The sequence below is a fragment of the Streptomyces sp. NPDC056527 genome, assembly GCF_042794475.1.
Taxonomy (GTDB): Bacteria; Actinomycetota; Actinomycetes; order Streptomycetales; family Streptomycetaceae; genus Streptomyces.
The window spans coordinates 1-42533 of the sequence record NZ_JBHTTQ010000065.1; the positions used below are offsets into that span (position 1 = coordinate 1).

Consider the following 42533-nt stretch of genomic DNA (forward strand, 5'->3'; position numbering starts at 1 on the left):
CGCCCGACCGGCGTCGGGCGGGGGCCACTGCCGCGACCGAAGGCCCCTACGCGAACCGCTGTCCCGCCGACCCGTCGCAGGTCTGCAGCCGGATCGGCTGGCGCGCCGCCGACTGCGTCAGGCACAGGCCCGTCGCCGCCGCAGGCCTGATCGTCGCCCCGTCCCGCACGAACTTCTGGTTCGCCGTGCCCGAGCAGTTCCAGACGATCATCCCCGTCCCCGCCTGGTACTTGGCCGCCGGCACGTCCAGGCACCGGTCCTGGGTCAGCTCCGTGTGGACGGTCCGGCGTGCGGGGTCGTACCACCAGCCCTGGTTGCGGCCGCCGTGGCAGTCCCAGCCGAGCACGGCGGTGCCGTTCCTCGACGTGGCCGCGTCGACGTCCACGCAGTTCCCCGTCGCCTGGTTCTTCAGCGGCTTGTAGGCGTCGTCCCAGGCGTACGGGACGAGGGTCGGGGTCCCCGACGAGTTCACGTCCGCGCAACTTGCCTCACGCAGACCCGAGTTGTAGATCTGGGTCAGACAGGACGCGAAGGCCGCGTGGCCGCGCGCGTTGGGGTGGAAGGACTGCCGGACGGAGTTCTCGTCCGGGGGGCCGGGCTTGGAGAGGTCGATGTACAGGCCCCTCGCCCAGGGGTCCTCCATACAGACCTCGTGGCCGTGGAAGAGCCGCGAGTTGTCGAGGTAGGTCGCCCCGGTGCCGGCCGCCGCCCTGCGCATCCCGCGCTCGAAGGCCGGCACCGCGGTGTTGCGGCCCCAGACGGTGTCGGAGTCGTAGCCGAGCCCGCCGCAGGAGAGCTTGCCGGGGAAGTTCGGGTTGTCGTGGAAGTCCGGGCCGATGGGACTCGGGTAGCCCATGACGACGAGCTTGTAGTCGCCGTCGGCGTACCCGGCGTCGCGCATCACGGTCTTCAGGTCGCGTACGGTCTGCTCGACCTTGGGCACGAGTCCGTCGACGCGGGCCTGCCAGCCGGGGGCGTACTTGGGCTCGCAGGCGCCCTGCAGGGTCAGGTACCGCGTGACGCAGTCGGTCATCACCGGGCCGAACTGCAGGTCGTCGTTGGCTCCCGCCACCAGCAGCACCATCTTGATCCGGGTGTTGCGCGCCTTGATGGCGAGGTTGTCGCTCTGGACGAGTTCGTCGGCGTACTGCTTCGATCCGCCGATCCTGATGTTGCCGCTGTAGGCGCCGGAGCAGGACACGTTGAACGTGAGGTCCGCGGGGATTCCGGTGCGGTGGACGGCGGCGTCGGGTGAGCGGTGGCACCAGTTGGTCGGCCCGTTGGTCGGCGGCTCGTAGGTGCCGACGCCCTCGCCGGAGATCTCGCTGTCGCCGAGCGAGATCAGGCCGGTCTTGCGCTGGGCGAGCGGTCGCTCCTCGGGGCTGCCGTAGATCTTGGTGGCCTCGGCCGCGCGGATGGCCTCCAGCTCGGGCGAGAGGGGTACGGACGCCGCCGTACGGGTGCCCGTTCCGGTGTCGGCCGCGCCGGCGGGGGCTGCGGCTGCCATGGTGCCGAGGGCCGCGGCGGCCGCGGCCGTGGCCGCGATCGTCCAGCGGAGTCTGTACCTGGTGCGCCTCATTGCGCCTCCTGGAAGTGGGGTTACCCACGGTTTTTACTGGCCGGTACGCGCAATGGGAATAGCCGGAACAAGACAAGTGCTCAACTTTGTATGGAGGTTGACGACATGACCGACACCAGCGGCGGCACGGCCGATACCGGCGGCGACAAGACCGGTGACCACCGGATCGAGCACGACTCGATGGGCGAGGTGCGCGTTCCCCGGCACGCCAAGTGGCGGGCGCAGACCCAGCGGGCGGTGGAGAACTTCCCCATCTCGGGGCAACGGCTCGAACGGGCCCATATCGAGGCGCTCGCCCGGATCAAGGCCGCGGCCGCCAAGGTCAACGCCGAACTCGGGGTCGTCGACCGGGACCTCGCCACGGCCATCCAGGAGGCGGCGGCCGAGGTCGCCGAGGGCCGTTGGGACGAGCACTTCCCGGTCGACGTCTTCCAGACCGGCTCGGGCACCTCGTCCAACATGAACACCAACGAGGTCATCGCCACCCTCGCCACCGAGCGGCTGAGCGGGGCCCCGGGGGACCGCAGCGTCCACCCCAACGACCATGTGAACGCGTCCCAGTCGTCCAACGACGTCTTCCCCTCCTCGATCCACATCGCCGCCACGGCCGCCGTCACCCGCGATCTGATCCCGGCGCTCGATCATCTGGCCGAATCCCTGGAGCGGAAATCGGCCGAATTCGCGGACGTGGTGAAGTCCGGCCGTACGCATCTGATGGACGCCACGCCGGTGACACTCGGACAGGAGTTCGGCGGCTACGCGGCCCAGGTCCGGTACGGGATCGAGCGGCTGCGCTCCTCACTGCCCCGGCTCGCCGAACTCCCCCTCGGCGGAACGGCGGTGGGCACCGGCATCAACACACCGCCCGGGTTCTCCGCCGCGGTCATCGCCGAGATCGCCGACGCCACCGGCCTGCCGCTCACCGAGGCCCGCGACCACTTCGAGGCGCAGGGCGCCCGGGACGGCCTGGTGGAGACGTCCGGGCAGCTCAGGACCATCGCGGTCGGCCTCACGAAGATCTCCAACGATCTGCGCTGGATGGCGAGCGGCCCGCGCACGGGCCTCGCCGAGATCAACCTCCCCGACCTCCAGCCCGGCTCGTCGATCATGCCGGGCAAGGTGAACCCGGTCGTCCCCGAGGCGGTCCTCATGGTCGCCGCGCAGGTGACCGGCAACGACACCACGGTGGCGGTCGCCGGCGCGGCCGGGAACTTCGAGCTCAACGTCATGCTCCCGGTGATCGCCAAGAACCTGCTGGAGTCTGTACGCCTGCTCGCCAACGCCTCCCGCCTCCTCGCGGACCGGACGGTCGACGGCATCACCGCCAACGTCGAGCGGGCCCGGGAGTACGCCGAGTCCTCGCCGTCCGTCGTCACCCCGCTGAACAAGTACATCGGCTACGAGCAGGCCGCGAAGGTGGCCAAGAAGTCCCTGGCGGAGCGGAAGACGATCCGGCAGGTGGTGCTCGAGTCCGGCTTCGTGGAGCGGGGCGACCTCACGGTCGAACAACTCGACGAAGCGCTCGACGTGCTGCGTATGACTCATCCGTGACCTGTACCGCAGCGACGAAGAGGGCCCGCCCCTAAGATCTGCGCATGACAGGATCGGGCGGCCCTCAGCACTGGGCGCCGGGGGAGCACATCCTCTGGCGCTACCGCGGCAACGGCTCCGGCGCGGTGCACATCTGCCGGCCGGTGACCGTCGTCCAGGACACCCCCGAGCTGCTCGCCGTCTGGATGGCCCCGGGCACCGAGTGCGTCAAGCCGGTGCTCGCCGACGGAACCCCCGTGCACGAGGAGCCGCTCGCCACCCGGTACACCGCCCCGCGCACCACCGCCCGCGCGCGCTGGTTCGGCACGGGGGTGCTGAAACTGGCCGGACCGACGGATCCCTGGTCGGTCTGGCTGTTCTGGGATCGCGGCTGGCGCTTCCGCAGCTGGTACGTGAACCTCGAGGAGCCGCGCACCCGGTGGTCCGGCGGCATCGACTCCGAGGACCACTTCCTCGACATCTCCGTCTACCCCGACCGCAGCTGGCTGTGGCGGGACGAGGACGAGTTCGCGCAGGCCCAGCGGGCCGGCCTGATGGACGCGGCGCAGGCCGCGCGGGTGCGGGCGGCGGGCCGCGCCGCAGTCGAGGTGATCGGGGCATGGGGCGCGCCGTTCTCCGACGGATGGGAGGACTGGCGGCCCGATCCCCGGTGGACCGTGCCCGAGCTGCCCTCGGACTGGGATCGCACTCCGGCGCACACGGCACCGTGAGACCCTTGATGCGCCCCCGGGGTGCAAACGTAGGATCGTCCTCCGCAAGGCGGTGATCAACCGAACGAGGCGTCAACCACAGAGCACAGCGCAGGACCTGACCGTAAGTCATTCTGAGGGGGAGAGCAGTGCCGGACGTGTGCCCGGGTGTGCCGACCCCTGTCGTAGCCGCTGCTCGCGGGGCATGCACATCCACCGCGTGCCAGGGGTTTATCCCCGGTGAAGGCGCGGCATCGGCGAGAAGAGCGAGTGCATCGCACCACCGGCCCGGACGGACGGAATCCCACGCGTGACGGAGCATCCCACCTCCCACGAAGGCCGGCAGCCGCTGGCTGCCCGGTCGCACGAGCGCACCCGCCCCCGCCAGGAAGCGGCCGAGGCCCCGGTGCCGGCGCAGCCCGGCGCGGCCGGCCACCGGTCGGGCGCCGCGGACGGTCGCTCCGGCGACGCCGCGGGCTCGGGCCGCGCCGGCACGGGAGCCCCCGTGCCCGGTCAGGTGACGCCGCCGACATCGGCCCCCGCCAAAGGCCCGTCGGCCGATCACGGCGGCACGACGCCGGGCCATGGGGCCGCGCCGGCCGGGCGTGGTGGCGCGCCCACCGGTTCGGCGGGCGAATCGGCCGGGCATGGTGGCGGTCCCGCCGCGCCAGGAGCCGCGCAGGCCGGTGCGCCTGCCGCGGCGATGGCCGTGAACGTCGCCCCGGGAGCGGCGGCACCGCAGGATGTGCTGGCGGCGCGGCGCGAGGGCGACCGGCTGCGGTTCGTGGGCGCGGCGACCCGGCGGATCGCGCGCGGGATAGACCTCGACGAGATCGTGCTGGGTCTGTGCCGGGCGACCGTGCCGACCTTCTCCGACGCGATCCTGGTCTATCTGCGCGACCCGCTTCCGGTGGGCGACGAACGGCCGGTGGCGCCCTTCGTGCTGCGGCTGCGCCGTACCGACCGGCTCCGTTTAGCGGAGGTGGAGGGCGAGGAGCTGGCGCTCGTCCCCGACCCCGACCCGACCCCGGCCGCCGAGCTGTGCGAGGTCCGCTCCGGCAGTGCGCTCGCCGAGGTGCTGCGCGGGGTGCGGCCGGTCTTCGGCGACTCCGCCGCCGCCCGCGCCGCGCTGCCCGAGCTGCTCGGGCCCGAGCACGTGCTGCCCGGCGGGCATCGGGCGATCCTCGCCCCGCTGCGGGGCCGCCGCCGGGTGATCGGCGCCGCGGTCTTCCTGCGCCGGCCCGAGCGGCCCGGCTTCGAGCCCAACGACCTCCTGGTCGCGGCGCAGTTGGCGACCCACACCGCGCTCGGCATCGACAAGGCAGTGCTGTACGGCCGCGAGGCGTACATCGCCGACGAGCTCCAGCGCACGATGCTTCCGGACTCGCTGCCGCAGCCGACCGGTGTCCGGCTCGCCTCCCGCTATCTGCCGGCGGCCGAGACGGCCCGTGTCGGTGGTGACTGGTACGACGCGATCCCGCTGCCCGGCAGCCGGGTGGCGCTGGTGGTCGGCGACGTCATGGGCCACTCCATGACCTCCGCGGCGATCATGGGCCAGCTGCGGACGACGGCGCAGACCCTGGCCGGGCTCGACCTGCCGCCGCAGGAGGTGCTGCACCACCTGGACGAGCAGGCCCAGCGGCTCGGTCAGGACCGGATGGCGACCTGCATGTACGCGGTGTACGACCCGGTCTCGCACCGGATCACCATCGCCAACGCCGGCCATCCGCCGCCGATACTGCTACACCTCGGCGGCCGCGCGGAGGTCCTGCGGGTACCGCCGGGGGCGCCGATCGGCGTGGGCGGGGTCGACTTCGAGGCGGTGGAGCTGGACGCCCCCGCGGGCGCCACCCTGCTGCTCTACACGGACGGCCTGGTGGAGTCCCGGCTGCGGGACGTGTGGACCGGGATAGAGCAGCTGCGGGAGCGCCTCGCGGCGACCGCCCAGCTGACCGGGCCGGATCACTCACCGCCCCTCGAAGCCCTCTGTGACGACGTCCTCGACATGCTGGGCCCGGGCGACCGGGACGACGACATCGCGCTGCTCGCGGCCCGGTTCGACGGGATCGCGCCCAGTGACGTGGCGTACTGGTTCCTGGAACCGGAGGACGCGGCCCCGGGGCGTGCCCGGCGGCTCGCGCGGCGGGCGCTGGCCCGCTGGGACCTGGAGGAGCTGTCGGACTCGGTCGAGCTGCTGATCAGCGAGGTCGTGACGAACGCCGTGCGGTACGCGGAGCGGCCGGTGACCCTGCGGCTGCTGAAGACCGACGTCCTGCGCTGCGAGGTCGGCGACGACTCCCCGCAGCTGCCGCGGCAGCGACGGGCACGGGACACCGACGAGGGCGGGCGCGGTCTGTTCCTGGTGAACCGGCTGGCCCGGCGATGGGGCGCGACGCGGCTCTCCGGCGGCAAGGTGGTCTGGTTCGAGCTGCCCACGCGGACGTAGATCCGAACGCTCCGCCCGTTCGCGGGCCCTACGGCGGACCCGTACGGCTCGAGCACGGCGAAGGCCGGACCCTCAAGGGGTCCGGCCTTCGTCATGTCACCGCTCGGGGCGCTCGTCCCCGCCGAAGTCCGGCGGTTCGACCGTCGGACCGGTCGGGTCCGTCGTCCCGGTCGGCTCGGGCGGCACCGTGACGGTATCCGTCGGCTGCGGCGGCGTCGTCGCCGTCGAGGTCGGCGGCGGCGTCGGGTCAGGGGAGCCGGTGGTGGGCGGCGGGCTCGACGTCGGGGCCTCGGTGGACTGCGTCGGCGTCGGGTTCGGCTCCAGGACCGCGGAGTCGTCGGTCTCCAGGTCGAAGCGGGCGTCCGAGCCGCCGCCGAGGGCGGTGGTGGTGTAGTCGCCCCAGATCTGGGCCGGGGTCCTGCCGCCGTTGGCGCGGCCCTTGTTGATCGTGTCGGTGAGGGTGACCTGGTTGCCCTTGGGGTCCTCGCCGAAGAGGCCGACGGCCGTGACCAGTTCGGGGGTGTAGCCGACGAACCAGGCGGAGCGGTTGTTCTCCGACGTACCCGTCTTGCCCGCCGCGGAGTAGTCGCCGGCCGCCCGGGTGCCGGAGCCGCTGGTGACGACGCCGGTCATGGCCTTGGTGACGGTGTCGGCGGTCTCGCGGCTGACGACCTGGTCGCCGATCGCCTTCACCGGATCGACCTTGCGGTCCTTGTGCTCGGCGGACTTCACGATGGTCGGGGTGACCTTCACGCCGTGGTTGTCGAGCGTGGCGTAGGCGCCGGCCATGTCCCAGGTGGAGGCGCCCATGGTGCCGAGCGACATCGCGGGGCTCTCGCCGAAGTCCGGGCCGTCCTTCAGGCCGAGGTCGAGGGCGGTCCTCTTCACGTGCCCCGGGCCGACGTCCACGATCATCTGGGCGTAGACCGAGTTGATCGAGCTGTTGGTGGCCTTCTGGACGGTGACGGGGCCGTGGTTCTTGTCGTCCTCGTTCTCCGGGGCGAAGGGGATGTCGCTGCCCACGACCGGGGTCTTGCTGTCGCCGTTGTAGATCGTGCCGAGGCCGATCTTCCGCTCGTCCTGGGTCGTGGCGTCGTTCTCGAGCGCGGAGGCGAGCACGATCGGCTTGAAGGTCGAGGCCGGCTGGTAGTCGCGGCGGGTGGCGTTCGACGTCCAGTGCTCGGTGGCGCCGATGCCGCCGTAGAGGGCGACGACCTTGCCGGTCTTCGGGTCGACGGAGGTGGCGCCGGCCTGGACGGTGGCGTCCTTCTTGTCGCCCTTGCGGTCGAGCTTCTCCTCCAGCTGTCGGTCGACCGCCGCGACGAGGGCCTTCTGCTTCTTCTCGTCGATGTTGAGCGTGATGGTCCAGCCGCCGGCCTTGATGTCCTCGGCGCGGATGCCCTGGCGGATCAGTTCCTGGTTCGCGGCCTCGACGAGGTAGCCGCGCTGGCCCTCCATGCCGGGGGCGGCCTTCTCCTTCTGCGGGGCGGGGAACTTCAGCGTGGCGCGCTCCGTCGCGTCGAGCCAGCCCTCCTCGACCATGTTGTCGAGGGTGTAGTTCCAGCGCTCCTCGACGAGCTTGCGGCCGGTCGGGGTGGCGGCGGTCCAGTCGTACTGGTTGGGGGCCTGGAGCAGCGAGGCGAGGTAGGCGCCCTGGGCGACGTTGAGCTTGGAGGCGTCGACGCCGTAGTACGACTGCGCCGCGGCCTGAATGCCGTAGGCGCTGCGGCCGTAGAAGCTCGTGTTCATGTACCCGGCGAGGATCTCGGGCTTCCCCATGCGCTGGTCGACCTTGAGCGCGATGACCATTTCCTTGAGCTTGCGCGTCGCGGTCTGGTCCTGGCTCAGGTAGAAGTTCTTGACGTACTGCTGGGTGATGGTCGAGCCGCCCTGCTTGCCCTTGCCGGTGATCGTGGACCAGGCGGCGCGGGTGGTGCCCTTGATGTCGACGCCGTTGTCCTTGTAGAAGGACTTGTTCTCCGCGGCGACGAAGGCGTTCTGGACCGGTACCGGGATCTTCTCCAGGCCCACGATCTCGCGGTTGATCTCGCCGGTCCGGGCGAGGATCTTGCCGTCGGCGTACTTGTAGACGTTGCTCTGCATGGTCGCCTGCGCGTTGGCGATGGGCACCGGGACCATCAGGTAGACCACGTAGAAGGCGCCCAACACGAGAAGGCAGCCGACGAAGAACGTGCCCAGGATCTTCTTCCAGGTGAAGAGTCGGCGTATCCGCCCGCCCTTCTTCCCCTGGCTTTTGTCCGCTCGGCCCATGTGCTTCGTCGCTCCGCTCGTCGTCGTCACGGGTCTGGTGCCCGCGCCGGATCAGCTCAGCAAGCTAACACCGCCGATGCTGACAAAGCGCACTCGATCCGGTCTTTTCCGGACGTGAGAATCAGCACCCGCCCCCGCAGGAACCGACGCTCCTGACGCCGGGATGGTTGTGCGACGCCGGTCACATCACCCGTTATCGCTGGTCACATCGCCCGATTTCACCGATCCGGCGGCTATACATCGAGGGTATACACCGGGTGTAGAGTGACAGCATGTCAATCGGACACACCCTTCTCGGGCTCCTGGAGTCCGGTCCGCGCCATGGATACGACCTCAAGCGCGCCTTCGACGAGAGATTCGGCCACGACCGGCCGCTGCACTACGGGCAGGTCTACTCGACGATGTCCCGGCTGCTGAAGAACGGCCTGGTCGAGGTCGACGGCATCGAGGCCGGCGGCGGCCCCGAGCGGAAGCGGTACGCCATCACCGAGGCCGGCGTCACCGATGTCGAGCAGTGGCTGCGGCGCCCCGAGAAGCCGGAGCCGTACCTCCAGTCCACGCTCTACACCAAGGTCGTCCTCGCACTGCTCACCGGACGCGGGGCCGCCGAGCTGCTCGACGTCCAGCGCGCCGAGCATCTGCGGCTGATGCGGGAGCTGACCCGGCGGAAGAAGGACGGCGACCTCGCCGACCAGCTGATCTGCGACCACGCCCTCTTCCACCTCGAAGCCGATCTGCGCTGGCTGGAACTGACCGCCGCCCGGCTCGACCGGCTCGCCGAGGAGATCCGCCGATGACCACCAGCCCGCTGCTCCGGGCGAGCGGCCTGGACAAGGCGTACGGACCGACCCCGGCGCTCTCGGGCGCCGAGTTCGCCATCCGGGCCGGCGAGGTCGTCGCCGTGATGGGCCCCTCGGGCTCCGGGAAGTCCACCCTGCTGCACTGCCTCGCCGGGATCGTCCGGCCCGACGCCGGCACCATCACCTACGACGGGCGCGAGCTGGGCGCGATGTCGGACGGCGAGCGCAGCGCCCTGCGCCGTTCCGACTTCGGCTTCGTCTTCCAGTTCGGGCAGCTGGTGCCGGAGCTGACCTGTGTCGAGAACGTCGCCCTTCCGCTGCGTCTGAACGGCGAGCGGCGCAAGAGCGCCGAACAGCGGGCTCGGGACTGGCTCTCGCGCCTGGAGGTCGACGACATCGCCGCCAAGCGGCCCGGTGAGATATCCGGCGGCCAGGGCCAGCGGGTCGCGGTCGCCCGCGCGCTCGTCAGCGCCCCGCGGGTGCTCTTCGCCGACGAACCGACCGGCGCCCTCGACTCCCTCAACGGCGAGCGGGTGATGGAGCTGCTCACGGACGCGGCCCGGGACACCGGTGCAGCCGTCGTCCTCGTCACCCACGAGGCCCGGGTCGCCGCCTACTCCGACCGCGAGGTCGTCGTCCGCGACGGCGCCGTCCGGGACACGGAGTGGGCGGTATGAGGCTCCGCACCTGGGCCCGCGACCTGACGCTCGGCGCGCGGTTCGCGGTCACCGGAGGCCGGCAGGGCTGGGTCCGTACGGTCCTGACCGCCGCCGGCATCGGCGTCGGCGTCGCCCTGCTGCTCGCCGCCGCCTCCCTGCCCGACATGCTCTTCCAGCGGGAGGTCCGCGAGGCGACCCGCACCGTCGACGGCAGTGAGCAGGAGACCGGCCCCCGTCCCGACACCTTTCTCCACCTCGGACAGACCACGCTCTACCGGGACGACGCCGTCACCGGGCTCCTTCTGCGTCCCGAGGGCAATAGGACCCCGCTCCCGCCCGGCGCGGCGAAACTGCCCGCGAACGGCGAGATGCTGGTCTCCCCCGCGCTCCGCGAGCTGCTCGACTCCCCCGACGGCGCCCTCCTCGAGGAGCGGCTCCCCTACAAGGTCGTCGGGACGATCGGCGACGCCGGACTCATCGGCCCGGCCGAGCTGCGCTACATCGCCCAGGTCGACTTCCTCACCACCGACAACTACGACGGGCGCGGATCGCGCTACGGCTGGTCGGTGCCCGCGGAACCGTTCAACGCGTTCCTGATCCTCCTCGTCCTCGTCGCCTCCGTCGTCCTGCTGCTCCCGGTGCTCGTCTTCGTCGCGACCGCCGTCCGCTTCGGCGGGGAACAGCGCGACCGGCGGCTCGCCGCGCTCCGCCTGGTCGGCGCGGACACCGCGACGACCCGGCGGATCGCGGCCGGCGAGTCCCTGGCGGGCGCGCTCCTCGGCCTCGCGGTCGGTGTCGGACTCTTCGCGGTGGCCCGGCAGTTCGTCGGTACGGTCACCGTCTGGGACGTCAACGCCTTCCCGTCCGACGTCGTGCCGATGCCCGCCCTCGCCGCGCTCGTCCTCCTCGTGGTGCCGGTCGCCTCGGTCGTCGTCACGCTCTTCGCGCTGCGCGGAGTGGCGATCGAGCCGCTCGGCGTCGTCCGGTCCGCCGCGCCGCGCCGCCGCCGGCTGTGGTGGCGGATGCTGCTCGTGGCGGCCGGCGTGGCCCTGCTCGTCCCGCTGTTCGGAACGGTGGAGGTGAACCAGACCGCCGTCGACACCATGGGCGTCGGAGCGGGCGTCACCCTCGCCCTGATCGGCCTCACCACCCTGCTGCCGTGGCTCGTCGAGTCCGGTGTGAAGCGGCTGCGCGGGGGGCCGGTGTCCTGGCAACTGGCCGTCCGCAGGCTCCAGCTGAGCAGTGGAACGGCCGCCCGCGCCGTCAGCGGCATCGTCGTCGCCGCGGCCGGTGCGATCGCGCTCCAGATGCTCTTCCAGGCCATGGAGAACGACTTCACGCAGGCCACGGGCGAGGACTCCACGCGGGCACAGCTCGTGGCCGAGACCGAGGCGACGACCGGCGACGAGGCCCGGGAGATGATCAACCGCTTCGCGAGGACCCGGGGCGTCAGCGGTGTCTCCGGCACGATCACCTCTTCCGTATGGCGGCCCGGCGGCCTGAAGGAGGGCGAGGAGTTCGCCCCGATCACCTCGATCAAGGTCGGCGACTGCGCCTCCCTCCGCGAGTTCGCGACTCTGCCCTCCTGCACCGACGGCGACGTCTTCACCGCTCTCTCTCACGGCGCCCAGGGATCGGCGCCCGACAGCTGGGTCATGGAGACCGCGAAGCCGGGCAGGACGGTCGTCCTGCGGGACCCGGAGGAGCACAAGGGCGATCTCCCGCAGTGGCGGATCCCCACCACCACCCGGATCGTGGACTCCCGCCCCGACCCGACGGGCATGTACGAGTTCGGGATCCTCGCCACCCCGTCGGCGATCGACGCGGCCCGGCTCGACGATCCCGCCGCGCTCGCCATGGTGCGGCTCGACCCGGCCGTGCCGGACGCCGCCGAGTACGTACGGAACACGGCGGTGGCCCTCGATCCGACCTCGTGGGTCCGGACGCTGAAGAACACCGAGCGGAACGCGCAGTTCAGCAGCGTCCGCACCGGCATCCTCGTCGGCTCCACCCTGACGATGCTCCTGGTGGCGGCCTCGCTCCTGGTGACCACGCTCGAACAGCTCAGGGACCGCAAGCGGCTGCTGTCCTCGCTGGTCGCCTTCGGCACCCGGCGCACCACGCTCAGCTGGTCGGTGCTATGGCAGACGGCGGTGCCGATCGTGCTCGGTCTCGTCCTCGCCGTGGCGGGCGGGCTCGGTCTCGGTGTCGTGCTGCTGAAGATGACGGGGCAACAGGTCCTGGACTGGTGGGTCTTCCTGCCCGTCACCGGGATCGGGTTGGCGCTGATCGCGGCCGTGACGCTGCTGAGCATGCCGGTGCTGTGGCGGCTGATGCGGGCGGACGGCCTGAGGACGGAGTAACCCGTCGAGTGTGCGTACGACGCGTGGGCGCGGGTTCCTGAAGCCGGGGGGTTTCAGGAGCCCGCGCCCACCACCCGTACGGGAAGGCGCTTCAGTGCGCCCCGCAGCGCCTCGGCCAGCTCCTCGAACTCGGCCTGCCGGGCTGCGCCCGCCCGCATGGCGAGGGCGACCTGCCGTGAGGGCGCGGGCTCGGCGAAGGAACCGGTGAAAAGGGCCGTGTTGCGGGCGGTCTCGACCTTGACGGCCGTGCGCGGCAGCAGCGTGACACCGAGGCCGCCCGCCACCAGTTGGACCAGCGTGGAGAGCCCCGCCGCGGTCGTGGTGACCGGCGCGCCCTCGGTCCGGCCGGCCTCGCGGCAGATGTCGAGGGCCTGGTCGCGCAGACAGTGCCCCTCGTCCAGGAGCAGCAGGTTGAGCTCCTTCAGCGCCTCGCGCGGTATGTCGTCGCGGCCCGCCAGCGGATGGCCCTCCGGGGCGACGAGCACGAAGTCCTCGTCGAAGAGCGGGAGTTCACTCACTCCGGGAACCCCGAGCGGCACGGCGAGCAGCAGCAGGTCGAGCCGCCCGGCCGCGAGCCCCTCCAGGAGCGAGGAGGTCTGCTCCTCGTGGACCTGGAGGTCGAGCTCCGGGTAGCGCCGGTGGACCAGGCTCAGGACGGTGGGCAGCAGATACGGGGCGACGGTCGGGATCACGCCGAGCCGCAGCACCCCGGTGAACGGGGCCTGGGCCGCCTCCGCCTCCTCCATCAGCTCCGCCACGGCGTCCAGGACGGCCTTCGCCCGCACCGCGAGCCGCTCGCCGGCGGGCGAGAGCAGAACCCTGCGCGTCGTACGCTCGAGGAGCTGGACACCGAGTGCCTCTTCGAGAGCCGAAACCGCGCCCGAGAGCGCCGGCTGGCTCATGCCGATCGCCGCGGCGGCATCACGGAAGTGCAGCTGCTCGGCGACCGCCACGAATGCTCTGAGCTGGGAAAGACTTGGCTGCTTGCCACGCATCGGGCCGGTGTACGGGCTGTACGGGGATCCCACTGATAACCACCTTCGATCAACACGAGGCAGTCTAGCTATTTCACTGATCAATGCACTCCGTGCCAGGATGAGCTCACGTCCAACCCCCCTCGGAAGACCCCAAAAGGGACTTCCTCCTGTGCAAGGAGAGCGCGTGCTCACTGTCGGTGACCAGTTCCCCACCTACGACCTGACCGCCTGCGTGTCGCTGGAGAGCGGCAAGGAGTTCGAGCAGATCGACCACAAGTCCTACGAGGGCAAGTGGCGTGTGGTGTTCTTCTGGCCCAAGGACTTCACTTTCGTCTGCCCGACCGAGATCGCCGCTTTCGGCAAGCTGAACGACGAGTTCGCGGACCGCGACGCCCAGATCCTCGGCGTCTCCGGCGACTCCGAGTTCGTGCACCACGCCTGGCGCAAGGACCACGCCGACCTGCGTGACCTGCCCTTCCCGATGCTCGCCGACTCCAAGCACGAGCTGATGAGCGACTGCGGTGTCGAGGGCGAGGACGGCTTCGCCCAGCGCGCCGTCTTCATCGTGGACCCGAACAACGAGATCCAGTTCACCATGGTGACCGCCGGCTCCGTGGGCCGTAACCCCAAGGAGGTCCTGCGGGTCCTGGACGCCCTGCAGACCGACGAGCTGTGCCCCTGCAACTGGAACAAGGGCGAGGGCACCCTCGACGCGGCCGCGCTCCTGTCGGGCGAGTGATCTGACATGGCTCTCGACGAACTGAAGTCCGCCATACCGGACTTCGCCAAGGACCTGAAGCTGAACCTCGGTTCGGTGATCGGCAACAGCGAGCTGCCGCAGCAGCAGCTCTGGGGCACGGTCCTGGCCTGCGCGATCGCCTCGCGCTCGCCGAAGGTCCTGGCCGAGCTGGAGCCGGAGGCCAAGGCCAACCTCAAGCCCGAGGCGTACACGGCGGCCAAGTCCGCCGCCGCGATCATGGCGATGAACAACGTCTTCTACCGGACCCGGCACCTGCTGTCGGACCCGGAGTACGGGACGCTGCGCGCCGGTCTGCGGATGAACGTCATCGGCAACCCGGGCGTCGAGAAGGTCGACTTCGAGCTGTGGTCGCTGGCGGTCTCCGCGATCAACGGCTGCGGCCAGTGCCTGGACTCGCACGAGCAGGTCCTGCGCAAGGCCGGTGTCGACCGCGAGACGATCCAGGAGGCCGTCAAGATCGCCTCGGTGATCCAGGCGGTCGGCGTGACGCTGGACGCGGAAGCGCTCATCGCCGAGTGAGGCGTGTGACATGACGAGAAGGGCCCCGGGGTCGGTACCCCGGGGCCCTTCTCCGTCCCCTCACTTCTTGAGCGCGGCCATCAACGCCCTGGCGTCCTCGGCGAGGAAGTCCCCGATCCCCGACAGATCGTGTGACGTCGGCCGCTCGGTGGCCTCCCCGGTCTCCGGTTCGGTCTCGTACGCCTCGATCGCCATGATCTCGATCCTCACCTCCGCCTGGCCGTCCAGGACCTGGATCCAGGCACCGGTGGAGGGGCCCTTCGGGGGCCTGTCCACCCACAGGAGCGCCGTCTCGCCCAGCCCGTCGACCCGCTGGAAGTCCTCCCCGTAGCTGGTGTCCTGGATCCGGGGCTCGAACTCCGGTCCCGGGTCGGTCGCCTTGTGCAGCGAGTAGGTGATCGCCACGTCGAAGCCGCTGTCCCGGCCGCCCAGTGTGGCGTTGCAGCGGGCGATGTCCAGCGCGGAATGGTTCGTGGTCAGACCGCCGGCGTCGACCGCCTTCTTGCCGAGGGCCGTGGACAGCGCCTTCAGCTCCGCCTGCTCGCAGAGGTTCGCGGTGGTCCGGTATCCGTCCAGGTCGGGTCCCCCGTCCTGGCTCCGCTCGTACGCGTAGAGTCCGCCGGCCCACAGCGCCGACGCCACGACCGCGCCGCCGAGCGCCCAGAGCCACGGGCGGCGGGGGCTCGGCGGCCGTGTCGGCTCGCTCCGTACGGTCTCCGCCACGGGGAACTCCGCCCCGCCGGCCAGCTCCGGCTCGGAGATCACGCGTCGCTCCGCTCCGCCGAACCGGGCGCCGGGGTCGGCGCCACTTCGAACGCCGTCGCGCCGTGCGGACCGGGTGCGCTGAGCATGGCTTGTTCCTGACTGTACGAGCGGAGATATCCGACGACGGTATTGGTGACCGCGACCAGCGGCACGGCCACGACCGCGCCGCCGATTCCGGCGGTCAGACCGCCGGCCGCGACCGCGAGGACGACGGCGAGCGGGTGGACCCGGACCGCGCGGCCCAGGATGAACGGCTGGAGCACGTGGCCCTCGATCTGCTGCACGGCGAGGACCACGACGAGGACCATCAGGGCGGTGAACACGCCGTTGGTGACCAGGGCGACCACGACCGCGAGGGCGCCGGAGATGACGGCGCCGACCAGCGGGATGAAGGCGAAGAGGAAGATGAACACGGCCAGCGGGACGGCCATCGGGACCTCGAGGAAGTAGAGCCCGAGGCCGATGAAGACCGCGTCGATCAGAGCGACGAGCACCGTGCCCCGTACATAGGCGGTCAGCGTCCGCCAGGCCCGGGGCCCCGCGCCCGCGACGCCGGGGCGGGCCTGCGCGGGCACCAGCTTGAGCGTCCACTGCCAGACCTTCTTGCCGTCGTACAGCAGGAAGAGCGTGGAGAACATCGCGAGCAGGATGCCGGTCAGCGCCTCGACGACGACGGTGACGCCCTGCAGTCCGGCGGAGGTGATCTGCTCGGTGTTGGCGCCGACGGTGTCGCTGAGGTTCTTGGCGATGTCGTTGATCTGCTTCTCGGTCACGTGGAACGGACTGTCGAGCAGCCACTGCTTGAGCTCTTCGATACCGTCCCTGACCCGGTCGGACAGGTTGTCGATGTTGTCCATGACCTGCCAGACCACGAACCAGCCGACCAAGCCCATGATCACGAAGCCGGAGACGGCGGTGACGGCCGTGGCCAGTCCGCGCGGCAGCCCTGCCTGGCGCAGCCACTTCACCGTGGGCTGGAGCAGCGCGGTGACGAGCAGCGCGGCGACGAAGGCGAGGACGACCAGCTGCACGGAGCTGATCACCTTCATCAGCACCCAGACCGTGCCGGCGAGGACGAGCAGCCGCCAGCCGGCCTCGGCGGCGACCCTCATGCCCCACGGGATCGCGGCGACCGGGTCGGGCCGTGCGGCGACGGCGGGGGCGTAGGCCGGAGGGGCGGGTACGGAGACGGCGGTGCTGCCGGTCCACGGCGCACGTCGCCCGGGCCACCGCCCGGACTCGAACGCGCCCTTGGGGTGCGGTCCTCCGTCGGACGCCACGTCGGCCGGTTCGGCGGCGGGTCGGGGGCCGGGTGCGATGGTCGCCTTTGCGCCGGGCTCCTGCCCGCGTGCGGGTGCGGACTCGGGCGTACCGCCCTCGTCGCCGCCGGGCGTGGGCGCGACTCCGTCGCCCGCTGTGCCCGATTCGCCCGTTCCGTCCGGCTGTTCGGCACGTGCCCGGCGCTCGTCCAGGCGGTCGCCCATACGACTCAGGCCCTCGCCCAGCCGGTTCAGCCACCGCGGCAGTCTCGACATGATCTTCCCTCTTCCCCCGCTCACTCCCCCCGGGAGCCGTGGACCAGAAACCTACACGCATGAAGCCCCCCACCGTAGGACGGTGAGGGGCTCCACAAGGTTGAGCTCGCCGGTCTAGTACCAGCGGTTGGCCTGCCAGAAGTTCCACGCGCCACAGGGGCTGTCGTAGCGGTTGTTCATGTAGCTCAGGCCCCACTTGATCTGGGTGGCCGGGTTCGTCTGCCAGTCGGCGCCGGCCGACGACATCTTCGAACCCGGGAGGGCCTGGACGAGACCGTAGGCGCCCGAGGACGGGTTGGTCGCGCGGTAGTTCCAGCCGGACTCGTGGTCCACGATGTTGCTGAAGCACTGGAACTGCGAGGCCGGAATCATCTGCCGGGCGATCGCCTTGACCTCGGCGATGGAGTAGGAGCCCTGGGCGGAGAAGCTCGAAGCGTCACGGACCGAGGAGCGCTCGGCGCGCGCTTCGGCCTCCTTGCGCTCCTTCTCCGCCTTGTCGGCGGCCGTCTTCTTCGCTTCGGCGTCCTTGGCGGCCTGAATGCGGGCCGCTTCCTCCGCGGACTTCTTCAGGGCCGAGTCGGCCGCAGCGGCCTGGACGTCGGCCTGCTCCGAGAGCGAGGAGACCTGTACCTGGGCCTGCTCGCCCGCGGGGATGTCCGCGAGCAGCGTGGTGTCGGCCGCGGTGGCCTCGAAGTTGTCGTCCGAGGGCTGGGTGCTGCCCGAGGCAACACCCACGACGGCGCCGACGGTGGTGACCGCAGTGGCCGAAGCCACCGCGAATCCCCGGACCGAGATCCGGCTCACACGGTTTCCTTCCAGCATCGCCCACGCAGGTGACCAAGCGGGCGAAAATCGTGCCCCTTGCGCTGGTCTCCGACTTACTGGGTCACAGAAGACACGGGCCCGTGGTGCTGTGGGCGGCATACGGCGAACGATTGTTGAGTTGTGTGGTGCAGCACCCTTGAGGGTGCACGTGTGCCGTATGCGGGGCCTGACGGAAGCAAGACTCTGCCGGACGGCGACGCCGCAAGGCAATTCCGAGTTGCGTGTGAAAGCTCACACCTCGTAAGTCACAGGGGTTTTGGTCGATTCGGCGGACAGCACGACGCCGCCCGGCTAAGCTCCTGCGCTTTGCCGGGCGGCGCCAACTCCCGTACGGGTACGGGACGGTGCGAAACGGGTCAGATCTGGCCGTCCTCCAGCATCTCGGTCACGAGCGCGGCGATCTGCGAGCGCTCGGAGCGGGTCAGGGTCACGTGGGCGAAGAGCGGATGACCCTTCAGCTTCTCGACCACGGCGACCACTCCGTCGTACCGGCCGACCCGGAGGTTGTCGCGCTGCGCGACGTCATGGGTCAGCACCACACGGGAGTTCGCCCCAATACGGGACAGAACGGTCAACAGAACGTTCCGCTCCAGGGACTGGGCCTCGTCCACGATGACGAACGCGTCGTGGAGGGAGCGGCCCCGGATGTGGGTGAGCGGCAGGACCTCCAGCATCCCGCGGCCCAGCACCTCCTCGATGACCTCACGGCTCGCCACCGACGAGAGCGTGTCGAAGACCGCCTGCGCCCAGGGGCTCATCTTCTCGGCCTCGCTGCCCGGCAGATAGCCGAGCTCCTGGCCGCCGACCGCGTACAGCGGACGGAACACCATCACCTTCTGGTGCTGCCGACGCTCCAGGACCGCCTCCAGGCCCGCGCAGAGCGCCAGCGCGGATTTGCCCGTACCGGCCCGGCCGCCCATCGAGATGATGCCGACGTCCGGGTCGAGGAGCAGATCGAGCGCGATCCGCTGCTCGGCGCTGCGGCCGCGGATGCCGAACGCCTCCCGGTCGCCCCGCACCAGCCGGACGTTGCCCTCCGCCGTGATCCGGCCGAGTGCCTTGCCCCGCTCGGACTGCAGGACCAGACCCGTGTGCACCGGCAGCTCGGCGGCCTCCGGGACGTACAGCGTGTCCTGGTCGTACAGGATGTCCACCTGGTCGGCGGAAAGGGCCAGTTCGGACATTCCGGTCCAACCGGAGTCCGTGATGGCGAGCTCCGCGCGGTACTCCTCCGCGAGGAGACCGACCGAGGAGGCCTTGATGCGCAGCGGCAGGTCCTTGGAGACGACCGTGACGTCGTACCCCTCGGCCTGGAGGTTCCGCGCGACCGCGAGAATCCGTGAGTCGTTGTCCCCCAACCGGTAGCCGGCCGGGAGCACGCCGGGGTCGGAATGGTTCAGCTCGACACGCAGGGTGCCTCCCAGGTCCCCGATGGGGAGCGGGGAGTCCAGGCGCCCGTACCTGACCCGGAAGTCGTCCAGGAGGCGCAGGGCCGCCCGGGCGAAGTAGCCGAGCTCGGGGTGGTGCCGCTTGGCCTCCAACTCGGTGACCACGACGATCGGGAGCACGACCTCGTGCTCGTCGAAGCGGGACACGGCGTTGGGGTCGGCCAGCAGGACGCTGGTGTCGAGAACATAGGTGCGCCTGTCGGACAAGCGGCGCTTAGTGCTGGTCACCACGGAAGGACAGACCCCCTTTGACGACCCTTGTGAGGTCGGGGCGCGACGGAAGCGGTGTCGCTGCGGGATGGGACCGGGCTCTGGCCACGATGCGCGGGCCGAGCTCCGGCCCTCCGCTCCGTCCGTACATGTCCTGCACGGTCGTCCTGGTGCAACGGGCCTCCCGGGTGGCGGTCTCCGTGCCGCTCACTCTGGAAGGGGTATTCCCTCGAACACCCGCCGCCATGCCATGGCATATGACGACGTGTTCATACTGTGCCTTCCGGGGGACGACCCCCCGGCCCCCCGCCCAGGTGCCCCGCCCCGCGGCGGACTCCCGGCCTCCGTCGGGGCCGTGGCCGCCGGCCTCCGTCAGGTGCCGTAGCGGCGGTGCCGGGCCGCGTAGTCGCGCAGCGCGCGCAGGAAGTCGACCTTGCGGAAGGCCGGCCAGTGGACCTCGCAGAAGTAGTACTCCGAGTGGGCGCTCTGCCACAGCATGAATCCGGACAGACGCTGCTCACCACTCGTACGGATCACCAGGTCCGGGTCGGGCTGACCGCGCGTGTAGAGGTGCTCGGAGATGTGCTCGACGTCGACGATCTCCGCGAGCTCCTCGAAGCTCGTCCCCTTGTCCGCGTGCTCCAGGAGCAGCGAGCGGACCGCGTCCGCGATCTCCTGGCGGCCGCCGTAGCCCACGGCGACGTTGACGAGTATCCCCGTGTTGTCGTGGGTGGACTGCTCGGCTTCCTTCAGTACGGACTGCGTGCGGGCGGGCAGCAGGTCGAGCGTGCCCACGTGGTGCACCCGCCAGCGGCCGTCGGATGCCAGGGCGCGCACCGCGTCCTCGATGATCGCGAGCAGCGGGACGAGCTGCGCCTCGGGCCGGTTCAGGTTGTCCGTGGAGAGCATCCAGAGCGTCACCACCTCGACGTCGGTCTCGGCACACCAGCCGAGCAGCTCCTGGATCTTGTCGGCGCCGGCCTTGTGACCCTGCTCGGGGGTACCTCCGGAGGCCTTGGCCCAGCGCCGGTTGCCGTCGAGGATCACGCCGATGTGCTTGGGCACCTGGGCATGGTCGAGGCGGCCTTCCACCCGGCGTGCGTAGAGCCCGTACACCAGGTCGCGCAGGTTCACTGTTCTTAACCCCTCCATGCCGCGGCGGTCCCCGAAGCCGCCACATTACTGCGCACGGGTCAAAGGCTCCCAGCCCGGGACTGTCACAAGTCCGTGATAAGCAGAGATACGTGACTGATTCCTCCCTGTACCGCGCCTCCGCGGACCGCTACGAGCACATGGAGTACCGCCGCACCGGCCGCAGCGGGCTCAAGCTGCCCGCCGTCTCCCTCGGCCTGTGGCACAACTTCGGCGACGACCGCGCGCTCGACTCGCAGCGCGCGATCCTGCGCCGCGCCTTCGATCTCGGTGTGACCCACTTCGACCTGGCGAACAACTACGGACCGCCGCCCGGCTCGGCCGAGCTGAACTTCGGCAAGATCTTCGCCCAGGACTTCGCGTCCTACCGGGACGAGCTGATCGTCTCGACGAAGGCCGGCTATCTGATGCACCCCGGCCCGTACGGCGAGTGGGGCTCCCGCAAGTACCTGATGTCCTCGCTCGACGCCTCGCTGAAGCGGATGGGCCTCGACTACGTCGACATCTTCTACTCGCACCGCTTCGACCCGCACACCCCGCTGGAGGAGACGATGGGGGCGCTCGCCTCCGCCGTCCAGCAGGGCAAGGCGCTGTACGTGGGTGTCTCCTCCTACAACAGCGAGCAGACCGCCGAGGCCGCGCGGATCCTCAAGGAGATGGGTGTCCCGGCGCTCATCCACCAGCCGTCGTACTCGATGATCAACCGCTGGACCGAGGAGGACGCCCTCCTCGACACGCTGGAGGCGGCCGGCATGGGCTGCATCTCCTTCGTGCCGCTGGCGCAGGGGCTGCTCACCAACAAGTACCTGAAGGGCATCCCGGAGGGTTCGCGGGCCACGCAGGGCAAGTCCCTCGACCCGAACCTGCTCTCCGACGAGGTGCTGCGGCGGCTGCACGGCCTGGCCGACATCGCCGAGCGCCGCGGGCAGTCGCTGGCGCAGCTGGCGCTGTCGTGGGTGCTGCGCGACGAGCGGATGACCTCCGCGCTGATCGGCGCGTCCAGCGTCGCCCAGCTGGAGGAGAACGTGGCCGCGCTGGCCGGGCCGCCGCTGACGGAGGAGGAGCTGAAGGAGATCGACTCCTTCGCCGTGGACACCGAGGGCACCAACATCTGGGCCGGACGGAACTGACCGCGTCGGGGCCCTGAGGGCTTGGCGTCCAGGGAGGGCCGGGTCCCGGTGCCGGTCCTGGGTCACCGCCTCCGGGTCACGGGACCTGGGGCCCGGTGCCAGGGTCCGGGAACGAAAAACGGGCCGGTCCGTGGGGGGGATACGGACCGGCCCGAGGGGGGGTTTCCACCATAACCCTTCATCAGCCCTGCTGCGTGCCACGCGGCACCAATGGTCTGTCCCGGAATTGCCGGAGAGCAAGCGGGACAAGGGTCGTGAGGCCCGTTGGCGGGTTTGCGCCCCGGCGTGGCGGCGGGTTTCGTACCTCCCAAGAGGGACCCCCCAGAAGAGGCCCCCGGTTGACGGCGGGCACCTCCCGCACAGGTCAGACGGCCGGGCGCGGGGCGGTCGGCCGGACCCGGCTCAGGCGGATTGCTCCGCCTTACGGGCAAGGATCTCGGTCATGAAGCGGTCGCCCCACTCCCCCAGCGGCAGCAGCGCCGTGTTCAGCGCCTCGCCGAACTCGGTCAGGGAGTACTCCACCCGGGGCGGCACCTCCGGGTAGATCTCCCGGTGGACGACTCCGTCCGCCTCCAGCTCGCGCAGCTGCTGGATCAGCACCTTCTCGCTGACACCGGTGAGCTGCCGCCTGAGCTCCCCCAGGCGCGTCGCGCCGTGCGCATGGAGCGCCCACAGGATCAGCGGCTTCCACTTGCCGCCGACGACATCGACGGCCGCGTCGAGCCCGCAGCCGTACGTGGTCTTCCCCTTGGCCATCGCCAACTCCTCGATTCGTCGCGACTGTTCGGTCAAGGCGGACAGGCTCCGACCTATTCCGGCCCTACCGTCGAGCCATGACCATCACCCCACCACAGGTCGGCTGGGCCCAGGCCGATGCCCGAAGGATCCACCGGCAGTTCCTGGACGAACCGACCGACGCCCCGCCGGCGGCCGTGGCCGCAGCGATGCTCGGGGCGCACGCCCAGGTCCTCTCGGCCGCCGAGCTGTCGCTGGCGCTGCGCACGGCGGAGGCGACGCGGGCGGAGGTGCGTGCCGCGGTGAGGGAGGACCGCACGCTGGTCAAGACGTACGGCCCGCGCGGCACCGTGCACCTGCTGCCGGCCGGCGACCTGCCGCTGTGGACGGGGGCGCTCTCCGCCGTGCCGTGGTCGCGCGCGTTGCCCGAGGGGCTGCGGATGACGGAGGCGCAGACCGAGGAGGTCATCGCGGCGATCGGGGACGCGCTGACGGGCGCGGAGCTGACCGTGGACGAGCTGACGGACGCGATCGTGGCGCGCACGGGGCCCTGGGCCGGCGACCGGGTGATGGAGGCCTTCCAGGACAAGTGGCCCCGCTGGCGTCAGGTGACCCACCTGGCAGGCTGGCGCGGGGTCCTCGCCTTCGGGGCGGACAGGGGCCGGAAGGTCACGTACACGAACCCCGGGGCACGCCCCCTGGAGCGCACGAAGGCGCTGCGCGCGCTGGTGGAGCGCTATCTGTACGCGTACGGCCCCGCGACCCCGAAGCACTTCGCGCGCTGGCTGGCGGCGCCGACCGGCTGGGCGGGTGAGCTGTTCGCCGCGATGGCCGGGGAGGGGAGGATCGAGGAGGTCTCCTTCGAGGACGAGGCGGCGTGGGTCGTCGCCGGGGACACGGAGTTCCCGGACTCGCCCGCGCGCGGGGTGCGGCTGCTGCCGTACTTCGACGCGTTCTCGATCGCCTCGCAGCCGAGGGACCGGCTCTTCCCGGGGAAGGCGTACGAGCGAGCGCTGGCGGGCGGGCAGGCAGGGAACTACCCGGTGCTGCTGGTGGACGGGGTCGTCGCCGGGGTGTGGCACCAGCGGCGCTCCGGGAAGCGGATCGCGGTGACGGTGGAGCCGCTGAAGCAGCTGAGCGCGACGCGACTGCGCGCGCTGGAGGCGCAGACCGCCCGGGTCGGGACGGTCCTGGAGGGCACGGCGGAACTGACGGTGGGCCCGGTGAAGGTGGGCCCACACGCATGAGCGGCACGCGCGCGTGAAGCGGGGCGGGGCGGGCGGCGGCATGCGTGCGTGAAGCGGGGCGTAAGGCGGGGCGGGCGGCACGCGCCCGTGAAGCGAGGCCAAGCAGCACGCCCGTGAAGCGAGGCCGGGTGGGATGGCGCGTAAGGCGGGGCGGGCGGCGGCCTCGGGCCGGAGGCGACCGGGCCGCACGCGCGCGTGAAGCGAGGCCGGACGGGTGGCTCGCGTGAGGCGGGGCGGGTGGCATGCGTGCCCGCCCGCTGGGGCCGCCCTGGGCGCGTCGTCACGTCCCCCGACGGTGCAGCAGCGTCACCCCGTCTCCCTCCGCCACCAGCTCGTACCCGTACACCTGACGCGCCAGCCTCAGCTCCGACTCCTGCACGTCGAGCCGGTACGGCCACTGCCCCTGCCGGAACAGCCAGCCCTCCGGCGCCTCCCGGTCGTGGACGATCCACTCGGCGGTGGGCTGCGGGATGAAGCTCAAGGGGGACTTCGGCGCCTTCTCGTCCACGGGGTACGTCGGGAAGATCACGACCGAGCAGCGCGAAGTGAGCTGCGGCACCAGCCGGTTGGAGGCCGCCACGGTCGCCCCGTCGGGGATCCGCGCCAGCAGCGTGCGGGCGGTCTCGACGTGCGGGTCGGCGCGCCAGGTCGACACCGCCGCCACCTGCGCGAGCGGGAAGGCCGGCACCAGGACCACCGTCACCGCGAGGACGGTGAGGAGCGAGGCCCGCAGCTGACGGACCCGGAGCGGATACGGCTCACGGCGCCACACGGACAGCGCGTCGATGAGAGCGGCGAAGACGACCGGCATCAGGATCGCGCTGTAGTGGTAAGCCGTGCCCCAGTGGGAGCTGTTCTCGGAGAGCATCCGCCAGGCGAGCGTCGGGACGGCGATCAGCGCGAGCGGCGAACGCAGGGCGAGCAGCGCGGACGGGGCGAAGATCAGGACCAGGGTCACCGCCTTGACCTCGGGCTGCAGCAGGTCGATCGGCAGCATGGCGAGGGTGGCGAGCAGAGACCCGTCGGTGTCGGGCAGGTTGCCGCCGTAGAAGTACTCCCCGGAAGGATTCACCGCGGGCAGCAGCACCTTGACCGCGAGGACCGAGCCGAGCAGCCCGCCCACCGCGGTCGCGGCGCCGAGCCGGCGCGGGCCCTTGACCGCGACGTACACGCCGATGGCGGCCACGGTGAGCCCCAGGTCCTCCTTGACGAGCAGCAGCGGTACGGCCCAGGCGACCGCGACGCCCCAGCGCTGTCGGCCGAGCGCTTCGAGGGAGAACGCCAGCAGGGGTACGGCGAAGGCGACCTCGTGGAAGTCGAAGGCGGCGGCGGAGGCGATGCCCCAGCTCAGCCCGTATGCGGCGGCGACCGCATGGGCCGCCCAGGTGCCCAGCGCCCGCTGGGCCCAGCGCGCGAGCGGCACGACGGCGAGGCCGAGAAGGACGGACTGGGCGACGAGCAGACACGTCGCGGAGGGCCAGATCCGGTAGAGCGGCGCGAGGACGGCGAGAAGGGGGTGGAAGTGGTCGCCGAGGAGGTTGAAGTCCTCGCCGCGCAACGGGACGACCGGGGCACGGACCTCGGAGTAGGCGCGCACGGCCTGCTCGAAGATGCCGAGGTCGTAGCCGGTGGTGCGCAGGAGGAAGTGGCGGCGCAGGGCGACGGACGCGTACAGGAGGCACAGGCCGACGGCCCAGGCCCAGGGCAGGAGGGAGCGCTTGCGGAGCGAGGGGGCGGCGGGCCGCTCGGCGACCGGTGGGGCCTTGGCGGCCGGTTCGGACGGATCACCTGGCAGGTCCGGCATATCGCCGGTCTTTGTCCACATATATGCGGATGCTAGGGGGTAGCGACGAACGCTCCCATGAGCACGCCGAACAGCGCGCCGCCGATCATGAACGGCCCGAACGGGATCGCCGACTTACGGCTTCCGCGCCGCGCGAGAACGAGGCCGAGCCCGTACAACGAGCCGAGAAGGAACCCCGAGAAGGCTCCGACGAAGAGGATCCCCCAGCCGTACCAGCCGAGGGCGGAGCCGAGCGAGAGGGCGAGCTTGACGTCGCCGCGGCCCATGCCGTTCGGGTGGATCAGGTACAGCACGAGGTAGCCGCCGCCCAGGGCGAGTCCGCCGAGCAGCGAGTGGAGCCAGGAGCCGGCCTCGTACGGCAGGAGTTCGGCGCCGAGGAGGAGCAGCGGCGTGGCGACGGCGAGCGGGAGCGTGAGCTGGTCGGGCAGTCGGTGGACGCGGACGTCGACGGTCGAGAGGAGTACGGCGAAGGGCGCGTAGAGGAGCCAGACGGCCAGTTCGGGGCGGGGGCCGGTGGCGGCGGCGAGGACGGCACAGGCGAGGCCGGTGAGGAGGGAGGGGGCGAGCGGGGAGGACGCGAGGCGCGGTGCCGAGGGCCGGGAGCCGGGGTGCTCCGTACGTTCCGCGCTCGCCGTACGGACCGTACGGGCGCCGGGCGTACGGTCGTCCGTGCAGACGGCGCAGCCCGGGCCGCCGAGCCAGCCCCGCCCGGGGCCGACCAGGGCGTGCCCCGCCTGGCAGCTGTCCCGCCACGGCTCCTCCGGCTCGACCGAGAGCCGGTACGCGGCGCGCGGCACGAGCAGCCCTGCCACGGCACCCCACAGGGCGGCGACGACGATCAGCATGGCGTACACGCGCGGCACCCTACCCAGCCGGGCCGCTACCGTCTCCCCCATGGGGAGACCGGGGAAATGGCGTGACGGAGCGGGGAGTCTGCTCGTGGGGCGTGACTCGCTCCCGCTGGAGATCGCGGCGTCCTACCGGGCGCGGCGCCGGGGCCTGCTCGGCAGGGACGGGATCGGGGGCGCCCTGCTCATCACCCCGACGAACAGCGTGCACACCTTCGGTATGCGCTTCGCGATCGACGTGGCCTACCTGGACCGTTCGTTCACCGTTCTGGACGTGGTCACGATGAGGCCGGGGCGGCTCGGCATGATCCGGCCGCGGGGCCGGCACGTGCTGGAGGCGGAGAGCGGCGCGATGGCGGGGTGGGGTGTGCGGCCGGGCGTACGGGTCACGGTGGTCCCGAGCCGAGGAGAGTGAAGGCTCCGTAGGCCCCCGACGCGAGGGCGAGCCCGGCGAGGACGAGGATCCGGTTGCGTACCCGGAGCCGTACGAGCGCCACCGCGGCCGGCAGCAGCAGACCGAACGCGGGCATCATCAGCCGTGGCCGGGAGCCGAAGTACGCGGCGCCGACGAGCGAGACGACCACCACGGCGATCGTGTACACGAGCAGCGGCAGTGGCTGCTTCTGCCGTACGCACAGCACCACCAGCCAGGCGAGCAGACCGAGCGCCGCGCAGAGCCCGAGGGCGGCGAGCGGCGGCAGCCCCCAGATGAAGCGGGCGAGGGCCACCCCGCCGTCGATGGAGTTGCCCCAGGCGGCCTGGACGTCGAAGTAGGCGGTGGGGCTGCCCTCCCGTACCCCGACGTAGACGATGTAGGCGAGCCAGCCCAGAGGGGCGATCAGCACGCCGGCCGCCATACGGACAGGCAGCTTCCGTTCGCGCACGACGGTGACGATCGCGGTGATCCCGAGGGCGGCGATGAGCGCGGCGGCGGTCGGCCTGGTCAGTCCGGCGAGCACGCAGAGCGCACCGGCCAGGATCCAGCGGTCGCGCAGCACGGCGAGGATCGACCAGGCGGCGAGGGCGGTGAAGAGCGTCTCCGTGTACGCCATCGACTGCACGAACGCGGTCGGGTACACGCCCCAGAGGACGGCGAGGACGACACCGGCCTGCCGGCCCGCCGCATGGCTGCCGACGGCGTAGATCCCCCAGGCGGCGGCGAGCGAGGCGACCCAGGAGACGAGCAGTCCTGCGGTGGCGGCGTCGACGGGGAGGACGGTGGACAGCGCCCGTTCGAGGGCGGGGAAGAGGGGGAAGAAGGCGAGGTCGGAGTGGACGCTCCCGTTGGGGAGGGTGACCTGGTAGCCGTATCCGTTCTCGGCGATGCGGACGTACCAGACGGCGTCCCAGCGACCCGTCAGCCGGTGCAGCCCGTCCTTGCCGACCGCGACGGCGGCGACGGCGAGGACCGCGAGGCCGATGACGCGGGTGGCGGCGTAGCCGCCGAGGGCGGCGGCGAGGGATTCCGGAGGACGGGGTCGATCTGGGGACATGCGCTCGATTATGTCGGCAGCACGCGCGAGGCCGGTCGGGAGGACGGAGGAGGAGTCCCGACCTGGCCTGGCTCGCCGACCGGACCGGGGTCTTCCTCGCGCCCGAGCAGGAGGAGACCGTGCGGCTCGCCTCCCCTCCCCCTCTCATCCCCCGGGCCGGATCCGCCCGAAGCGCGCGGCCATGACGGGACCGAGCTGGAGGACGATGGCGTGGCCGGGCTCGTCGGGGTAGGGCAGGTCGTTGAGGAACGAGGTGACGATGACCTCGTCGATGCCGAGGACCCCGCGCCCGCTCTGCTCCTCAAGGAAGTCGAGGGTGCGGCGCCAGTCGGCCGTGCCCGGGGCCTCGCCGAGGAAGGAGCGCACGGTGTCCTGGACGACGTCCCAGAAGAAGACGTGGGGCAGTACGCCGCCCTGGTTGAAGACATGGGTGTCGAAGGCGTCCCGGAATTCGGGGATGTGGTTCACGAGGTCGCTGACCAGTTGCACGCTCGGCGTCGTCGTCATCAGCAGTCCACTCCGGAGGAGTCCTGGTGCCCGTTTCGACCAGGATGGGGCATGAGGGCGAGGGTTATCCACAGGGGGTGCGAACTGTCGGGCGCCCGTGGATCGTTGGAGCCATGCACGACTTGGCGAGACTGGCCCGCGGCGGGGTGCTCCTGACCGCGTGGGCGTACGCGGCGGGCTGGTCGGGGGGCAGCCGACTGGGGAGGCGACTGCGCCATGAGGGGTGGCAGCGGATCTGTCGGGGCGCGTGGGTGGTCCCGGGGAAGGAGGTGGACTGGAAGGTCAGGGCGAGGGCGGTCCAGCTGCTGCGTCCGGAGCTGGTGTGCAGCCACGGCACGGCGGCGGTGCTGCACCGGGTGGAGGTCCTGGACGCGACGCGGGACGTCGGGGAGGTACTGGAATTCACGGCCGGCCGAGGTGTCGGTGGATCCACCCGGCCGGACCTGCGGGTCCACAGGACGGGCGGCCTCGCCGAACAGGACATGTGCGTCCGGTCGGGCCTGCGGGTGACGAGTCCGGCGCGGACGGTCGGCGACCTGATGCGGAGTTGCGGCACACGCGAGGCGGCGGTGGTCGCGGCGGACTCGGCGCTGTCGCGCCGTACGGTCCGGGGAACGCGCCGTGAGCCGATCGTCCACCACGAGGCCCTGGCTGCCGAACTGACCGCACGCCGCCCGGGGGCGCCCCGGGCCCGTCGCTGGCTCCCTCTGACGAACGCGGCCTCGGGCTCCCCTGCGGAGACGATCGCCCGTCTCCACATGCACGACGCCGGCCTCCACCCCGAGTGCCAACCCCTCCTCCACTCCCGCTCGGGCCGCACCCTCCGCCCGGACTTCCTCTTCCGCGAGGCGGGCCTGGCCATCGAGATCGAGGGCTACGCCTTCCACGGCACGCGCCAGGCCCACGCCCGCGACATCCACCGCTTCAACGAACTCACCGACTGCCCGGCGATCCACCGAGTTCTCCGCTTCACGGCAACGGACGTCTTCCACCACCCGACCCACATGCTCACAACGATCCGAACGGCGTTGGGGCACCTGGGGTGACGCGCGCTCCCCGCATGCGGTCTCAGCCGCCTGTCGTCCTCGGGAAGGAGATCTCCACGCGGCGGTTCTTGGTGCGGCCCTCCTCCGTGCCGTTGTCGGCGATGGGGTAGTCCTCGCTGTACCCGCGGATGTCGAAGGTCTTCCCCGGGTCGAGGTTCTTCGCCAGCTCCTGCTGCACGGCGTCCGCACGCTGCTTGGAGAGCTTGAGGCCGTGCTCGTACGTGCCGAGGTTGTCGGTGAAGCCGAAGACGCGGACCTTGCTGGAGTTCTGCTTGTTGATCTCCACCGCGATGGCGGCGATCCGGGCGGTCGCGGCGGGACCGAGCTTGGCGCTGTCCTTGCCGAAGAGGACCTCGGCCTGGAGGGCGAAGGTGACGTCGACGTTGGTGTCCTCGCGGCGCTGCTCGCCGCCTTCCTCTTCGACGACCTGCTTGATGTCGAGGATCTTGGCGGGGGCGAGGGTGGCGCCGTCGGGAAGCATGAGCTCGGGCGAGTTCGCGTCGATGGCGGGGGGTGGGGAGCCGCTGGAGGTGGAGTTGGGGGGATCGTCGGCGAGGGCGGGGGTGGCGGTGGCGAGGAGGAGGACTGCGGTGAGGACGGCGATGCGGCTCGATGTCGTCATGGCTGCCTCAGGAAAGTTTGATGGTGCCGGGGCGGAAGGTGGGCAGCTGGAGCGTCACCTCGGCGGTGTTGGCCGGAGGGGCGGGGAATTGCATGAAGACGTTCGTGGAGCGGCCTGCTCCGAGATTCGACAGGCCGGTGGTTGTCAGAGGCCGGCCGTCTGTGTCCCGCAGGACGTAGTAGCGCTTCTTCCCCAGCGAATCGACGAGGGTCGCACCACCCAGCGAAGTACCGTGCTTGACAATCTCCGTCTCGTCACCCGCGAGCTGGGCGGGAATGATCCGAACCGCATCCGAGGTGTTGGCCAGCTTTCCACTGACGGTCAGAAACCCTCCGACGTCACGCTTCGCCGACTCGACAGTGAACTCGAGCCCCTCTTGTCCCTTGAGGATGGCCAGGACTTCGGTGGGCTCCTGAGTCTGAGCCCCTTTGCCGGCTTCAGGCGCCTTCGAGGACTGGGACGCGGAAGGCTTCGCCTGCGACGGCGCTTCGTCGCTGCCACAGCCGCCGACGCCAAGGGCCAGTCCGGCCGCGATGACGATCGCGACCATCCCTCTACGCGGCTTCGTCGCGCACCGAACGCTCATGTGTCGGAATTCCTCTGCTTGTCAATCAGCCAGTCGGACAGTGAAGAGATCGGCAACGCCCGGAAGGTCCGGCCGGTCCGGATCGATATCCCAGGCCTCACCGTCGCACGAAAGACCGAGGATCGGCCCGGGCTTCTCGTCCTCGGTCTCGCCAGGGTCCGGTTCGGCCGACTCCGTCGGTGTGGGCTCCGGCTCAGGAGCGTCGAAGGTGCAGCGTGGTTCGATCACGGCTGTCGCCGACGCGAACGCATGCTGCTCATCCGTGCCGGGGATCACCGAGTCCCCGACGGTGCTCAACGTGCGGACGTCCACACGGAATCCCTCTTCACCCACGGGTAGACGGCGACAGCCCTCACCCCAGAGTTCCGCGTCGTTCTTCGCCGCGAACGAGGCCGCCCGCTGACACGCGGCAAGCTCGCCATAGTCCTGCCCCGTGAGGAAGTCATCCCATTGCGCGGGATCGAGGATGACCTTCAGCCATCCATCCCTGAGTTGCTCCCGTGCATCCTGTGCCGCAGCCAATGCGGCAGCGTCAGCAGCCGTTTGGGCCCCGTTCCGGGTCGCGGCGGCTTGTCCTACCGCGAAGTAGGCGAACGCAAGGAGAAGCAGGCCTGCCACCACCGTGATGTAGACGGGAAAGGCCTGTCCACGGTCGTCAGGACGACGACCGGTCACTCGCCTCCGCCACCGCCGGTGAGACTGGCGATCTTCGTGCTGATCGCGTTCTTGATGTCCTGGCCGATGCTCGTGCCCGAGATCGCGATGACGATCGCCACCACCACCACGATGATCCCCAGGTACTCGACCGCCGTCTGCCCCCGATCCCCCGACCTCGCGCGGACCCAGCCGCCGAAGCGTACCTTCGCCTTCGTCACGGCCCGCAGCATGACGTCGTTCATCGTGGTCCCCTCCGGATTCGAACGTCCCCGTGCCGATGCCGATCTCGGCCCGCGCACGGTACGCCCCCATCCCCTCCTCCCCACAGGGCCCGTAGGCCCAAACCCGGGCCCAGATCACCAGGTCCTCCCCGTGCCGAGCGTGCCGCGCCCGCCCGGGAGGTCGCCCGGGATCCCTCGCGTGCCCAGCCATGCCGCTATCGCCTCGCTGCGGGTTCGCGCGTGGAGTTTGGCGAAGATGCGGTTGATGTGGTTCTTGACCGTCTTCTCGCTGATGAAGCAGGTGTCCGCGATCTGTCGATTACTGAGGCCCGACGCGATCAGGTCCATCACCTCCCCCTCCCTCACGCTCAGTCCATACCGTGCCACATTCGGTTGCAGCTGCGAAGGGCTTTCGTCAGATCTCAATGAAATCGAGACAGTTGGCCGCACTCCATCGTGTGCAGTCGCACCCCTCACCAGCCCCAGCACCGCGTTCGCCGCCGTCGGGGTGAAGTGGGCCCGGCCCGCCGAGACGTCGTGGACCGCCGTTCGGAGTTGCTCCGGGGTGAACTCGCCGTGGACCAGGTAGCCGCCCGCCCCCAGCCTCAGCGCCTCCCTGACGATCTCGTGCTCCCCGCTGTACGTCAGCATCAGCACCGGCGCCAGGCGGGCCAGGTGCGGGAGGGCCGTCAGACCGTCGATCACCGGCATGCGGACGTCCAGCAGGACCACGTCCGGGCGGTGGTACTCCGTCAGGGTCACCGCCGTGCGGCCGTCGGGGGCCTCCGCGACGACCCGGAAGGCCGCGTCGCTGTCCAGCAGGGTCCGCAGCCCCGCCCGTACCACCGGGTTGTCGTCCGCGACGAGCACCGTGACCGTCATCGCGCGACCCCCTCGACCGGAAGTTCCAGGCGGACCTCCGTGCCGCGCACCACGCTTCCCCTGCCGATCCTGATACGCGCCCCGACCCCCGCCGCCCTCTCCACCATGCCGACCAGGCCGAAGTGGCCCGTCCTGCGCAGGTCGTCGAGGGTCGTGCCCGGCGGCAGGCCGCGGCCGTCGTCGCACACGCTGATCCGGAGCAGGCCCGCCACGACGCCGGCCGAGACGTCCACCCGGGTGGGCGCCGCATGGCGGCCCGCGTTCTCCATCGCCTCCGAGGCGATCGTCAACAGCTGCCGCGCCACCGCGTAGGGAACGGGCGGCACCGAACCCGGAGCGACCCCCTTGTAGTGGGCCTCGATGCCCGAGCGGCGGGCGAAGTCCCGTACCCGGAGCGACAGTTCCGACGAGAGGTCGATCTGCTCACCCAGGCCGTACGACTGCCTCCGCAGGTCCGCCAGCAGCTCGCGCGACTCCGCCGCCGCCCTCCGTGCCGAGCGCGCCACGACCAGCGCCTGCTGTCGCGGGTCCGGCGCCTCCGCCAGGCCGTCCGCCGCCAGCGCCAGCCCGTGCAGGGTCTTGGCCACCGAGTCGTGCATGTCGCGGGCGAGCCTGGCCCGTTCCTCCTCCACCGCCTGGGCGGCGGCCAGGCGCGTGCGGGCCTCCGTGAGGGCCCGGGTCGCGGCGCCGAAGCGGAGCAGGAGGTTCCGGAGTGTGACGCCCAGCGCGCCCGTGATCACGCACAGGCCGGGGAGCAGCGCCGCATCCCCCACACCACCCACCTCGCCCACCTCCGTGGCGTGGATCGCCAGCAGGATCAACGACTGGAGGCAGGCGAAGAAGGCCGCCCCGCGCCAGCTGTAGGCGAGGCCCGCGAGCAGCGGGGTGCAGACACTGACGTATCCGAGCGTGCTCTGCGGGCCCGCCGTGACCAGGAGCAGTGAGCCGAAGAGGGTGTCCGCGGCGAGCAGCGCGGGGTGCCGGAGCAGCAGCGGGCCGAACCGTTCCCAGTCCCGGAACATCACGTACGACCCCATGAAGGTGACCAGCACGGCCGCTCCCACCAGCCAGGCCGCCACACCCGGTGCCGCTCCCATCAGGGCCGTCGGGCTCGCCAGGGCGATCATCGCCAGCCGGAAGCCGAAGACCTGGCGGCACATCGCCTGGAGGGCGTTCACCTCGATCGAGACCGACACGGCCACGGGTACCGACACGGCCCTCACTCCCCCGTGATCGAGCCGAAGTTCGTGCCCGTCCCCAGGAACAGCCCCGCGCCCAGCAGGATCATCGTCGCCGGGACCATCAGCGTCGTGATCACCATCGTCGCCTTGGGGACCGCCTTCGCCGCCTTGCGCCGGGCGTTCTGGGCGTCCGTCCGTCGCATGTCGTTGGCGATCTGGATGAGCGTGTCGACGATCGGCGCGCCGAGCTCCTCGCCCTGCTGCAGCGCCGTGACGAACTGGGCCACCTGCTCGGAGTCGTTACGGCGCCGCAGCTCGTCGAAGGCCTGCCGGCGACTCACGCCCATGTCCATCTGGCGCAGGGTGATCCGGAGTTCGTCCGCCCAGGGGCCCTCGTACTTGTCGGCCACCCGGTCGAGCGCCTGCCGGAATCCGAGCCCGGCCGACACCACCACGGCCAGGACGTCGAGGAAGTCCGGCAGCGTCCGCTCGATCTGGTCCTTGCGGATGCGGATCGCGGACCAGATGCCGACCTCGGTCCAGAAGGCGGCGAAGGCGAAGAGCAGGAGGGCGACCAGCAGGTCGCCGTTGGAGAGCATCACCAGGCCGCCCAGGCCGCCCAGGAATCCGTAGACCGCGCGCCGGGCTCCGTATCTGTCTATCGTCAGCCCGCCGGGGTTGCCCGCCAGGTCGATCCTGCGCCGTACGGCGTTGACCCGCTTCGGGCCCATCGCGCGGAGTATGGCGGCCGAGTAGCGCATCCCCAGCCGGTCCACGACGGAGTCGACCGCTCCGGTGCGGGTGGAGCCGACCTCCAGGGCGAGCTGGAGGTCGCCGGGGAGCTTGGCGTCCGCGCGGTAGAGGCGGATGCCGTGGAAGATCCCGGCGACCGAGAGGGCGGCGACGAGGGCGAGCAGAAGGTCCATGTCCAGCCCCTCAGACGTCGATCTTCGAGAAGCGGCGGATGACGACGAAGCCGACGATGTACAGCGCGAAGGCGGCGACGACGGCGAACTGGCCGAGGCCGGAGCCGGTCATCCGGTCCAGGGCTCCGGGCTGCATGTTGTCGATGAGCAGCAGCGAGCCGATCCCGATCACCGGGACCGCGTACGCCGTCATGCTGACCTGCGACAGCTGGGTACGGACCTCCCGTCGGGTCTCCTTGCGCTCCTCCAGCGTCTCGGTGAGGTTGCGCAGCGAGGCGACGACCGTGCCGCCGGCCTTGTTGGCGAGGACGAGGGTGGTGACGAGGACGACGAGTTCGCGGGAGGGGAGGCGTTCGGCGAGTTCGCCGAGGGCGTCGTCGATGGAGGTGCCGACGGCGAGCTGCTGGGCGACCTTCTCCAGTTCGTCGCCCGCCGGCGCTTCCAGTTCGTCGGCGGCCATGCTGAGCGCCATCCGCAGGGCGAGCCCCGCCTGGGTGGCGTTGGCGAGGATCCGCGACAGCTCCGGCAGCTGGTTGATGAACTTCTCGATGCGCTTCTGCCGCTGCCAGTTCAGGAAGCCCATGGCGACCCACACGCCGAGGAAGCCGCAGATGGGGCCGAAGAACGGGGAGAGCACGGACTGTCCCGCGATCCACAGGGCGGCCACGGTCACGGACATGGCGACGACGAACTCGCCGGGTGTCAGGTCGAGGCCGGTGGCGGAGATCCGCAGTTCCAGCTTCCGGCCGAACGCGGTCCGGCGGACGCGTCGGTCGATGCCCCGGAAGCGGCGCCTGCGGCGGCCGCCCCCCTCCGGTTCGCCGGTCCGGGTGAGCCGGGCGACCAGGGCCGCGCGCTGAGCGGCGCCGCTCGCGTACAGGTGGATGCCGAGTACGGCGAGGACGCAGCAGAGCAGCGCGACACCGGTCACCAGCCAGGTGAGTGGGTTCATCTCCGTCCCCCTCCTACTTCGCTTCTCGGGTGGCGAGCTGCTCGTCGGACGCGGCGACGCCGAAGGCCTGCGGGATGGGCTGGCCCGCCATGTACAGCCGGTCGGCGACGCGTCGCGGCAGCGGGTGGTACTCGTACGCGCCGTACACCCGGCCGTCGGCCGCGAGCGGCTGGGCGCGGAAGCGGCAGACGGTGGCGAGGGTGAAGCGTTCGCGGCCGTTCGAGGCCAGGATGGCTATCTCGGTGACGCGGCGGGTGCCGTCGGCGTGCCGGGTCAGCTGGACGAGCACGTCGACGGCGCTGTTGATCTGGTCGCGGAGCGCCTCGAAGGGGACCTTGACCTCGGACATCGAGGCCAGCGTCTGGAGCCGCATCAGGGCGTCCTCGGCGGAGTTGGCGTGGACGGTGGCGAGCGAGCCGTCGTGTCCCGTGGACATCGCCTGGAGCATGTCGAGGGTCTCGCCGCCGCGGACCTCGCCGACGATGATGCGGTCGGGGCGCATCCGCAGGGAGTTGCGGACGAGGTCGCGGATGGTGACCTGGCCGCGGCCCTCGATGTTCGGCGGCCTGCTTTCGAGGCGGATGACGTGGGACTGCTGGAGCTGGAGTTCGGCCGAGTCCTCGATGGTGATGACCCGTTCGCCCTCGGGGATCAGTCCGGACAGCGCGTTCAGGAGGGTGGTCTTCCCCGTGCCGGTCGCGCCGGACACGATGACGTTGAACTTCGCCTGGACGAGCCCCGCGAGCAGGAACAGCATCTGTTCGTCGAGCGAGCCGAGGCCGATCATCTCGCGCAGGGTGTAGGCGCGGGGGAAGCGGCGGATGGTCAGGGTCGCGCCGGTGAGGGAGAGCGGCGGGATGATCACGTTGACGCGCTCGCCGGACGGCAGCCGGGCGTCGACCATCGGATTGGACTCGTCGACGCGTCGGTTGACGGTGGAGACGATGCGTTCGATGGTCTGCATCAGCTGCTCGTGGGAGGCGAAGCGGAGCGGCAGCAGTTCGACCCGGCCGGCCCGCTCGATGAAGATCTGGTCGGGTCCGTTGACCATGATCTCGGTGATGGAGGCGTCTTCGAGGAGGGGTTCGAGGACGCCGAGGCCGAGCGCCTCGTCGACGACGCGGCGGATGAGCTGGGCGCGTTCGACGGTGGAGAGGACGGGGCCCTCGCGGCTGATGATGTGCCCGAGGACGCGTTCGAGGCGGGCCCGTCGCTCGGCTGCGGCGAGGGCCGACATCTCGGTGAGGTCGATCTCCTCCAGGAGCTTGGCGCGGAAGGACGCGACGAGATGACCGTCCTCGCGGCCTCCGGGGCCGTTCTCCTCGGGGGCGCTGATGCGGGCCCGCAGGCTCATGACTCGTCCTCCTCGGGCAGGGGCAGGGTGGCGCTCTTGCGGACCTCGCCGAAGTCCCAGAAGGGGACGACGGACGGGATCCGTACGGTGACGGTCGCGACGGCCTCGTCGCCGCCGGCGTCGACGTCGACTCCCGCGCGTTCGGCGATCCAGTCGCTCATCGCCGCTCTGCCCGCCGCCCCGGGGGCGAGCGTCGTGTCGTCGTGGGTGGCGGCCCGGGCGGCGGCGCGCGCTCCGGTGCCCGCCTGCTGGGCGGCGTACGCGGCGAGTCCGAGCTGGATCCCGGCGAGGGCGACGAGCAGCAGGATGGGGAGGAACCCCAGGTACTCGACGGCCACCTGGCCCCGGTCACGTGCCTTCACGGCCCCTCCCTCTCTTCCCGTACGGCTCCGGCCTCACCGGTCACGGTGAAGGGGAAGCTGATCGCGCCGGGGAACAGCACCGGCACCTTGAGCCGTACCGTCGCGGTCACCATGTCCCCGGAGCCGGACGGGGCACAGGACACCGAGGCGCCCGAGGCCCATGCCCCGTCCAGGTGGCGCGTCCCTGCCGCCTGGCAGTCGCCGTCGACGGCCCCGGCGCGTACCGCCTCGTCGGCGGCGTTGCCGGCGAGGGTGAAGGTGTAGCCGACCAGGACGCACTGCCAGAGCAGGACGAGCGTGAGCAGGATGAGCGGCACCATGCCGAGGAACTCGACGGCCACCTGCCCCTTGTCGCGCGTCGACGCGTCCCGGTACGCCGGCATGGCTCAGCGACCTTTCCCGCGGCGGCGCAGCCCCAGCGATCCGCGGTCGTCCCCGCGCGTGAGGGCGAGCTGCTTGCCCGAGCCCGGACCCGACCCGGTCGAGGCGCGCTGTGAGGCGGACCCCGGTGTGCCGACCAGGCCCAGTTCGCCGGCGAGCGACCACAGGGCCTGCTTCACGCTCGACCGGGCGTCGAGTTCGTGCATCCTGCCCGCGTCGACGACGCCCTGGAGTTCCTTGAAGTTGGCGGGGACCACCACGCCCGCCATCCGGGTCCCGGTGATCTTCTGGATGAGGGCGGGCTGGATCTCGGTGGAGCGCGTGTACCGGTTCACCAGGACCGTGCTCTCCTCCGCCTTGCGGATCTGGAGCCGGTCCCACATCCGTACGGTCCGCTTGGCGGCTCGTACCGCGACCACGTCCGGGGTGGTGACCAGGAGCGCCGCGTCGGCCATCTCGACGGCGACGGCGCCCGCGCCGGTCAGATGGGTCCCGCAGTCGACGACCACGACGTCGTAGCGGGAGCGCAGCGCGCCGACGATCTTGCGGGCGGCGCGGTCGGGGACGTCCTCGCCGCGTTCGCCCTCGCCGGGGGCGAGGAGCAGGGCGATGCCCGTCTCGTGGGTGAAGACGGCGTCCTGGAGGACGCGGGGCGAGATGTCGTCGACGGCCGCGAGGTCGGCGACCGAGCGGCGGAACTGGACGTCGAGGTACGAGGCGATGTCGCCGCCCTGGAGGTCCATGTCGACGAGGGCCACGTTCCGGCCGGAGGCCCGGGAGGCGAGGGCGAGCTGGACGGCGGTGACGGTGGTCCCGACGCCGCCCTTGGCGCCGCTGACGGTCACGACGGTGCCGCCGGGTCCGGTGAGGACGTCGGCGCCGCTGCCGAGGTGCCGGCGGACGCCGACGGACCACTGGGCGGCGGCCTGGACGCGGCTGGCGAGCTCCTCGTAGCCGAGGGGGAGGGTGACCAGGCCGCGGGCGCCGGAGTCCATGGCGGCCGAGAAGAGGACGGGGCTGGCGTCGGCGGTGATGAGGACGACGCCGACGGCGGGGAAGCGGAGCGCGACCTCGCGGATCAGCTCCAGAGCCGGGACCGGGCCGATCCGTTCGTGGACGACGACGACCTCGGGCAGCTCGTCGAGGGACTCGGCGGCCAGCCGGGCGAGGGTGTCGACGAGGTGGGTGGAGTCGGCGACGGGGGCGGCGGGTTCGGCGTCGGGGAGCTGGCTGAGCAGCGTGGTGACGGCCCGGGCCGCGTCGGGGTCGGCGACGGCCGGCAGGATCCTGGTGGTCATGGCCTGCCTCACTTGTCCTTGTCGAGCGTGTAGGTGCGGTCGCGCGGGTCGACGGTGGGTTCGCCGCCGGGCGCGACGAGGGCGAGGCGTACGTGCTGGGCGAACGACTCGGCGTAGGCGACGCGCTGGGTGTCGAGGGTGGAGAGCGCGAAGGTGATCGGCACGGCCTCGGTGGCGCGGCTGCTCCGGTTCTCGGAGTCGCTGATGGGGGTGAGCTTGCCGACGTCCAGGACGCGGGCGTTGGCGACGATCATCTTGGACTGGGCTGGCTGTCCGCCCTTCTCGCCGTCGAAGGTGGCGTAGATGTTGACCGTGGCGCCCGCGGTGATCTTGCCGGCGACTCCCGTGGCGGCGTCGATCATGATGGCGATCTCCTGCTGGCCGGGCTGGAGCGCCGGACGTTTGACGATCATGTCGGACTGGAGCAGGGAGCCGGCCCGGAGGGTGGTGACGGCGATCTTGCCCTCGATCTGCGCGAGGTCTGTGACGGCGTTGTCCGAGAGCCAGCGCTCGGGCATCGCGATCTCTTCGAACTGCCCGGCGCTCAGCGGGGTGTAGGGCGCCACGTCCTTCCTGACCTGGTACGCCTTCACCTCGGGTCCGACCTTGGAGTTGACGTCACCGATCACCGAGAGGACTCCGGCGAAGGCGCCCAGGGCGCACAGGACGGACAGCAGGAGGAGCAGGACGCCACGGCGCTGGCGGGAATTCATGGCCGTACAACCTCGATCGGTTCCGTGTGACTCAGCGGACAGGGGAAGTGAGCGCCCGGGGTTCGGCCGAGGCGGCGGGCGGCACGGTGGCGGGCAGGGGGGCGGAGCAGAATCCGCAGCGGTCGCCGATGAGTTCCATCCGGCACCAGTGGCAGGTCTCGCGGCGTACGGAGGAGACCAGGTGGTGGAGGACCGCGATGTCGGGGAGATAGGCCGCGAACTCGACCAGCCGGCCGGTGCCCCACCAGCGCGGCGACTCGGCGGGCAGCGGGGCCTCCTGGACGCCCTGGACCTGCCAGCGGGGTGCGAGGGTGCCGGTGGGCCATTCGGTCTGCAGCTGTCCGCGGGCCAGAAGGAGCTGGGTGGCGAACTCGGGTCCGGCGGGCGGCTCGGCGCCCGGCGCGATCCGGACGAGTTGGGGGACGGGCCCGGCGAGGACGGCGAACTGCGCGCCCGGCATCCACCCCTTGAGGTGGGACTTGAGGCTGACCGGTACGCGGTCGAGCTTGGCGACGGAGCCGAGGACGGCCCCCGCGTAGATGTAGTGGGCGAGCAGCCGGGCGGCGGAGGCGACGACGCCGGGGCTGAAGTCGCAGGCGGACAGCTGCCGCAGCTGCCGGGCCAGGACGGCGGTGCCGAGCGGCGGCAGGTCGGTCTTGACCAGGGCGATCCGGTCGCTCTCCAGGAGGGACCGCACGGCATGCAGCCGTCGCTCGGTGGCGTTCGGCACGGAGGTGGGGCAGACCACGATCACATGGCCGTACCGGTCGAGGAGGAGCTGGAGGTCGGCGACCGCGGAGGCGAGGGGCTGGGTCCCCGGCGCCGGCAGGACGGCGGCGGTCGGTGTCTGCTGGTCGGTCGGTGGCAGCACCAGATCGGCACTGGTGACCGCGATCGCTGTCGGCACGTCGGGCTCCCCGTCCCCATGTCCCCATGACTCACTGCGTTCACTGCGTTACTGCACAGCGCGGTGCTTCTGCACCTTATCCACGGACCGTGGGCTGGTGAACACACAATCCGCCAAGCGCCAGGAGATTTCTGGGCCCGCACGGCCCTTGCGCTGGGCCCGGAGGTGGGCCCGGACCTGGGCCTGGGCACGGCCGGCGGTGGGCCCCGGGACCCACGCGCGGACCCCGGCCCCCGACTCCCGCCCCCTCCAGAGGTCTTGACAACTCGATTGGTCTGGACCAGCTTGTTCCCTCAGCGGTGGCCACCGTTCCGACCCTCCACACCCCCAACTCCCCCTCCGGAGGCAGCAAGTGGACCGCACCACCACACGCTCCCGCAGATGGATCGGCGGCGCCCTGGCGCTGGCCGTCGGTTCCGGGCTCGTCGTCGTCGGCGGCGCCGGCACCGCCCAGGCCGCGGACGTCAACGTGGCCAAGAACGCCGGCTTCGAGTCCGGCACCGCCAACTGGACCTGTACGGCGGGCAGCGGCTCCGCGGTCTCCTCGCCCGTACGGACGGGAGCCGGCGCCCTCAGGGCGACCCCGGCCGGCCAGGACAACGCCCGGTGCAGCCAGGTCGTCACTGTCAAGCCCAACTCGACGTACACCCTGAGCGCCTGGGTGCAGGGCGGGTACACCTACCTCGGCGCGAGCGGCACCGGGACCACGGACGTCTCCACCTGGACGCCCGACAGCTCCTCCTGGAAGCAGCTGACCACCAGCTTCACCACCGGCGCGAACACCACCTCGGTGACCGTCTACACCCACGGCTGGTACGGACAGGCCGCCTACCACGTCGACGACGTCTCCGTCTTCGGCCCCGACGGGGGCGGCGGCACCGACCCCGACCCGGTCGTCCCGTCGACCCCGGCGGGCCTCGCCGCGGGCACGGTCACCTCGTCCTCGGTCGCGCTGAACTGGAACGCGGTCTCGGGCGCCACCGGCTACAAGGTGTACAGGGACGGCGCCCTGGCGCAGACCGTCTCCGGCACCTCGGCCACCGTGACGGGCCTCGCCGCCAACACGACGTACCAGTTCCAGGTCTCCGCGACCAACGCGGCGGGCGAGTCGGCCAAGTCCACCGCCGTCTCGGCCCGGACCGGCACCACCAACCCGGGCCCCGGTCCGTCCGTCCCCAAGCACGCCCTGACCGGCTACTGGCAGAACTTCAACAACGGCGCGACCGTCCAGAAGCTGCGGGACGTCCAGGCGCAGTACGACATCATCGCCGTCTCCTTCGCCGACTCCACCACCACGCCCGGCCAGATCGTCTTCAACCTGGACCCGGCCGTCGGCTACGCCTCCGTCGCCGACTTCAAGGCGGACGTCGCCGCGAAGAAGGCGGCCGGCAAGTCGGTCATCGTCTCCGTCGGCGGCGAGAAGGGGAACGTCACCATCAACAGTGACGCCTCCGCCACCGCGTTCGCGGACAGCGCGTACGCCCTGATGCAGGAGTACGGCTTCAACGGGGTCGACATCGACCTGGAGCACGGCATCAACTCCACGTACCTGACCAAGGCGCTGCGCCAGCTCTCCGCCAAGGCCGGTTCGTCGATGGTCCTGACGATGGCCCCGCAGACCATCGACATGCAGAACACGGGCACCGAGTACTTCAAGACCGCGCTCGCGGTGAAGGACATCCTGACCGTGGTCAACATGCAGTACTACAACAGCGGTTCGATGCTCGGCTGCGACGGCAAGGTGTACAGCCAGGGCTCGGTGGACTTCCTCACCGCGCTCGCCTGCATCCAGCTCCAGGGCGGCCTCGACGCCTCCCAGGTCGGGCTGGGCGTGCCGGCCTCGACCCGCGGAGCGGGCAGCGGCTACGTCGACCCGTCGATCGTGAGGAACGCGCTGGACTGCCTGGCCCGCGGCACCAACTGCGGCTCCTTCAAGCCCTCGCAGACCTGGCCCAACCTGCGTGGTGCGATGACCTGGTCGACCAACTGGGACGCGACGGCCGGCAACGCCTGGTCCAACGCGGTCGGACCGCACGTCCACAACCTCCCGTAGGACGGCCTTCCGCGTACGGGATCCCCTCGTGCGGGATCCCGTACGGCGGGAGTCCGCACCAACACCCCCCCCCCAACCC

General features: G+C 71.1%; 40 protein-coding genes. 13 read left to right on the forward strand and 27 right to left on the reverse strand.

The window, feature by feature from the left end; translation table 11 throughout:
• Positions 1 to 46: 46 nt before the first annotated feature.
• Positions 47 to 1579 (reverse strand): ricin-type beta-trefoil lectin domain protein, encoded by a 1533-nt coding sequence (locus ACFQ7Q_RS25855; protein WP_383559152.1) that lies wholly within the window; start codon positions 1577 to 1579, stop codon positions 47 to 49.
• A gap of 105 nt (positions 1580 to 1684) precedes the next feature.
• On the opposite strand from ACFQ7Q_RS25855, the gene ACFQ7Q_RS25860 reads away from it, so the two are divergent.
• The 3 genes from ACFQ7Q_RS25860 (at position 1685) to ACFQ7Q_RS25870 (ending at position 6265) form a co-directional block, all read left to right on the forward strand.
• Positions 1685 to 3130 carry a class II fumarate hydratase gene (locus tag ACFQ7Q_RS25860; RefSeq protein ID WP_383559154.1) on the forward strand — a complete coding sequence of 482 codons (1446 nt, stop codon included), beginning with the start codon at positions 1685 to 1687 and terminating at the stop codon, positions 3128 to 3130.
• A 44-nt stretch (positions 3131 to 3174) separates the two neighbouring features.
• The gene (locus tag ACFQ7Q_RS25865) at positions 3175 to 3840 is read left to right on the forward strand and encodes a DUF402 domain-containing protein (RefSeq protein ID WP_383559156.1); all 666 of its coding nucleotides are present in this window, start codon (positions 3175 to 3177) and stop codon (positions 3838 to 3840) included.
• Between the two features lie 289 nt (positions 3841 to 4129).
• Entirely contained in the window at positions 4130 to 6265 is a 2136-nt protein-coding gene (locus ACFQ7Q_RS25870; protein WP_383559158.1) for a SpoIIE family protein phosphatase, read from the forward strand.
• Between the two features lie 96 nt (positions 6266 to 6361).
• On the opposite strand, the gene ACFQ7Q_RS25875 is transcribed toward ACFQ7Q_RS25870, so the two are convergent.
• Complete coding sequence (locus ACFQ7Q_RS25875; RefSeq protein ID WP_383559159.1) at positions 6362 to 8536, reverse strand: transglycosylase domain-containing protein; 2175 nt, start codon at positions 8534 to 8536, stop codon at positions 6362 to 6364.
• 272 nt (positions 8537 to 8808) lie between these two features.
• Here ACFQ7Q_RS25875 and ACFQ7Q_RS25880 point away from each other — a divergent pair, with 272 nt between their 5' ends.
• Genes ACFQ7Q_RS25880 through ACFQ7Q_RS25890 form a run of 3 tightly spaced genes read left to right on the forward strand, consistent with a single transcriptional unit; the run spans position 8809 to position 12358 of the window.
• Positions 8809 to 9333 (forward strand): PadR family transcriptional regulator, encoded by a 525-nt coding sequence (locus ACFQ7Q_RS25880; protein WP_355105714.1) that lies wholly within the window; start codon positions 8809 to 8811, stop codon positions 9331 to 9333.
• Positions 9330 to 10013 carry an ABC transporter ATP-binding protein gene (locus ACFQ7Q_RS25885; protein WP_383559161.1) on the forward strand — a complete coding sequence of 228 codons (684 nt, stop codon included), beginning with the start codon at positions 9330 to 9332 and terminating at the stop codon, positions 10011 to 10013. Before ACFQ7Q_RS25880 ends, ACFQ7Q_RS25885 begins: the two co-directional genes overlap by 4 nt.
• Complete coding sequence (locus ACFQ7Q_RS25890; RefSeq protein WP_383559162.1) at positions 10010 to 12358, forward strand: FtsX-like permease family protein; 2349 nt, start codon at positions 10010 to 10012, stop codon at positions 12356 to 12358. The genes ACFQ7Q_RS25885 and ACFQ7Q_RS25890 overlap by 4 nt, the downstream gene beginning before the upstream one ends.
• A gap of 53 nt (positions 12359 to 12411) precedes the next feature.
• On the opposite strand, the gene ACFQ7Q_RS25895 is transcribed toward ACFQ7Q_RS25890, so the two are convergent.
• The gene (locus ACFQ7Q_RS25895; RefSeq protein ID WP_383559218.1) at positions 12412 to 13353 is read right to left on the reverse strand and encodes a hydrogen peroxide-inducible genes activator; all 942 of its coding nucleotides are present in this window, start codon (positions 13351 to 13353) and stop codon (positions 12412 to 12414) included.
• 166 nt (positions 13354 to 13519) lie between these two features.
• Here ACFQ7Q_RS25895 and ACFQ7Q_RS25900 point away from each other — a divergent pair, with 166 nt between their 5' ends.
• Positions 13520 to 14074 carry a peroxiredoxin gene (locus tag ACFQ7Q_RS25900; RefSeq protein WP_383559163.1) on the forward strand — a complete coding sequence of 185 codons (555 nt, stop codon included), beginning with the start codon at positions 13520 to 13522 and terminating at the stop codon, positions 14072 to 14074.
• 6 nt (positions 14075 to 14080) lie between these two features.
• Entirely contained in the window at positions 14081 to 14614 is a 534-nt protein-coding gene (locus ACFQ7Q_RS25905) for an alkyl hydroperoxide reductase (protein WP_329116564.1), read from the forward strand.
• A 60-nt stretch (positions 14615 to 14674) separates the two neighbouring features.
• On the opposite strand, the gene ACFQ7Q_RS25910 is transcribed toward ACFQ7Q_RS25905, so the two are convergent.
• The 5 genes from ACFQ7Q_RS25910 to ACFQ7Q_RS25930 all read right to left on the reverse strand — a co-directional run bounded on the left by ACFQ7Q_RS25910 (position 14675) and on the right by ACFQ7Q_RS25930 (position 20531).
• Complete coding sequence (locus tag ACFQ7Q_RS25910; protein ID WP_383559165.1) at positions 14675 to 15379, reverse strand: hypothetical protein; 705 nt, start codon at positions 15377 to 15379, stop codon at positions 14675 to 14677.
• On the reverse strand, positions 15376 to 16914 hold the full coding sequence (locus tag ACFQ7Q_RS25915) for an AI-2E family transporter (RefSeq protein WP_383559167.1): 1539 nt from the start codon (positions 16912 to 16914) through the stop codon (positions 15376 to 15378). The genes ACFQ7Q_RS25910 and ACFQ7Q_RS25915 overlap by 4 nt, the downstream gene beginning before the upstream one ends.
• Positions 16915 to 17028: 114 nt before the next feature.
• Positions 17029 to 17718, reverse strand: a complete 690-nt coding sequence (locus tag ACFQ7Q_RS25920; RefSeq protein ID WP_383559169.1) for a transglycosylase SLT domain-containing protein — start codon at positions 17716 to 17718, stop codon at positions 17029 to 17031.
• A gap of 377 nt (positions 17719 to 18095) precedes the next feature.
• Entirely contained in the window at positions 18096 to 19418 is a 1323-nt protein-coding gene (locus ACFQ7Q_RS25925) for a PhoH family protein (protein ID WP_383559171.1), read from the reverse strand.
• 351 nt (positions 19419 to 19769) lie between these two features.
• Entirely contained in the window at positions 19770 to 20531 is a 762-nt protein-coding gene (locus tag ACFQ7Q_RS25930) for an isoprenyl transferase (RefSeq protein ID WP_383559173.1), read from the reverse strand.
• 110 nt (positions 20532 to 20641) lie between these two features.
• Between ACFQ7Q_RS25930 and mgrA the strand changes: the two genes are divergently transcribed.
• Entirely contained in the window at positions 20642 to 21679 is a 1038-nt protein-coding gene (gene mgrA, locus ACFQ7Q_RS25935; RefSeq protein ID WP_383559174.1) for an L-glyceraldehyde 3-phosphate reductase, read from the forward strand.
• A 402-nt stretch (positions 21680 to 22081) separates the two neighbouring features.
• Here the strand turns inward: mgrA and ACFQ7Q_RS25940 are convergent, their stop codons facing one another.
• Positions 22082 to 22435 carry a winged helix-turn-helix transcriptional regulator gene (locus ACFQ7Q_RS25940; protein WP_383559176.1) on the reverse strand — a complete coding sequence of 118 codons (354 nt, stop codon included), beginning with the start codon at positions 22433 to 22435 and terminating at the stop codon, positions 22082 to 22084.
• 77 nt (positions 22436 to 22512) lie between these two features.
• Between ACFQ7Q_RS25940 and ACFQ7Q_RS25945 the strand changes: the two genes are divergently transcribed.
• Positions 22513 to 23661: a winged helix DNA-binding domain-containing protein gene (locus ACFQ7Q_RS25945; protein WP_383559178.1), complete on the forward strand. Its 1149-nt coding sequence runs from the start codon at positions 22513 to 22515 to the stop codon at positions 23659 to 23661.
• A gap of 280 nt (positions 23662 to 23941) precedes the next feature.
• Here ACFQ7Q_RS25945 and ACFQ7Q_RS25950 read toward each other — a convergent pair whose 3' ends face one another.
• The gene (locus ACFQ7Q_RS25950; RefSeq protein ID WP_383559180.1) at positions 23942 to 25486 is read right to left on the reverse strand and encodes a DUF2079 domain-containing protein; all 1545 of its coding nucleotides are present in this window, start codon (positions 25484 to 25486) and stop codon (positions 23942 to 23944) included.
• An 11-nt stretch (positions 25487 to 25497) separates the two neighbouring features.
• Positions 25498 to 26319, reverse strand: coding sequence for a prepilin peptidase (locus ACFQ7Q_RS25955; protein ID WP_383559182.1), 822 nt, complete (start codon positions 26317 to 26319; stop codon positions 25498 to 25500).
• Positions 26320 to 26359: 40 nt separating this feature from the next.
• Here ACFQ7Q_RS25955 and ACFQ7Q_RS25960 point away from each other — a divergent pair, with 40 nt between their 5' ends.
• Positions 26360 to 26728: a DUF192 domain-containing protein gene (locus ACFQ7Q_RS25960; RefSeq protein WP_383559184.1), complete on the forward strand. Its 369-nt coding sequence runs from the start codon at positions 26360 to 26362 to the stop codon at positions 26726 to 26728.
• Here the strand turns inward: ACFQ7Q_RS25960 and ACFQ7Q_RS25965 are convergent.
• Both ACFQ7Q_RS25965 and ACFQ7Q_RS25970 read right to left on the reverse strand, forming a co-directional pair.
• Positions 26700 to 27806, reverse strand: a complete 1107-nt coding sequence (locus ACFQ7Q_RS25965; protein ID WP_383559185.1) for a hypothetical protein — start codon at positions 27804 to 27806, stop codon at positions 26700 to 26702. The two genes, ACFQ7Q_RS25960 and ACFQ7Q_RS25965, sit on opposite strands and share 29 nt — an antisense overlap.
• A gap of 144 nt (positions 27807 to 27950) precedes the next feature.
• Positions 27951 to 28313 carry a hypothetical protein gene (locus tag ACFQ7Q_RS25970; RefSeq protein ID WP_383559187.1) on the reverse strand — a complete coding sequence of 121 codons (363 nt, stop codon included), beginning with the start codon at positions 28311 to 28313 and terminating at the stop codon, positions 27951 to 27953.
• A 113-nt stretch (positions 28314 to 28426) separates the two neighbouring features.
• On the opposite strand from ACFQ7Q_RS25970, the gene ACFQ7Q_RS25975 reads away from it, so the two are divergent.
• Positions 28427 to 29359 (forward strand): hypothetical protein, encoded by a 933-nt coding sequence (locus tag ACFQ7Q_RS25975; protein ID WP_383559189.1) that lies wholly within the window; start codon positions 28427 to 28429, stop codon positions 29357 to 29359.
• Between the two features lie 22 nt (positions 29360 to 29381).
• Here the strand turns inward: ACFQ7Q_RS25975 and ACFQ7Q_RS25980 are convergent, their stop codons facing one another.
• From ACFQ7Q_RS25980 to ACFQ7Q_RS26045, 14 genes are all read right to left on the reverse strand, one after another.
• On the reverse strand, positions 29382 to 29981 hold the full coding sequence (locus ACFQ7Q_RS25980) for an OmpA family protein (protein WP_383559190.1): 600 nt from the start codon (positions 29979 to 29981) through the stop codon (positions 29382 to 29384).
• Between the two features lie 7 nt (positions 29982 to 29988).
• On the reverse strand, positions 29989 to 30531 hold the full coding sequence (locus ACFQ7Q_RS25985) for a hypothetical protein (protein WP_383559192.1): 543 nt from the start codon (positions 30529 to 30531) through the stop codon (positions 29989 to 29991).
• Between the two features lie 57 nt (positions 30532 to 30588).
• Positions 30589 to 31242 (reverse strand): pilus assembly protein TadG-related protein, encoded by a 654-nt coding sequence (locus ACFQ7Q_RS25990; protein WP_383559194.1) that lies wholly within the window; start codon positions 31240 to 31242, stop codon positions 30589 to 30591.
• Positions 31239 to 31466: a Flp family type IVb pilin gene (locus tag ACFQ7Q_RS25995; RefSeq protein WP_383559195.1), complete on the reverse strand. Its 228-nt coding sequence runs from the start codon at positions 31464 to 31466 to the stop codon at positions 31239 to 31241. The genes ACFQ7Q_RS25990 and ACFQ7Q_RS25995 overlap by 4 nt, the downstream gene beginning before the upstream one ends.
• Before the next feature lie 114 nt (positions 31467 to 31580).
• The gene (locus ACFQ7Q_RS26000; RefSeq protein WP_383559197.1) at positions 31581 to 32327 is read right to left on the reverse strand and encodes a response regulator; all 747 of its coding nucleotides are present in this window, start codon (positions 32325 to 32327) and stop codon (positions 31581 to 31583) included.
• Positions 32324 to 33541 carry a sensor histidine kinase gene (locus ACFQ7Q_RS26005; protein WP_383559199.1) on the reverse strand — a complete coding sequence of 406 codons (1218 nt, stop codon included), beginning with the start codon at positions 33539 to 33541 and terminating at the stop codon, positions 32324 to 32326. The genes ACFQ7Q_RS26000 and ACFQ7Q_RS26005 overlap by 4 nt, the downstream gene beginning before the upstream one ends.
• Positions 33542 to 33546: 5 nt before the next feature.
• Positions 33547 to 34434, reverse strand: a complete 888-nt coding sequence (locus ACFQ7Q_RS26010; protein ID WP_383559201.1) for a DUF5936 domain-containing protein — start codon at positions 34432 to 34434, stop codon at positions 33547 to 33549.
• A gap of 10 nt (positions 34435 to 34444) precedes the next feature.
• The gene (locus ACFQ7Q_RS26015; RefSeq protein ID WP_383559203.1) at positions 34445 to 35386 is read right to left on the reverse strand and encodes a type II secretion system F family protein; all 942 of its coding nucleotides are present in this window, start codon (positions 35384 to 35386) and stop codon (positions 34445 to 34447) included.
• A 13-nt stretch (positions 35387 to 35399) separates the two neighbouring features.
• Positions 35400 to 36740, reverse strand: coding sequence for a CpaF family protein (locus ACFQ7Q_RS26020; protein WP_383559205.1), 1341 nt, complete (start codon positions 36738 to 36740; stop codon positions 35400 to 35402).
• On the reverse strand, positions 36737 to 37102 hold the full coding sequence (locus tag ACFQ7Q_RS26025; RefSeq protein ID WP_383559207.1) for a TadE family protein: 366 nt from the start codon (positions 37100 to 37102) through the stop codon (positions 36737 to 36739). Before ACFQ7Q_RS26025 ends, ACFQ7Q_RS26020 begins: the two co-directional genes overlap by 4 nt.
• Positions 37099 to 37485, reverse strand: coding sequence for a TadE/TadG family type IV pilus assembly protein (locus ACFQ7Q_RS26030; protein ID WP_383559209.1), 387 nt, complete (start codon positions 37483 to 37485; stop codon positions 37099 to 37101). The genes ACFQ7Q_RS26025 and ACFQ7Q_RS26030 overlap by 4 nt, the downstream gene beginning before the upstream one ends.
• Positions 37486 to 37488: 3 nt before the next feature.
• Positions 37489 to 38781, reverse strand: a complete 1293-nt coding sequence (locus ACFQ7Q_RS26035) for a CpaE family protein (protein ID WP_383559211.1) — start codon at positions 38779 to 38781, stop codon at positions 37489 to 37491.
• A gap of 8 nt (positions 38782 to 38789) precedes the next feature.
• Positions 38790 to 39494, reverse strand: coding sequence for a Flp pilus assembly protein CpaB (gene cpaB / locus ACFQ7Q_RS26040; RefSeq protein ID WP_383559212.1), 705 nt, complete (start codon positions 39492 to 39494; stop codon positions 38790 to 38792).
• Between the two features lie 31 nt (positions 39495 to 39525).
• Positions 39526 to 40401 (reverse strand): hypothetical protein, encoded by an 876-nt coding sequence (locus ACFQ7Q_RS26045; RefSeq protein ID WP_383559214.1) that lies wholly within the window; start codon positions 40399 to 40401, stop codon positions 39526 to 39528.
• Between the two features lie 352 nt (positions 40402 to 40753).
• Here ACFQ7Q_RS26045 and ACFQ7Q_RS26050 point away from each other — a divergent pair, with 352 nt between their 5' ends.
• Positions 40754 to 42454 (forward strand): chitinase, encoded by a 1701-nt coding sequence (locus tag ACFQ7Q_RS26050; protein WP_383559216.1) that lies wholly within the window; start codon positions 40754 to 40756, stop codon positions 42452 to 42454.
• Positions 42455 to 42533: the final 79 nt, after the last annotated feature.

Excerpts from the sequence above, each read along its gene's own strand:
- ACFQ7Q_RS25875 (WP_383559159.1), bottom strand. The coding sequence starts at position 8,536 with ATGGGCCGAGCGGACAAAAGCCAGGGGAAGAAGGGCGGGCGGATACGC.
- ACFQ7Q_RS25985 (WP_383559192.1), bottom strand. The coding sequence starts at position 30,531 with ATGGTCGCGATCGTCATCGCGGCCGGACTGGCCCTTGGCGTCGGCGGC.
- ACFQ7Q_RS25950 (WP_383559180.1), bottom strand. The coding sequence starts at position 25,486 with ATGTGGACAAAGACCGGCGATATGCCGGACCTGCCAGGTGATCCGTCC.
- ACFQ7Q_RS25860 (WP_383559154.1), top strand. The coding sequence starts at position 1,685 with ATGACCGACACCAGCGGCGGCACGGCCGATACCGGCGGCGACAAGACC.
- ACFQ7Q_RS26000 (WP_383559197.1), bottom strand. The coding sequence starts at position 32,327 with ATGACGGTCACGGTGCTCGTCGCGGACGACAACCCGGTGGTACGGGCG.
- ACFQ7Q_RS26035 (WP_383559211.1), bottom strand. The coding sequence starts at position 38,781 with ATGACCACCAGGATCCTGCCGGCCGTCGCCGACCCCGACGCGGCCCGG.
- ACFQ7Q_RS25980 (WP_383559190.1), bottom strand. The coding sequence starts at position 29,981 with ATGACGACATCGAGCCGCATCGCCGTCCTCACCGCAGTCCTCCTCCTC.
- cpaB (WP_383559212.1), bottom strand. The coding sequence starts at position 39,494 with ATGAATTCCCGCCAGCGCCGTGGCGTCCTGCTCCTCCTGCTGTCCGTC.
- ACFQ7Q_RS26020 (WP_383559205.1), bottom strand. The coding sequence starts at position 36,740 with ATGAGCCTGCGGGCCCGCATCAGCGCCCCCGAGGAGAACGGCCCCGGA.
- ACFQ7Q_RS25965 (WP_383559185.1), bottom strand. The coding sequence starts at position 27,806 with ATGTCCCCAGATCGACCCCGTCCTCCGGAATCCCTCGCCGCCGCCCTC.
- ACFQ7Q_RS26010 (WP_383559201.1), bottom strand. The coding sequence starts at position 34,434 with ATGGACCTTCTGCTCGCCCTCGTCGCCGCCCTCTCGGTCGCCGGGATC.
- ACFQ7Q_RS25915 (WP_383559167.1), bottom strand. The coding sequence starts at position 16,914 with ATGTCGAGACTGCCGCGGTGGCTGAACCGGCTGGGCGAGGGCCTGAGT.
- ACFQ7Q_RS25885 (WP_383559161.1), top strand. The coding sequence starts at position 9,330 with ATGACCACCAGCCCGCTGCTCCGGGCGAGCGGCCTGGACAAGGCGTAC.
- ACFQ7Q_RS25970 (WP_383559187.1), bottom strand. The coding sequence starts at position 28,313 with ATGACGACGACGCCGAGCGTGCAACTGGTCAGCGACCTCGTGAACCAC.
- ACFQ7Q_RS25890 (WP_383559162.1), top strand. The coding sequence starts at position 10,010 with ATGAGGCTCCGCACCTGGGCCCGCGACCTGACGCTCGGCGCGCGGTTC.
- ACFQ7Q_RS26030 (WP_383559209.1), bottom strand. The coding sequence starts at position 37,485 with ATGCCGGCGTACCGGGACGCGTCGACGCGCGACAAGGGGCAGGTGGCC.
- ACFQ7Q_RS26015 (WP_383559203.1), bottom strand. The coding sequence starts at position 35,386 with ATGAACCCACTCACCTGGCTGGTGACCGGTGTCGCGCTGCTCTGCTGC.
- ACFQ7Q_RS25905 (WP_329116564.1), top strand. The coding sequence starts at position 14,081 with ATGGCTCTCGACGAACTGAAGTCCGCCATACCGGACTTCGCCAAGGAC.
- ACFQ7Q_RS25865 (WP_383559156.1), top strand. The coding sequence starts at position 3,175 with ATGACAGGATCGGGCGGCCCTCAGCACTGGGCGCCGGGGGAGCACATC.
- ACFQ7Q_RS25940 (WP_383559176.1), bottom strand. The coding sequence starts at position 22,435 with ATGGCCAAGGGGAAGACCACGTACGGCTGCGGGCTCGACGCGGCCGTC.
- ACFQ7Q_RS25995 (WP_383559195.1), bottom strand. The coding sequence starts at position 31,466 with ATGAACGACGTCATGCTGCGGGCCGTGACGAAGGCGAAGGTACGCTTC.
- ACFQ7Q_RS25975 (WP_383559189.1), top strand. The coding sequence starts at position 28,427 with ATGCACGACTTGGCGAGACTGGCCCGCGGCGGGGTGCTCCTGACCGCG.
- ACFQ7Q_RS25960 (WP_383559184.1), top strand. The coding sequence starts at position 26,360 with ATGGGGAGACCGGGGAAATGGCGTGACGGAGCGGGGAGTCTGCTCGTG.
- ACFQ7Q_RS25895 (WP_383559218.1), bottom strand. The coding sequence starts at position 13,353 with ATGCGTGGCAAGCAGCCAAGTCTTTCCCAGCTCAGAGCATTCGTGGCG.
- ACFQ7Q_RS25855 (WP_383559152.1), bottom strand. The coding sequence starts at position 1,579 with ATGAGGCGCACCAGGTACAGACTCCGCTGGACGATCGCGGCCACGGCC.
- ACFQ7Q_RS25880 (WP_355105714.1), top strand. The coding sequence starts at position 8,809 with ATGTCAATCGGACACACCCTTCTCGGGCTCCTGGAGTCCGGTCCGCGC.
- ACFQ7Q_RS25945 (WP_383559178.1), top strand. The coding sequence starts at position 22,513 with ATGACCATCACCCCACCACAGGTCGGCTGGGCCCAGGCCGATGCCCGA.